This is a genomic window from Microcoleus vaginatus FACHB-2002 (assembly GCF_040004035.1).
Classification (GTDB): Bacteria; Cyanobacteriota; Cyanobacteriia; order Cyanobacteriales; family Microcoleaceae; genus Microcoleus; species Microcoleus vaginatus_C.
The window spans coordinates 115,343-164,398 of record NZ_JAMPLN010000013.1; the positions used below are offsets into that span (position 1 = coordinate 115,343).

Genomic DNA, 49,056 nt, shown 5'->3' on the forward strand with positions numbered 1-49,056 from the left:
CTCGGAATTCCGATCCTTTGTTGGAGCGTTTAAGTTCTTTGTTACCCCAAGATTTCTAAAATGAGGTAGACCCAGGCTTAAAAGCCTTGAGATGTAATGTTAGTGGCCCGCTGTTGGCAGCCGGTACTGAATACAGAAACAAAGCGATCGCTCTTTTGAAAAAAAAGGGCGATCGTTTTGTTATTTGTCTGTTGTCAGTTGACTGTTGACTGTTGACTGTTGACTGTTTTCTGTGGTTACAAATTACTAATTACCCATTACCATTATTCGATTAATCCTAATTTTTGTAATCGCGAACGAATGGCACTAGGCTGTCGCTGAAATCTCTGAGCTAATTCGTCAATTTGTTGACCGCTAGCATATTCTTTCTTCAAGTTTTCGTCTTCATCCTGACTCCACTTGACATAAGCTCTGGGATATTTCTGACGAATTTTCTCATTGGGGGTTTTAGGCCGATAACCATTCTTTTGCTCGCCATTCAAACCAGAACCAAGCTGTGGGTTAATTTCCACACCCCGACTAGCTACCGCCTCCTGCACGCGGTTGGGAATCACAGCAATTTCTTCAGATAGCTGAGCCAAAGCATTGTCTACTTTTTGCTGAAGTTCTGTTAGCTGCCGCTGCTGCAAATTGCCCCACTGCGGCAGTTCGTTGATAAACTGCTGCAAGTCCAGAATTATTGTGGTCAAAGTTTCCACTTGTTGCAACTCCGGCCGCTGTTTGAATTGGCGGCTGGTGAGTTCGATCTCGCTTTGAATCATTTTAATAGTTTTTTCTAAAATTATTAGTCGCTGGCGCAGGTTCTCAATGGCTGAAATGAGAGAGTGTACGTTTTCTCCAGGCCCAACATTGAGATTTTCGCGAGATGTTTGAGCAACAGCTTCGTCTAAAGCATTTACAGCAAGTTGCAATTGCTCGATCGCGCGATCGGTAGTAGCTGCTTGTTGATTTACGCGATCGAACGTTGCCGCCGTACTTGCTTTAACTTGCTTGTGCAGCTTTTGCCGATTCACAAAATTCAACACCAACGAAATCACTACAGGCACTTGAGCATAAACGCTCTCCCCCCAAACCAAACTAGCAGCCAATCCCACAGCAGAGGCAGCAAGAAAAACCAATTCAGCAGTTTCTAACAAATTGCTCGACTTGGGATTTTGGATTTTGGTGGGTGAATTGGATGATGACATAGGCTAATACCATTTTAGATTTTAGATTTTAGATTTTAGATTTTAGATTTGGAATGACTGATGAAGCTCGGAGTTGGGAGCAAGGGCCGATACTGGCATTCTTTTTTTGAACTGGTGCAAGTCTGCGGGTAAAAATAAAGTAAGCGCGAGCGCACCTATCCGGTATGGAATCGGACGGCGACCCCGAATTTAGCAGTGGTGAAAAACAAATTAAGTTTTTTATTCACAGCCATGTAATTAAATATATTAAAGCTGCAAAATTAGTCGAGCTAAAGTGAAATAAATCAAGACCCCAAGGACATCAACTGCGGTGGTAATAAAGGGAGCAGACATTAAAGCGGGGTCTAAACCCAAAGAACGAAATAGAAACGGCAGAGCTGAACCGGCAATAGAAGCTAAAATTGCGATCGCAAACAAACTCACTCCCACCGCGAGTGCCACTGCTAAACTCCCTTGCAGAGTATAAGCCCAGCCCGTCGCTACAGTCCCCAATATAGCTCCTAGCAGCGCTCCCGCCATCCCCTCGCGAACAATTACTTGAAACGGGCCCATTGCTGTAATTTCATCAGTATTCAAACCGCGAATTACAACTGTTGAGGACTGAGCTCCGACATTGCCTCCAGTGCCAGTCAGCAGGGGAATAAAGGCTGCTAGAGCGACTACTTGGTTCAAAATATCTTCTTGAGCTCTAATAATTGCGCCGGTGACAGTATTAGTTAAAAGCAGAACAAACAGCCACACGACCCTTTTCCGGGCAACAGTGATTAAATTAGTCTGAAAATAATTGTCGCCGCCGGACTGGACGCCACCCAAGGTATAAATATCTTTGGCTGCTTCTTGTTCTAAAATGTCGATCGCATCGTCAACTGTAATGATGCCGACCAGCCGCTGTTCGCGGTCTACAACGGGCACAGCTAAAAAATCGTAACGCTGGATCAGCCTAGCTACTTCTTCTTGATCCGTTCCTGTTTGAACAGAAACTACCTCGCGGGTCATAATTTCGCCGACAGTTTTGTCGAGGGGCGCAGTGACTAAATCCCGCAAGGATAAAATACCCGTCAAGCTGCGTCCGGCGTCGGTGACGTAAAGAGAATAAATTGTTTCGGTAGTTCTAGCCAAAGAGCGAATTCGGTCTAAAGCTTGGGCGACGGTAAAGCTTTCTTTCAGAGAAATGTATTCTGGGGTCATGATCCGGCCGGCGGTACTGGCTTCGTAACCCAAAAGTTGGGCCGTTGCTTCCCGTTCCGTCGGGCTCAATTCACCCAACAGGCGACGGACTAATATTGCCGGCAGTTCGTCAAAGAGTTTAGCTCGATCGTCCGGGGACATTTTGTCTACAATGTCAATGACTTCTTGGCGTTTGAATTTTTCGCAGAGGGACTGCTGAACGCTGGAGTCGAGATATTCGTAGACTGCGATTGCTTCGTCTTTGGAAAGCAAGCGGAAAGCTATTACTTGCATGGTTTCTGGCAGGCCTTCGATAGCTTCAGCTATGTCTGCTTCCTGCACCGGGTGCAAAATCGCTTTTGCTCCTTTAAAGTCTCCTTCTTCCAACAGGGCCCTTAACTGCGATCGAACTAATTCCCGCAGTTCTTTTCGCGCGTAGGTGGGTAGAGAAGACGATTGATAATTTTTTTCTGTCACTGATGACCCTCCTAAACCTGTGCTGCGCGCCTTCCTGAATCCAGTTTAGAGCCTATTGACGCCACTGGTTGCAGCGATCGGACTTGCCCTGACAAAATCCACACCTGACCCCTATTCTTCTGGTGCGCGCCCAGCATCTTGCCCGATTTGGGTTCAAATACATTTATCTTGATCGGCGACACTCATCGGTAGGAAAGGAGAATTGCGCCCCAGCACTTTTTCCAACAGGTTCGTCGAACTTTGATTGCGAATATAATTATTGACTGTTTCTTTCCATTCAGTGTCACTTGCTGGCAATATCATGCCGTAAGAAATGCAGGTTAAAGGCTGCTCCGGTATAACAGAATATTGGCTTTGAGTTAAACCCTGTCTCAGCGCCTCTCCTACTAACAGCATTCCGTCGCTAGCGAAGGCATCGATTGTGCCGGATGCCGCATCTTTTACACCCGACTCTCTGCCCGTGATACCTTCATAAATTCGCTGGTTGGCTAGTTGATATCGACCTGCAATGAATTGTTGGGTAATAGAACCGCTTAGCACGCCAATGGTCACGTCTTGCAGGAATCCCGAAGGGTTGACTCTCAGTCTGTTTTCTGGCTTGACTAACAGATAAGTGCCGCTGTATAAAAAAGGCAGTGAATATGCAATCCCGGTGGGGGGATTTTTTAGAATTGTATTAGGCCCGCATTCTAGGTGAGTGCGCTTGCTAGTTACGCTGCGGAAGCGACCTTTTTCCGCTGATTCATTGAGATCTGTTTCTAGTTTTTCTAAGCGGATAGATCGATTTAATTTTTTTTCTAAGTCAGCTCGAAAAAGTTCTAAGCCTTCCATGCAAACTCCTTGCCATTTTTCACCTTCTAAGTAGCCGAAGGGAGGGGCATCTTTTCTGATGCCAACTTTTAGAATGCCAGTTTGCCGAATTTCTTCCAGTGCTGTCTGGGCTGAGGCAACTGTAGGTAAAGCTGCGGGAAATAATATCGAAACTATGGCTGTAAATGCTGCAATTTTGAGGTTTTTATTGGTTAGTGAGGAGTTCATTAGTTCGGCATCCGAATAGAAATTTTACGGGTTTTTAATATAATACGCAAAAAAATAATATTGTCAATATATTGGGGTGCTTGTATTTTGGGCTGTTGGGGTGTTTTGGGTGGTGCGATCGGCTAACTGCAACGAGCACCCTCTAAAATTAAGTTTCGGGGGCTAGGTAAATCCTTTTTTCTGCCGCCTCACGGGTTATACACACAAAAAAGTTTTCGGCAAGAATTGGTTTGACAAATTATTATCTTGCTATAGTCAACAATTAATTAAAACTGTCAATATCATCTGCCAGCAGTCATAGTGAATCCCCTCGCTCCAGCTATGGTTCCTGTTCAAACTGCCAATGTGTAGGGCTGGGATTTAGACTCTCAGATCAAATCAAGGAACAGCGAGCAGTAAAATTATTTTATGTAGGAATGGGTCTCAAAAGCTGCATCTGAATAGTGTAGGATTATAACACACCATATCGGACATTACAAGCTGCGTATTGTGGGAGAAAAATTCTCTGCGCTCTTGATTTTATTACGGAATGTTTAAACTTGTATCTTTTCCTTAACCCTTTTATATTCTTTACCAAATCTTTATTTTTTTCTCTAGAGTTTTGTTATGGTTGCTTCTAGCGAGCTTACAGCACTTTGCAACAACAGTGAAATACCCTTTAGTTAAAAAAGAGGTCTTTATGACACACTGCCCCTGCTGCTTGAATCAAATGCTGCGTCACGTTCGCGAGCATCAAATCTACTGGTTTTGTCGCCAATGTTGGCAAACAATACCTATTTACAATCTGAACAGATGTGGCTCCTCGCCCTCTATAAATCTAGTTAAAGGGCTAGGGGTTAAGGAACAACCTTCTTTACCGATGGAATTTAATAGCTCAACTTAGGGGGTATAAAGTTTAGAGATTGCCTTAGCGCTAACTGGTTATCAGGCTCAACACTTAGTTTTCTTGCATCATTAAATTACCCAAGTATAGCCCAAAATATTGAAGACAGCTCTATTCATCTATTGCTTAATTTATGGTAATCCCTCGACGCAAAGTAATTATAAGTTTAGACCAAACACAACTTAAACGATGGCTACCTCTTTTGCTTGGTGTGGTGGCTTCTCTTGCTGTTTTATTTACGTGGCAACAGCTAACCATCAACGGACAAATTCACATCGAGCAGTTAATTCAGCAGGAAGCCAATGCGATTCAGTCACAACTGAGCGAAGGATTATCAATTCGGGTGTTGACACTTCGGCAAATGGCGAATCGCTGGCAAGCCAATGGCGGTACACCAAAGGCTCTTTGGGAAGCCGATGCTGATGCTTATGTAAAGGATTTCTACGGTTATCAGGCGATCGCATTAGTCGATCCATCATTTAAAGTGCGATGGGTTGCGCCACTGGCAGGGAATGAGGCAGCGCAAAACCTAGATTTGAATGGGGAACTGCGTCGCAAAATCACTTTGCAAGTAGCTCGTGATTTGCGTCAACCTATCTTAAGTCGCAATATTTCACTCGTTCAAGGGGGTCAAGGATTTTTAGCAAGTTTTCCTTTGTTTGTAGGTGAACGGTTTGATGGGTTTATTGTCGGAGTTTTTCAGTTTAAGACTCTATTTGAAAGTATTTTAAAAGTGTCACCAGGGTACAAGGTGGCTATCTATGATGGCACAAGTTTGCTCTACGGTCAAGAATCTTTGTCTCAAAACTTCGATCGTAAAACAGTTGTAGTGAAAGCCTATGGTGTAGACTGGAAAATCGATGTTTATCCAAATTTAGATTTAGTAGAAAGAGTCAAGTTTTATTGGCCTAGAATTGTATTAATTGGTGGCTTAGTTTTAGTTGGGCTGCTTATGTGGGTCATGTATCTCGCACAAGTTAGTTATTGCAAAGTCGATAAATTCAAAAAAGCCAATCGCCAGTTGCAATGGGAAATTCACCAGCGACAACAGGCAGAAATTGCGATCGCTCAACTAGCTGCGATCGTTGAATCTTCGGAAGATGCCATTCTCAGCAAAGATTTAGAGGGTGTAGTTACAAGTTGGAATGTAGGAGCCGAAACAATTTTTGGCTATACAGCGGCCGAAATAGTAGGGCAATCAGGGAGAAAACTGATTCCCGCAGACTATCAAGATGAGGAAAACGAAATTCTCACCAAAATCCAGCGAGGAGAACGTATCAAACACTACGATACAAAGAGGCTGAGGAAAGATGGAACATTAATCGATGTCTCGATGAGTGTCTCCCCCATTAAAGACCAAGCAGGGAATATAATTGGAGCCTCAAAGATTGCTCGGAATATTGCTGACCGCAAACAAGCAGAAGCAGCACTACGTCAAAGTGAAGAACGCTGGGAACTGTCTGTACGCGGGAATAATGACGGCATTTGGGATTGGAATGTTCAAACCAATGAGGTCTTCTTTTCTAGTCGCTGGAAGGAAATGCTGGGCTATGAAGACCATGAAATCCAAAACATTGTAGACGAATGGGCTAATCTGGTACATCCCGATGATTTGGGATGGGTGATGCAAGCCGTTCAAGATCATTTTGCCAAGAAAACTCCTTTTTATATCACAGAACATCGCATTCGCTGCAAAGATGGTTCCTACAAATGGATTTTGGATCGCGGTCAGGCACTTTGGGATGATGCAGGTAACGTAATTCGGATGGCTGGCTCTCACACCGACATTACGGAGCGCAAGCAAGCTGAAGTTGCTTTACTGGTAAGCGAAGCCAGATATCGGCAATTGATCGATAACTTAAATGCAGGTTTTGTGATTCATGCGACAGATACCAGCATCCAATTATGTAATGAAACGGCCTGTGAATTACTAGGGCTTTCAATGGATCAAATGCTGGGAAAAACTGCGATATCTCCGGCCTGGCATTTTGTGCGGGAAGATGGCAGCGTTATGCCCCTAGAGGAATATCCGGTAAATCAGGTTTTATCCAGTAGAAGTTCCCTCAAAAATTATGTTTTAGGAATTAAAAAAGAAATTGATAGTTGTGTTTGGGTATTAGTGAATGCCTACCCGGAGTTCGCTCAAAACGGTCAAATCACACAAGTTGTAGTTACGTTTATTGATGTTAGTAAAAGCAAAAAAGTAGAGCAGGACATCCAAAACACTCGCAATTTCTTACAAGCACTGCTGGATAATTTACCGGTGGCGGTTTTTGTTAAGGACGCAGAGCCTAAACAATTTGGCGTATTTCAGTTTTGGAATAAAACCAGCGAACGGTTATTTGGCATTTCAGCCGAACAAGCGATCGGCAAAAGTGGCTATGATTTTTTTCCAACCGAACAGGCTATCTTTTTTGACCAAAAGGATAGAGAAGCCTTTGACAAAGGTAAGACTGAGGATATTCTAGAAGAAGTCATTGACAGTCATTGTCTGGGAAAACGTTGGCTGCATACGGTGAAGATTCCCATTTACGACCAGCAGCATCAGCCTCAGTACCTACTTTGTTTTTCAGAAGATATCACCGATCGCAAACAAGCAGAAGCAGAGGTTAGAGAAATGAGTGAGGTGATGAAAAATGCGCTGTCCGGCATTTCCCGAATAGACACTCAAGGACGTTACCTCTATGTCAATAAAGCATATTCTGACGTGACAGGCTATCAGCCAGAAGAAATGATCGGGATGTCCTGGGAAAAAACCGTAGATCCAGATGAGTTGAAAAAATTGGTTGCAGCCTATGGGCTGATGGTGCAAGAGGGCAGAGTTGAAGTTGAAACCAGAGGGGTTCGTAAAGACGGTTCGGTTTTTTATAAGCAATTGGTGATGATTTCAACTTACGACGAACAGCACCAATTTATGGGGCATTACTGCTTCATGAAAGATATTAGCGATCGCAAAAAAGCCGAAGTTGCGCTCGAACAGGAACTTCGGCGAAGTAAAGCCTTCTTCAACACTTCCCTGGACGGTGTTGTTGTCATGGATCGGCTCGGAAAAATAGTCGATTTTAGCCCGAGTTTTGCGCGGATGCTGGGCTACACCCTGGAAGAAACCATGAATCTTAATGTCTTTGATTGGGATGCTCAATGGACGAAGGAAGAACTACAAGTTATCTTAACAAAAGAGAAAAATCTTCCTCTGTTTGAGACGCGACATCGGCGTAAGGATGGTTCGGAATATGACGTGGAAATTAGCTGGAGCCGGGTGGAATTAGAAGGTCAGATGATGCACTTCTGTATTTGCCGGGATATTAGCGATCGCAAACGGAACGAAGCGGAACGCCAACAAGCAGAACAGGCACTCCGAGAGAGTGAAACTCGCTTCCAAGCCTTCATGAATCACAGCCCTGCCCCTGCCTGGATTACCGATGGAAATGGTGTAATGCTCTATGCCAGCCAGACTTATCTTAATACCTTCGAGTTACCCACTGAGGATCTGATTGGAAAATCGATTTTTGAACTTTACCCCGTCGCCATCGCCCAACAATTTCTAGACAATATCCAAAAGGTTGCTCAAACCAACGAGCTAATTGAAACGATTGAGATTGCGTCCCGTCGAGATGGAACCCTGGGTGAGTTTCTGGTTTACAAATTTCTCATCCCCGACTTATCTGGGCAAATGCTAGTAGGTGGTGTGGCGATCGATGTGACACGACAACATCAAGTGGAAACCGCTTTACAACGCAGTGAGGAACGCTTAATGCTGGCACTAGAAGCCTCTGGAGATGGACTATGGGATTGGAAAATTGAAACTGGAGAAATTTACATTAATTCCTACTACCAGGAGATGCTGGGCTACAAGCCCGGTGAGTTGGTGATTGATGTGAACGTCTGGGAACAGATGATTCACCCTGATGATAAATTATGGGTTTTTGAGGCTCTCAATAGTAACTTGCAAGATAGCTCTCTCAAATATGCCTTTGACTATCGTGTGCGTTGCAAGTCAGGTGAGTGGAAGTGGATCGCTAACTACGGGAAAGTCGTTGCCTACGATGAAGATGGTAAGCCTTTACGGATGATTGGAACGCACAAAGACATCAGCGATCGCAAACAAAAAGAACTGGCACTCCAGCACGCAATGGAAGCAGCAGAAGCAGCGAACTTGGCAAAAAGTACCTTCCTAGCCAATATGAGCCACGAATTACGCACTCCTCTCAACGTAATTCTAGGATTTGCCCAAGTGATGACCCATGACCCATCCCTAACTCCCAACCAAAAACAAGACCTGCAAACAATTCGACGCAGTGGAGATCACCTCTTGAGTTTGATTAACGATGTGCTGGATCTTTCCAAAATTGAATCGGGACACTGCACAGTTGAACAAAGCGGATTGGACTTAATTGCGCTGCTGCATTCCCTGCGAAATATGTTGGCGGAACGAGCAACTTCTAAAGGACTTAACCTTTGTTTCGAGATTGCGCCAGAAGTTCCCCAATTTATGCTGGTCGATGCTCAAAAACTGCGCCAGGTTTTGCTCAATCTGCTGAGTAATGCCATCAAATTTACCGATCGGGGAAGCATTACTTTGCAAGTCAGCATTGAGGCTTCCGGTAGAGTGGCATTAAGCACAACTCGGCCGATTCTCCAGTTTGTAGTCGCTGACACAGGTTTAGGCATTGCACCGATCGAACTCAATACTATCTTCGATGCGTTTGTGCAAGCTCAAGCTGGGAAGCGATCGACCGGCGGTACTGGGCTAGGTCTCACCATTAGCCGCAAATTGTTGGAACTCATGGGCGGAAAAATTTCTGTCAGCAGCACTGTGGGACAGGGGAGTACCTTCACCTTTACCCTTCCCGTCAGCCCCATCAGTGGAGTTAATGTTACACCCGAAGAGAATAATCGCCTCGTGATTGGGCTGGCTCCCAGTCAAGGGGATCATCGCATTTTGGTGGTTGACGATCAAGCAGAAAATCGCTTGCTAATGGTCAGATTACTGACACAATTAGGATTAGAGGTAAAAGAAGCTACCAACGGACAGCAAGCTGTGCAGATTTGGCAACAATGGCAACCAGACCTAACCTGGATGGACATTCGGATGCCCGTGTTAGATGGATACGAGGCTACGAAGCAAATTCGGGCAATGGAAGACGGACAGAACAGTATCATTATTGCACTTACGGCCCAGGCTTCCCAGAGCGATCGCGCCCTCGCCTTGGCTGCTGGCTGCAACGACTACATCAGCAAGCCGTTCCGGGAACAGACCCTATTTCTTAAGATGGCGGAATACCTGGGGTTAGAGTATGTATATCAGGAAGAGGAAACAGAAAAAGGGGAACGGGGAACAGATTGTTTTCCTTCTTACCTCTGTTCTGTTGCCTCTTCCGTTTCAGATTCCCTCGATCCAATGCTTCTGGCAACATTACCAAAAGTATGGGTGGTTGAGTTGGAAGATGCTGCTTTATGTGGGGATGATGTTGCGATAATTGAACTGGTAGCTCAACTTTCCTCAGAACTCGCTCAATTCGGTACTCATCTGACGGAACTCGCCAACCAGTATCAATTTGAGAAAATCATTAATCTAATTCAAGGTAATTTCCCAAGTGGAATTCCTCCATTGGATTTATAAGCTGTTGTGCAGTTAAACGTTTGATTAGGACTAGGGAATTAGGAACAGCCAACAAGAATACAATCTAGTTATTGGTAATTCTCGATCAAAGCCTCCTTAATTTTTATTGAAAATTACTGCTCTAAAATGCCTCATAAAATTTCCCAATTTTCCCAAATCACTCCTTTAACTTTAACAAGTTTAGAGGAATGCAGTGAAGAATCCGTGTATGCTCCCGGTCATATTCAGCCCCACGGAATCGTTTTATTGATGCAAGGAAACAGCCTCAATATTTTACAAGCTAGCGAAAATGTAGAACAGTTTTTTGGCATCTCTGCCCAAGAATTGCTAGGTCAGCCATTGCCAGCTTTATTGGGTCACGAGCAAGTACAAGAAATAGTCAGGCATCTAAATCAAGAAGAACTCAACATTCATAATACTTTCGATCTAAAAATCCCTCTAAAAGACGGGAAGATTCAAACATTTAGAAGCACACTGCATCAACTAAAAGATGAGTTGATTCTGGAGCTCGAACCCCAATTGACTATTGAAAATAATCATTCAATAGATTTTTATCAGCGTCTGCAAACAGTTATCCTCAACTTTCGCAGTGCGATCAATATTTCGGATTTAGCTCAAACCATTGCTAAAGAAGTGAAAGCCCTGACCGGGTTCGATCGCGTGATGATCTATCGTTTTGAAGCAGATGAGCATGGGGTGGTGATTGCTGAAGAGAAAGAAAGCTATCTAGAAAGCTACCTGGGATTGCATTACCCGGCGATCGATATTCCCGTACCCGCCCGCAAATTGTTTTACCGCAATTGGATACGCCAAATTCCCAATATCAATTACACTCCGGCCCGCCTAATTCCTACCAACCATCCCGTAAGCGATACACCCCAGGATCTAAGTGCTTGTGTGTTAAGGGGAGTATCTCCCTACCACATTGAATATTTGCAGAATATGGGAGTTGCTGGGACACTGACGATTTCGTTAATTGACGATCGACGCCTCTGGGGATTAATTGCCTGTCACCATTACAGCCCGCGATTGGTAGATTACGAAACTCGCAAAACCTGTGAATTTTTAGGACAATTTGCCTCGATCGAACTGGTACATCAGCAAGAGCGAGAATTGAACGTTTACCGATCGCAAGCGAAAACTATTCAGGATCAACTTCAGCAGGCGTTCCGGCGAGATTCTAATTTTATCGAACAGGTATTGACCGAAAATGCTTCTCAATTGCTAGATTTAGTTCATGCTCAGGGAGCTGCAATTATGCTCGATGGTCGTCTGACATTGGTGGGTCAAACACCATCTGAAGCTGAGGTTGACGAACTCCTGCAATGGTTGCTGGAACAGAACAAAGAACGAGTGTTTGCAACAGCTTCTTTGTCTCAGTTGTATCCCCAAGCGACGCAATTCAAAGAGCGAGCTAGCGGTGTTTTAGCAATCTCAATATTCTTATGCTACGCCATACAAAAGTCATACCATATCCTTTGGTTCCGACCCGAACAAATTCAAACCATAAACTGGGCAGGTAATCCACAGGATGCTGTGTCGATCGACGAAATTGGAAAAATGCACCTGTGTCCGCGCAAATCCTTTGGACTGTGGCAAGAGACAGTGCGGGAGATGTCTTATCCGTGGCAGATTGCAGAGTTAGAAGCTGCTGCCGAAATGAGACATATCCTCATGCTGGCGGTGTTAGAATTTTCGCAAGCTGCCCTAGAACACGCTGCAGAAAGGGCAGCTATAGCCAACCGTGCCAAAAGCCAGTTCCTTGCCAACATGAGCCACGAGCTCAGAACGCCACTCAACGCCATTCTGGGATTTACCCAGCTTATGAACCGCAGCCCCTATATTCCAGAAGAATTTCAAGAGCATTTAGGGATCATTACCCGTAGTGGAGAACACCTGCTGACACTGATCGACGATGTTTTGCAAATGTCTAGGATTGAAGCAGGGCAATTGGTACTGAGTAAAAGCTGTTTTAATCTGCATCGAATGCTGGGTTCTATTAACGAGATGTTCACCATCAAAGCGCCTGAGAAAGGGTTACATCTGAGTAGCGAGTGGGATGCTACTGTCCCCCGTTATGTCTGTGGCGATCAAGCAAAACTTCGCCAAATCTTGATTAATCTGCTGGGGAATGCGATCAAATTTACCACAACAGGAACGATCGTGCTGCGCGGACGAGCTTTTTCATCAGAGGATATGCCAGCCGGTACAAATTGCGATCGCGCCACTAATCCACCCGATATTAAACCAACTATTACCCTGTGTCTCGAAGTTGAGGATACCGGAGCTGGCATTTCTCCCTCAGATTTAGAATCAATTTTTGACGCTTTCATGCAAACCAATCGCGGTCGTCACGATCGAGGAACAGGTTTAGGACTGTCTATCAGTCGTCAGTTTGCGCGTCTGATGGGAGGCGATATCACCGTGCGAAGCACCCTGAATCTAGGCTCGACTTTTACCTGCCAAGTTGTTTTGGAACTACCAGAGTCGCTTGATTTAGAGGAACCTGAAATTAGCGATCGGATTATCGGGATCGAACCTGGGCAACCTATCTACCGAATTCTAGTAGTAGAAGACGTTCCAGAAAATCGGCAACTGCTGGTGACGCTGCTGGAATCAGTTGGGTTTGATGTGTGTGCGGTGGAAAATGGGGTAGAGGCGATCGCTCGTTGGCAAACATGGCACCCTGACCTGATTTTGATGGACATTCAAATGCCTGTCATGGATGGTTATGAAGCGACGAGACAGATTCGAGCACAACAGTCATTAGTCATGAGTCATGAGTCATCAGCAGATAACTCAGGGCAAATGTCACAGGACAAAAGACAAATTACACGCATCATTGCTCTCACTGCCTATGCTTTTGAAGACGATCGTATCGCCAGCCTGCAAGTCGGTTGCGATGACTACATTGCCAAGCCGTTTACTGAAGACACAATTTTCAACAAAATAGCTCATCACTTGGGCGTCCATTACTGCTACGCCGAAAAAGTTGGGCCAGACTCATCAGCTTCCCCACCAAAGATATTTACTCCAGACTTGAAAACGATGCCAACCAAGTGGATTGCAGAAGTTCATGAAGCAGCACTAGATCTTAGTGATAATAAGCTTTATGAACTTATTGCTCAAATTCCCAAGGAGAAACAAGATTTCATCGCGGCAATGACATCTTTGGTTGATAACTTTCAGCTTGAAGCGATCGCAACTCTCACCCAGATTTAGGAATAAGACCATGACAGCTTTATTCAAACTTGCGGCCCAAACGAATATTCTCATCGTGGATGATACGCCAGACAATTTGCGCTTGTTAGCCAAAATTCTAGAGTCACAGGGCTATATTGTGCGAAAAGCCCTCAACGGCAGGATGGCACTCCAAGGTATTCATCGCGACCCACCTGCTCTGATTTTACTTGACATCAATATGCCGGAGATGAATGGGTACGAAGTCTGCCAAAAGTTAAAAGCATCGGAAGCCAGTGCTCAGATACCAGTTATTTTTATCAGTGCGCTTGAACAACTGGAAAACAAGGTACGAGCCTTTGAACTGGGTTGTGTAGACTATATTACCAAACCCTTTCAAGAGCAGGAAGTGCTGATGCGAGTAAAAAATCAATTACTCATCCAACACCAACGCCAACAACTGCTCGAACAAAATCAACGTTTAGAACACGAAATCCAGGAACGTCTGAGGGCAGAAGCAGAAGTAAGGCAGCTATCCGTGACCGATGAATTAACTGGATTATATAACCGGCGAGGCTTCTTTTTACTAGCAAATCAACAACTAAAAATTGCTCGACGCACGCAAACATCCTATTTTATTTTGTTCGCTGACTTAGATGGTTTGAAAAAGATTAACGATACTTTAGGACACGAAATGGGAGACCGAGTAATCGTTGACGCAGCTCAAATCTTGAAGCAAACCTTCCGTGAGGCGGATATTGTGGCTCGACTGGGAGGAGATGAATTTGCTTTATTTATTCCTAATTTTTCGGGTGATTCATCTATTAATTTCTATGCTAGGTTGCAAGAAAATATAGATCGCTTTAATCTACAGTCCGAGCGAGCTTATATATCCATGAGTCTTGGTGTGGAGTTTGGGGATTTAAACAATGAATTTTTATTAGAACAATTGCTGGCCAAGGCTGACAAACTCATGTACGAGCATAAACGCACCAAACGCTGTTTAAATCCTCAACCGTTCTTTTGAGAACAAGGATATTGGAGCGCCATAAGCATTATTTATTAAACGTGAGTTCAACCGAAAAAGAGTAAACTGAAAACAAGAGAGGGAAACAGCTTGCAGACTTTAGCCCCTCAGCCGGAAAACACCATGTAGTACACATCATCACACCTAAACCTGACAGAGTACCCACCGGGTTAAAAGCTCTCTCTGTATTAGGTTAAGGGTGTGTGCGATCAAAAAATGTCGTAGCTATTGAACATTTGCTAGTTGAAATCGAGATGGATTTTAAATTCAGCCGACTTATGTAAAGTATTGTAGGATTAAATTGGCGATCGCTCTAGTTGTTCGCAATTAAAATTAAGAGAGAGTATTTATGCAAATTGTGCTGGCTACCTTAGACGATGGCTTAGTTAGAGCGTGGGAAAGCACTTGCGGCAGTATGGAAAATGTAAAGATACATCACGGTTCAATATTTGATGTGAAATGCGATGCTATTGTTAGTCCGGGGAATAGTTTTGGTTTCATGGATGACGGCTTAGATTTAGAAATTTCGGAATATTTTGGAGGGCAGGTTCTTGAACGCTTGCAAAAACTAATTCAGGCTCGACATCACGGTGAACTATTAGTAGGAATGGCAGAAATTGTAGACACAGACCATGCTGAAATTCCCTATTTAATAGCAGCACCAATTATGCGCGTTCCCACAGTTTTAAGAGAAACAGTAAATGTTTATCTAGCAACCCGCGCTATTTTGACTCTCGTTAAATTTGGCTCAGTCCCAGATGGAACGCCAGTCAAACATATCATTGGAACTATCGCTATTCCCGGCATGGGTACGGGAATGGGCAAAGTGCCGCCACATATCTGCGCCAATCAAATGAAAGTGGCGCTCGAAGAGATCCTCTTATCTCAGTACGAATTTCCTCAATCTTTACTGCACGCTCAAAGATGTCACCACTTGTTATATACGGAGGAGAGCGAAGATTTGCAGTTGGAAAATTGAAACTATTAAATTTGCCAGTTTTATTGTGGTGAGAAACCAAGTTGATTGGTGTGTGTTTTTTTAGGTAGAGAGACTTATCACAAATTTAAGTGCGCTAAACCGTACCTGCAAGTTGGCGGTATCTTACACACGAGAGCAACTTTGGTAGATATAATGTAATAGAACTGAGGTCATTCCAACTAGGTAAGCGCGGATACAAAAGTTGATAAAGCTGGAACAAAAATTGCCTAGTTCTTATTAAATGCCAGAATTCGTTCTGGCGCTACACGTACGAAGTCGGTATAAAAGACCACAATTCCATCTGGCGCTACACCTACAAAGTCTGCATCCAGGGACTGTGAGATTTGTTGAAAATGTTTACTACCACAGGAGAAGATTGATATGACAGATCCAAAAGTAACCGAGGAACCAGTTTTAGAGGCAACTCTCGAAACGACGGAGCTCGTCAAACAAGAGATGCCCGACGCGACTGATGAGGCGATCGCAGAAACTGCGGCGCTGTTTGAAGCAATTAAAAAACGCGCCACCGCCGAAGTGCAAGCAGCGGGCGAACTCACCCGCGAAGCTTATTTAAAAGCTGTCAATAAGGCCTCCGGGGCCATCGAAGAAAATAAGGATCTCGCCCACGAGAGATTCACAGAAGCAGTCAGGCTGATTAAACAAGAAACTGAGAAAAATTGGCTAGTGGTAGATGCGATTAAAACGCGGGCGCAAGCGCAGGTGCAAGATGCCGGCGAAGTCAGTCGCGAAGCTTATTTGAAAGCAGTGCGACAAGCGCGAGAAGCGGTGGAACAAAATAAATTGATCGAACGCGATCGCATTGAACAAGCTGTTGACCACATTCAGACGGAAGCTGAAAAGAATTGGCACGTTATTGTGAAGCAAATTGAGTCGATCGGCACTCGCTTGACGGATGCGGCTAAGTCTGCATGGAACGCGCTGACGGCGTTTTTTGACAAGTCTCACAGCGATCGCGGGGATTCGTAGAACATTGTATTTGTGGGGCGGGCGGGACGCCCACCCCACAATAATTTCATCAGCATTGACTGTAAAATTGAGATGCGCCTCTGCTTAAAAATCATCCGTGCATTTGCATTCCGCAGAAGTTTCAGGCATACTGCATAATTAAAAAGCTTTATTTTTAGTCCACAACCCCCAATTATGAGAAGTTACTACTGCGGCGAACTGCGAAGCGAACACATTGGAGAGACTGTCACCCTTTACGGCTGGGTGGATCGCCGCCGCGATCATGGCGGGGTGATTTTTCTGGATGTGCGCGATCGATCGGGTATTGTGCAAATTGTCAGCGATCCTGAACGCACCCCCGATTCCTATCACGGGGCTGAGGCTTTACGCAGCGAATACGTGGTTAAAATTACCGGGCGAGTCACCGGTCGCCCCGAAGATTCCCTCAACCCGAAATTGCCTACGGGTGAAGTAGAAATTTACGCTGACGAAATTGAGTTGTTAAATGCGGTTCGCAAACAGTTACCGTTTCAGGTGGCGACGGCGGAAAATGAAAGCGTCCGGGAAGATTTGCGGCTGAAATATCGCTATTTGGACTTGCGGCGCGATCGTATGAGTCGCAACTTGCAGCTTCGCCACCAAGTTGTCAAAGCCATACGCCGCCACCTGGAAGATGTCGAAGGTTTCATGGAAATTGAAACGCCGATTTTAACTCGGGCGACTCCCGAAGGTGCGAGAGATTATTTAGTTCCCAGCCGCGTCAATCCCGGTGCATGGTATGCTTTGCCGCAGTCGCCGCAGTTGTTCAAACAATTGTTGATGGTGTCTGGTTTTGACAGATATTATCAAATTGCCCGCTGTTTCCGCGATGAAGATTTGCGCGCCGACAGACAGCCAGAATTTACGCAATTGGACATGGAAATGAGTTTCATGTCTGTGGAAGAAGTAATTGCCTTAAATGAAGGTTTAGTTTGCCATATTTTCCAAACTGTCAAAGGCGTTGAATTGCCTTGTCCTTTCCCGCGTTTGACTTACGCGGAAGCAATGGATCGCTATGGTAGCGACAAACCAGACACTCGCTTCGGTATGGAATTAGTCGATGTTTCCGATTTGATGAAAGATTCGGGATTTAAGGTATTTTCCGGGGCGGTTGCTGCGGGCGGAATTGTGAAGATTTTGCCGATTCCGGGCGGAAATGATGCGATTTCTAACGTGCGGATTAAACCGGGTGGCGATTTGTTTAGGGAAGCCAGCGAAGCCGGTGCGAAGGGATTGGCTTACATTCGCGTGCGGGATAATGGCGAAATTGATACGATCGGCGCAATTAAGGATAATTTGACGGAAGCGCAAAAACAGGAATTGCTCGATCGCACGGGCGCGCAACCAGGTCATTTGTTGTTATTTGCTGCGGCTGACGCGATAACTGTCAATAAGACTTTGGATAGATTGCGTTTGTTCGTGGGTAACGAATTGGGATTGATTGATAAAGACAAGATGAATCTGCTGTGGGTGACAGATTTCCCGATGTTTGAATGGAACGCTGATGAGAAGCGTTTGGAAGCATTACACCACCCGTTTACTGCGCCGCATCCTGACGATATTAATGATTTGAAAACTGCGAGAGCTCAAGCTTACGATTTGGTGTTAAACGGTACAGAAGTCGGCGGCGGTTCTCTGCGGATTTATCAGCGGGAAGTTCAGGAAAAGGTGTTTGAGGCGATTAGCTTATCGACTGAGGAAGCTTACAATAAGTTTGGCTTTTTGTTGGATGCGTTTGAGTATGGAACTCCGCCCCACGGAGGCATTGCTTACGGTTTGGATCGCTTGGTGATGCTGTTGGCTGGTGAAGAATCGATTCGCGATGTGATGGCGTTTCCGAAGACGCAGCAGGCGGGTTGTTTGCTGACGAATGCGCCGTCAGGTGTGGATGAGAAGCAGTTGAAGGAGTTGCAAGTGCGATCGACTTATACGCCCAAGTCATAAGTATGTAGAATACCTTGACCATTCTCCATAATCCTTTCAGGGCGGGCTAGAAGCCCACCCCACAAGAAAATTCATCTGTTGTGGAACAGGCATCTTGCCTGTTCTTGAGAATGGTGCAAGATGTGTGATAAAATAGAGTTAGAACAAAAAAAGTTTTCGTATTAACACTTTTTTTTAACGGCTATGGCAATAATTATGATTCAAGTTGATGAAAATATTAAGACAGCTTTTGAAGAAGCTAGTCCTAAGACTCAGCAAGAGTTAAGTTCGATTATTCAATTGTTTTTTAGACAAAATTTACACAATAAAACTTTAACGCAGGTGATGGCAGAAATTTCCGATCGGGCTATGCAGCGAGGCTTAACGCCTGAAATTTTACAAGACATTTTAGCAGATAATAATGACGAATAGATTTGTCATTGATACGAATGTTTTAATCAGTGCTTTACTGTTTAAAACGTCCGTCCCATTTCGGGCGATTGAGTTGGCAGAAACACAAGGAATCATTTTATATTCTGAAACGACTTTAAATGAATTAGAGCAAGTTTTGAATCGTAAAAAGTTTAACAAGTATCTTTCTTTGGAAGATCGGCAGTTATTTTTACTAAAATTTATCAGTTCATCCCAATTAGTTTCTATTAGAGAAAACATCACTGTTTGTCGAGATGAAAAAGATAATAAGTTTTTAGAGTTGGCTGTTAGTGGTAATGCCAATGTAATTGTTACGGGTGATTTGGATTTATTGGTATTAACTCCTTTTCAAGGAGTCGAAATTGTTACTCCCGATATGTTTATTGAGAGATTCAGTTAATGCCATAATTACATGGCACGTCTTTAGACTAAAAACACTATAATTATCATAGATGTCCTTGCGTTTCCGAAGACGCAGCAGGCGGGTTGTTTGCTGACGAATGCGCCGGCTGGGGTGGATGAGAAGCAGTTGAAGGAGTTGCAAGTGCGATCGACTTATACGCCCAAGTCATAAGGGTATAAAACGCCTTGACAATTTAACGATTTGTAAATTCCTGACTTCTTTGAGAAGTCGGGAATCTGGGTACTTTGAGTTTGGGGTCGTTGATGCAGAGGAGTTAGAGAGTTTGGTTGAGGTTGGTTTCGGTGAGTTGGGGAAGTTGGGTTAGGTTAAGGGTTGGGTGTGGCTATGCCATAATGAATGAGAGAATGAAATCAACCATTAACCATGACAACCACCGTTGAACTTAACGAAGAATTGGTTAAAGAAGCCTTTCGCTTAACCAATTTCAAAACAGAAAAAGAACTGATTGACTTTGCTTTGCAAGAATTAATTCGCACCCGTAAAAAGCGGAATTTACTCGATTTAAGCGGACAAATTCAATTTTCGAGTGACTACGACTACAAAGCTTTGCGGGAAAACCGAAATGTTTCTGATTGATACATCAGTCTGGATCAGCGTTTTCCGCGACAGGACAGGTGTAGTACGCCAATCCCTGGAAGCAATAATTAATGATGAAAGTATTTTTCTGAACCGATTTACTTAGATGGAACTTTTGCAAGGTTGTCGAGACGATCGCGAGTGGACACTATTAGAAATAAATACAGCAAATACTATAAATGGCTAGGAAACCAATATCAACTAAAAACATGGCTAGGGAATCAATACCAACTAATACGCAACGGAAATTATGGTCTCAGTGCGGAGGCTATTGTCAAAACCCTAATTGCAATAAGTACCTGTTTCGCGATATAGAGGGCGAATCTGTCAGCCTAGCTAATTGTGCTCACATTATTGGGGCAGGAAATACTGGGCCGCGATCCGAACACGCACTGGCTGATTATATAGACAAGAAGGGTATATCGAACTTAATTATGCTTTGTCTTGATTGCCATAAGACCATAGATGAGCTTGAAGATAGATATTCAGTCGCAGAAATCTCCCAATGGAAGGATAAACACTCTAGTAGAATTCAAGCACTGTTTAAGACTCCAGTAATCAAGAATGAAAACCATATTTTGAGAATAGTAAATGACCTTTTAGAAGAAAATAAGTTAATATTTGAGGAATATGGGCCATTTTCCAAGCAGGCAATAGAAGGAGTTTCGGGTGATGCGAAAATAATATGGAAGAGAAGATGCCTGGATACAATTTTACCCAACAATCAAACAATTATTGATTTAATTGAAAACAATAAGAGCAACTTTGCATATCCTTGGGAGCTTTATAGGCAAATGCTCACCTATAAAATTCATGCGAATTCTTTTAAGGAAAATTGTCTTTTTGAAGATAAGATAAATGATTACAAGCTATTTCCTCTAGAGTTCGACTATTTTGTAAAAAGTAAATTAGGAATAAAAACGCAAAATTTAGAAATCATAGAAAATCAGGAAATAGAATACAGGCAAAATACGATCTCGCTATATATAGATAAATTTTTGACAAATCATTCGTTTATAAAAAGAATGGAAGCTTGGAACGCTGCAATATTTAAAGTATTTTTGGCTGAGGGAAGGGAACTAAAAGTATTTGTGACCGCTACCTATTACTTTACTGAATATACGCTTGAAAAAATTCAATCAATTGATCCAAACATAGACGCTATTATTTGCTCTTATCCTTACTCTACTTACTCTAAAAGTGCTAAAAAACAGTGCGTCAAAAGTAATATTGGTCTTTTTATGCTCAAGGAATTCATGGGGGCGGTTCCTTACAAAGGAGAAAAATTCTTGAACTATCTGCTTAAGGAGGATAAAGCAAGCAGGATAAGTAGATTCTCATCTGTATTGAACACAAGTCAAATCCTTAACTGTAATTGTAAAGTTTATCTTTTCGGTTCTTATCTTAGGCAAAACGTATTTGATGACATAGATATAATCTTGGTTTATCCTGACAATGATGCGAAAAGTGGCATTGAACTGATAAAAGATAATATCAACAAGTCTTTTCAAGGAGAGGGGATTAAACTTGATTTTACTATTTGCTCAGAAGACGAATTCTTAAACATGGAATTTATCGATGATAATCGAGTGCAGGTTATTTAGGTTGGTAGTAAGAAAAAATTGACAAATTCCATGCTGTATTTTTGTACGAGTAACGCCTGGCAATCCCGTTGCACACTGGCCGAATAGAAGGTATCTGTGAATATGCAAAGATACTAGCGGTGGGTGAACTGGGTCGTTAGCTGGTTTCGGTTGGTTTATTGGGGCGGTAGTTTGAAGCTAGTCTGTTGGAGACGATCGCACTTTTTCAATTCGTGCGATCGCCCTCAAAGATTACTCTTTCCAGTAACGGGTTAAAATCCGAATTACCTCACCCGCTATCGGCGATGGTAGAGGCGGGCTCCATTCCCCAACTTCTGCAAAACCTAAAACGTGCAACAGATTAACGATGCTGTCTACCGCTTTGGGAACGCCACACAACAGCAAACGAATCGGTTGTTTACCTTGAGGTACGTCAGGAATTTCTTCCCGGAGCAGTTCGGGAACTGACTTTGGCGGTGATATCATAGAGTTTCCTCCTAAATATGGGAGTTCAAGCCCCCACCGAACGATCGTGAGTCTGAGCGGTGGGGGTTTGGTTTTTGGGTGTTTAGACTACTATAGCATAAACTAGATTGTGGTGTGCTACTTTGGCTTAAAAAATATCTAAAAAATTTGCAGTCAGCTAAAATGACATGGTGAACACGCTACCCCCAAACAATGTGAGTCCTGCAAAATCTCCTAGAGTTGCCTTTTACCCGCCACCCGAAATTAAGGAGAAGTTAGAAAAACTGGCGAGTATTGAGCGTCGTTCGATTTCCCAAATGGCATTACTTCTGGTGGAAGAAGGACTCGAAAGAGCGCAGAAGGAAGGCAAGTTTAATGAATCCAAAGACGATTAAACTAGCAACTACCACTGCGCGCGATCGCTCTCAACTGCCTGCGTGTCCTGCCGTGTACTTTGTTTTGGACGGTGACGCGGTAAGGTACAATAGGGCAGTAAAAGCACAAATAACAGCCTTGCCAGCAAAACTCCCCAGAATAGTTGTATATCTTCCAGAAGAACTTAAAGCAGACCTAGAGCGGTTAGCCAAATCGCATTATCGGCCGGTCTCGAATATGGTGTTGACATTAATTCAAGAAGCAGTAGATGAGGCTAAATCTGAGGGGAGAATTCAAAGCGACGATCGATCGCAGCAACAGAAAAGCGACAGCAACGAGCAAGACTGATTTTGGTAGATTAACAATGCTGTCTATCGGTTTGGGAATCCCCCAAATCAGCAAACGAAAGAGAGGTAATCGCTAAGACTAAAACACTTAACGTAAGGCCTAAAATCGCATAACTCGGTAGTGAAAAAATAGTTACTTTAAACAAATAAGGCAATTCCCCCCCCTTCCAGTTCCACCGCTTTCCTAGAAACACCAACAGCCCGCCATGAATCACAGCGGTTTGCACCATGACACAGCCAACCCCCAATAACCAAACCGACATTCTTTGCCTAGAGAAGGCACAATTTTTAATCTGAAAGCATAAATCATTCAGCAAAAAAACCACCGCCGGTGCTAACATCACAGAACTGGTGGGCTGTGAATAGTTGATAGCAATACTCAAAGTAGAAATTAGCACCATTTCAGATAAGTCAACCTTTTTTGACCAAGCATTGCGAGATTGTTTTTTGTAAAAATACCAACTCACTAAACCAACTAGCAGCAGAACAATCAAGTCAGAAAATAGCTTCGCCACGAAGGGACTATCGGGGAAAAATCTCGGCCCCATAACCCTTAAATCAAGGCGACTCATAGAAATATAAGCATTATTCGATGGATCATTGAGCCAGAGTGGAAATCCACGAGTCGCATCCTGTATAAATCCTGTTAAAGAATTGCCCGTTACAGCTAGACCTATAACTGCCAAAAAAGTTACCGTGACTATAGATATAAAAACTAGCTGAAACCGTTTTTTGATTAAAAAATAAGGAATAAACAATATAACTAAAGTTGGTTTAAAAAGGGCAACTCCTAATAAAACTCCGGCAATTACCTCCTGATTTTTTCTAGCATAAATAAACATCCATAACAGCAGAACCGCAATAAAAGTTGCCACATTGCCAACTTGAAGATCGAAGACAAAACCGTAGAGGAATGCAACTGATATACTACAAATAGTCCGAAAAGCTCGTGAGTACGACACCAACAAGATATTCGCTCCCCATAAAACAAAACCTGTGGCAATAAGATGCAGCCAAGTCCAGATAGTGAATGCAGTCTTCATGGGGAAATAGCCCAAGAACCACAGCGGAGGAATGATATTAGGTGGATAAACAAAAGATGGAATAAACCCACACACTTTTGTGATGCTACAGAAACCGATGTTAAACACCTCCACATTAAAGGGACTCAAATGCTGATGGGCTAATCTACTCGCTACATAAAACCACTTAAAATCCCAGTAAGGCGGATCGGGCCGAGTAGTCAGATTATAAACCAACCAACCGGTATAACTGAGAAATCGGGTGAGAACTAATACAATAACTGCTTGCAAAATAAAGTTAACGATAGGTTGACTAAAAAACTGAGTCAACCTTTGGATCGAAGGATGTTTTAAAAACAAAGAATCTTGCCATGCTGTTTTTTCGCTATCTAATCGCCAATTAAATTTGAGAAAAAAAGCGATTGTAATTAAAATAATTACATTCCAGAAGCCAAAGCTAATCATAGGAAAAAAATTAATAAAATTACTTTTTGATGATATCACGACCAGAGATTATCAACTAAAAGTCAGCCTTTGAATCTAGAATATAGACGTTTCTTCCGGGTTTCTACCTAACTCTCTTTTCTCTCTTTTCTCTGCGTCCTCTGCGCCCTCTGCGGTTAGAAAAAAAAATCTTATTCACAAACGAAATAACATTGCCATCTAAAAGCCCGATCGCACATTTGCGCCTTATAACCCTGTTCACCCCCAAACATATGCGTTACCCTAGTTGACTACAACTTGTACCGCACTCCCCAACTAAATTCATGCTTTCCCGCATCAAAGAAGTAGCCGCCACCCTAGCACCCCGCTTAATCGAAATTCGCCGCCACATCCACTCCCACCCCGAACTCAGCGGCCAAGAATATCAAACCGCCGCCTACGTAGCCGGAGTTCTCGCTTCCAGCGGAGTCCGCGCCATCGAAGGAATCGGCAAAACAGGAGTGATCGGCGAACTCAAAGGCAACAGCAGCGAGTCCCGGTGGCTGGCAATTCGCACCGATATGGACGCTTTGCCGATTCAAGAACGCACTAACTTAGATTTTGCCTCCCGCAACGAGGGAGTCATGCACGCCTGCGGCCACGACATCCACACCACCGTCGGTTTGGGCGCAGCCATGATATTGTCTCAGCTAGAGGAAAAATTGCCCGGTCACGTCCGCTTCTTGTTTCAGCCGGCGGAAGAGATTGCCCAAGGTGCTCAATGGATGATTAAAGATGGGGCGATGCAAGATGTTGACGGCATCCTCGGAGTGCACGTTTTTCCGACGATTCCCGGCGGTTGCATCGGTATCCGCCACGGGGCACTGACGGCGGCGGCAGATGACATAGAATTGATTGTGATGGGCGAATCCGGCCACGGTGCGCGTCCCCACGAGGCGATCGACGCAATTTGGATTGCTTCTCAGATAATTACCACCTTGCAGCAGGCAATTAGCCGCACGCAAAATCCTTTGAGGCCACTGGTTTTGACGATCGGGCAAATTAACGGCGGCCGAGCGCCGAACGTGATTGCCGATCGAGTAAAATTATTGGGAACCGTGCGATCGCTCCATCCGGAAACCCACGAAAACCTGCCGGCTTGGATCGAACAAATTGTTTCTAGCGTTTGCGCGACTTACGGCGCTAAGTACGAACTCACCTACAAGCGCGGCGTGCCCGGAGTCCAAAACGACCCAAAACTCACGCAATTAGTCGAAAGTGCGGCTTTAGAAGCTTTAGGTCGATCGCGCGTCCAAATTTTACCAGAACCATCCCTCGGCGCGGAAGATTTTTCGATGTACTTAGAACACGCACCGGGAACCATGTTTCGCTTAGGAGTGGGACTGACTGACAAACCGAACTATCCCCTCCATCACCCGCAATTTGAGGTCGATGAAGCAGCCATCGTCACCGGCGCTGTCACCTTGGCCTATGCCGCCTACCAATATTGGAAACACCAGTAACTATGTCAGGCTCGAAAATACACAAGCTTGTAGGGTGCGTAATGGCATAACGATTTCAGATTTTAAATTTAGGTCTAGGGTGCGTCCGGGATAAAATTTGCTCGGTGTAAAGTTTATTTGCACCTACTTACTTAACAGAATTCTGGCAACCAAACCACCTTATCTTCCCGAATCCCGCTCTAGCAGCCGCCAAATGTGCTAACGTACAATCAAAAACCCCCCATCTTCAACTATCGCGAGACAGATAACCGTGTTCGCTCAAGCACCTCCAACTCCCAATTACAAATGGTTTAGCTGCATATCTAGCACTGTTTTCACCGCATTGTGCCTGTTGCCCTTTTTCAGCGCTGCGGCATACGCCCAAACTCCCCAAAATAGACCCATCAAAATCGGCGTAGTGCAGCGGTTTGGCACCAAAGCAACCGACAAACTGACGTTGAAAGCATTACCGGGCGACAGCTTAACATTAAGTTACAAAACTCCTCAAGGCATAGAAACCAAAACGGCTGCCAGCATCAAGCTAGAAATAGCCCCGAAACCACTGGAAGCGCCATTAGTAGAAGAACGAGTTGTTCTGAGCTCCCACCGCAGTTTCGAGAGTGCAGAAGATAGCGCCAATCAGTGGCGCGCCCAGGGAATTGAGGTAGAAATTGCTCAACCTTTTCGCTGGCAAGTTTGGGCAAAAAGAGATATTTACAACTCTCCTTTGGTGCGGCGCTGGCTGTTGCAAAGTTTGCAAGCTCAAGGGAACACAACAGCTTTTTTGGATTCCAAAGTTTTTAAACAAATACCCCAGGCATTTTGGGTTTTAAACGGCTTTCGTTTCAACCGCAATGAGTTGGATGTCACGGCCGGGAAAAATGTGATTGAGGTATTGCAACAAACCACCCAAGAGGCGACAGCTACTGAACCAGAAAAAGCAATTCAAGAAACTCACCGTTATGGGGGCAGTTTGCACCTGCAAAAAAATGCTTACGGCACTTATACTTTGGTGAATAAAGTGCTGACCGAAACTTATTTGCGGGGTGTTGTTCCTCACGAAATTGGGGCTTTTTCGCCTTACGCTGCGATTGTCGCTCAAACTATTTTAGCGAGAACCTACGCCCTGAGAAATTTGCGCCGGTTTGCTGTGGATAATTATGAGTTGTGCGCTGATGTTAACTGTCAAGTTTATAAGGGTTTGACGGAAGTTTACCCGCAAAGTGATAAGGCGATCGCCCAAACGAGCGGTTTGGTGCTAACTTACGAAAATCAGCTAGTAGACGCCCTCTATTCCGCGTCTAGCGGCGGCGTGACAGCCTCTTTTAACGATGTGTGGCAGGGCGCGGAACGTCCATATTTGCGATCGATCGTCGATTCCCCTAATAAGGTGTGGGATTTGTCCAAGCAGAGTTTGTCTGACGAAAACAATTTCCGCCGCTTTATCAGTTTGGAAAAAGGGTTTAATGAAGAAAAAGAAGACACTTTTCGGTGGCGCGAACCCGCTTCTTTGACAGCGATTGGTGGATTTCTCAAACAGTATCTTCAGAAGAAACAGCACCCGCTGGCTAATTTGAAAACTGTCACTCAGGTAGAAGTGGTGGAAAGGTCGCCTGCAGGTCGAGTTTTGCAAATGAAGGTTCAAACTGACTTGGGCCCCATCAATATCGACAAAGACGAGATTCGCAATGCTTTTTACCCGCCGATTAGCACGCTTTTTTACCTAGAACCAATTTACAATCCCGACAAAACTCTCAATGGTTATGCTTTTGTCGGAGGCGGTTTCGGCCACGGAGTGGGAATGAGTCAGACTGGTTCTTACAATTTGGCTAATTTGGGCTGGAATGGATCTCAAATTCTGGGCTTTTATTTTCCTGGCGCTCAAGTTGTGCCGCTCAGCGATAACATTACATTTTGGCGTGAATAGTCGATCGGAGTCGGCCTAAGAGTCGGCGATTTAAATCATCGCCACTACACAAACAAAGTCCGCCTTTGCGGACTAAATATTAGCCGTAAAACTTTTAGATTTTAGACTTGGGATTCTAGATTGGTTTCACAGTTAATCTAAAATCTGCCATCTAAAATCTAAAATTATTTGGTCAGCTATCTGCTCAAACAGCTATGAATTCATAGCTGGGAGTGACAGACTGCTGGCGGCTTTGTTGCAGTATTAGACACAGAAACCCGGTTTCTTAACATAATTGCCGTATTTCAGCTTAATTCTGGAAACGAGAAACCGGGTTTCTGAGGATATCACGCAGAGCGTCCTTTCTTAGTAGAGCGATTCTTCTTGGTGAGTTTCGATCGTACAGTCAGACTTGGGATAGGCGACGCAGGTGAGGACAAATCCGGCCTCAATTTGGTCGTCGTCCAAGAAAGATTGGTCGGATTGGTCAATTTCGCCTTTGGTGATTTTGCCGGCGCAGGTGGAGCAAGCTCCAGCGCGGCAAGAGTAGGGGAGGTCGAGTCCTGCTTCTTCAGCAGCATCAAGAATGTAAGTATCGTCATCAACGTCAATGGTCTGGTTAATTCCTTCGGCTTCGCTGATGAGGGTAACTTTGTAAGTCGCCATGCACTAATCCTCTCAAAAATTCAACAAGATTGATAATTTTTCCTAATGCAACCTTCAAGGCTCTATTAGCTTTGAGGTTAGGTCTTAGGTTCGTTCCCTCTATGATAGTAGGGGATAGAAGGGAGGTTGACACACTTATTTACAAAACATTTGAATGGGATTAGTTATAACTTTTTCTAATTTCATCTTTATTACTTATACCTATCTTGGATTCAGCCTTGTGATACTGTTGCCGCAAGACTTGCGCTAAATAATCCGGTTTCTAGGAAAAATCCTGTTTTGAGCCCTACAGCACAAAAACCGGGTTGTTGGTATGCGGTGTGTCGATCGAGTTTCAGCAAAACTTGCTGCAAGGCAAGTCCCTGTCGGCGGTGAAATGTATAGTTAGATCGCATCAAGACTTGGGTGTTGAAGGCTCGATCAAATAAATCGCACCACAACCACAGCTTAAAATCGGGGCGATAGAACCCTAAACCCCTGCACCGCAAGTCTGTAACTATCTAAAATCTTAAATCTCACATCCCATGACTAATATTGATACTCGCTTTGGTTTTTCGGTTAATTCTCCAATTCGCGTGGGGATTGTGGGTACTGGTTTTGCCGCTAAGTTGAGGGCCGAAACAATTCAAGCTGATGGGCGATCGAACTTGGTAGCAGTTGCGGGCCACTCCCCGGAGAAAACCGCAGCATTTTGTCAAGGGTTCGGGGCAGAAGCTGCGGTTTCCTGGCGCAAGCTGGTAGAAAGAGACGATTTGGATTTGGTAATTGTCTGTACGGTGAACCGCGATCACGGGGCGATCGTCCTGGCGGCGCTAGAAAATGACAAGCACGTTGTGGTGGAATATCCTCTATCTTTAGACGTATCTGAAGCAGAAAGGGCGATCGAACTTGCCACCCAAAAGCAAAAACTCCTCCACATCGAACACATCGAACTGTTAGGCGGTTTGCACCAAGCAATCAAAGAATCTTTGCCCTTAATCGGTAAAGTTTTTTACGCCCGCTACATTACTATTACTCCTCAACATCCAGCGCCACAGCGGTGGACTTATCAACATTCCCTCTTTGGGTTTCCGTTAGTTGGCGCCATTTCGCGACTGCACCGATTTACTGATTTGTTCGGGGAAGTGGCAAGCGTTAACTGTCAAGCTCAATTTTGGGACAGTCAGCCGGATTTCTACAAAGCTTGTTTGTGCAACGCACAGTTGCGCTTTGCCAATGGCCTTGTCGCTGAAGCTGTTTATGGAAAAGGAGAGACTTTTTGGCAGTCGGAAAACATTTTCACCATCTACGGAGAAGCAGGAACGCTGGTTTTTACTCCCGAATCCGGTCAATTAATTCAGGGAGAAAATCGGCGCAACCTCAAAGTAGGAACGCGACGCGGTTTGTTTGCCAAAGACACCGATATGGTGTTGGAATATTTGTCAAACGGTACGCCTCTGTACGTGGATAAGGCTAGTAGCTTGTACGCTTTGAAGGTGGCAGATGCTGCGAGGCGATCGAGCGAGAGTCGGCAAAATGTGGCCCTTGTAAATTCGTAAAAACGTAGCGAACAGGAGGTTATTTGAATAGGGGAAAAATCGCTGATAACTCATAAGATATTGGGACAACTCAGCTAAAAGTGCTGCTCAGCAAATCCGCAATCTGGCGATCGATATTGGTCTGGTGAAAACGCAGACTAGCCATCTCGTAGGCAGATGGGGCGATCGCGCTCGTATACTCAGGCTGGTTATAACAGCTATTAATAACAATAGTGCTATAAAAGTAATGATGGCGATGGAGCTCGCCGAAACCGCCCTTCGTTATTAATAATCTTCATAACGTTTAAAAGGCTGATGGCTCCTACTGTTCCGACTTGTGGCGGAAGGGTAGGATGGTGCAGATGCCTCGATCGATCTTTCCCCTACAAGTCACGTTCCTCCATTCAGCTTCAAGGTGGCGTGATGTTAGAAAGTATGATCTGGATTTTATTAATGGGCTTTTTTGTCGGGCAGATTGCTCGACGGCTGAAAGCTCCAGCACTCGTAGGTATGGTGCTGGTGGGCATTTTATTAGGCCCGCAACTGGGGAATGTCATTAGCCCAGAGGTTTTGGGCGCAGCGAATTCCCTTCGCACCATTGCCGTGATGGTGATTTTGATGAAGGCGGGGTTAGGACTCGATCGCGAAAAGCTATCCCAACAGGGAACCGTGGCGCTGCGATTAGGCTTTCTGCCTGCTGCTTGCGAGGCCATCGCCATTGCTGTCGCTGCGATGTGGCTACTTCAGTTTGATTTTTTGACGGGGCTACTGCTAGGCTGCATCATTGGCGCGGAATCTCCAGCAGTAATTGTTCCCGGAATGCTGCGGTTAAAAAGTCTAGGTTGGGGAGTAAAAAAAGGAATTCCCGATGCGATTCTGACGGGAAGTGCCTTGTCAGATGTATTGCTGTTGCTGGTGTTTAGCCTACTGCTAGCTTTTCTGTCCCAAGGGAAAGCTACAGCCATTACCTTACTGGGAGGAATCACCCTCAGCCCTCTGCAATTGCTGCCATTTCAAATCTTCATCCAAATTACCTTGGGGGTGCTTTTGGGATGGGTAACTGCTCGAATTTTGGTGTCACTATTAGTCAAGCAAAACTGGACTCAAACTGCGGTTCAGGACTCCCTAGTCGCTGCTGGCTTTGCCCTAGGGCTGGTAGTATCAGCCGAACATATTCCGGTTTTCTCTGGGTATTTAGCTGTCATGGCGGCGGGGTTTTTCTTGATTGAGTTGGATGCGCCTTTAGCACGAAGATTGCGGGGTGGCTTTGATAGTTTGTGGACGATCGCGGAAATTATTTTGTTTGTGCTGCTGGGAGCCAGTATTCAACTTAATGTATTAGGCAATACCTTGCTGGTTGGTTTGTTGGTGTTGGCGATCGGGACTCTGATTGGGCGATCGCTCGGTTGGTATCTTTCCACCTTGGGTAGTAATTGGACTGGGAAAGAACGGCTGTTTCTGCTAGCAGGAAATTCCGCTAAGGCAACGGTACAGGCGGCAATTGGGGCAATTCCTCTAGCTCAGGGGATTGCTGGTGGTGAGACGATTTTGGCGATCGCAGCCCTCTCAATTTTAGTAACGGCTCCCTTGGGTGCTTGGGCAATTCCTACCTTTGCTCCCAAACTATTAGAAAAAGGCGAAGTTGACCCGACAAAAGTAGCTATTTCCGGTCGTCCAGTTTTTCTCGCAGCAGTAGACGCTTCCCCCCTAACAACAGATGTTTTAACTAAGGCCGCAGACTTAGCTCGGCGCAGTGATGGGGATGTGATTGTTTTGTATGTGGATAATCTGGGAGATAAAAAGGCGATCGCCCAATTACAAGAACAAGCACAACGAATCTTATCAGATATTCGCTATGAGTTCCTGAGTCTTTCTGGCACTGTGACTGAAGAGATTGTCCGCGTGGCGCAAGCTCGGCAAGTAACAGATATTGTGATCGGGAAACGAGGGCATCAACCTTGGGAAGAAGTGCTAGTAGGTTCGGTTTCTCAAGCCGTCTTAGAAACCAGTCCTATTCCTGTCATTCTAGTGGAATGTCGTCATAAGTAGAAGGAAGAAAGAAGAAGCAAGAAGCAACCAGCAAGAAGGATTTACTTAACTTACCTATTGTAGCCAGTCCAAATTTATAAAAAAGGAGGGTTTTTGATGAAACCTCTTCATCAATTTGAGCAGTTTCTCGCCTTACCCCAACTCACGTGGTTGCCTAAAATTCGCGATCGCGCTCTGTTTGATGCGTCTGGTTACGTTTCAGCGATCGAGCCATTGAAACTCTGTGAGCAAGATTTTCAGCAATTTAGTCAGCAAGTGTATGATGCTCAGGAGTTATTTGAAACGCCGCCAGGAACTACTTCGGAATTGGGGATTTATTGAGATTCACCACCCCTGAAAACAGTTGCTTTAAGTTGAACACTCCAAAACAATAATCAGATTGTAATCGGGGACTGCACATAAACTGTAGGGTCTTCCATCGTAAAGACAATCCCATGAATCGAGAGTGATTTTGCAATTTTAGCCCTTGCCAACTCTAGTAGACGTTTACGCACTTCAATCGCATTATCTTGAGAACCTAAAATTGCAAAACTAACCCTTAATCTTTTTCCTGTTCCATCAGCCTGAGAGATATTTGTGCTGTTAGTATCAATCCCTGATAGGTAAGCGGTTTTTTCCATGATCACTTGTTGCACTAGGGCATATTCTCGTTCCCCTAAAACACTAGCAAAGTCCATATAAAATAATACCATGATTTTTTTGGCAAGAGTAACGTTTTCAATTTCTACACTTACAAGGATGGAATTGGGCATCACAATAATTGTGCCAGTACCAAGGGAGCGGATTTTGGTTGAGCGCAAACCAATACTTTCTACTTTCCCTAATTCTCCACCTGGTAAGCGGATGTAGTCACCAGCAACAAAAGGACGATCAAGATATAGAACTAAAGTCGCAATCAGTTGTTCGAGAATTTTTTGAGCAGCAAAGGCGACGGCTAAACCCACCAACCCCAAACTTGCCACCAATCCAATCAAGTCAAAGTTGAGGCTGCTGGCAAAGGCAACTAAAGCTCCAATAAAGATCAAGATATGAATAATGGTCTCAAACACTAGAATGGCATCATCACGACTAGGGCTAAATCTGCCGCCCAACTTGAATCCGTAGGTACGCAGGTAGCGGCTACTTAGTTTTACTGATAACCAATATAAGCTTCCAATTAAAAATAGATTGATAATCGGCTTTAGGAGATTATAAACGACTGGTACTAATGGTTCTAATAAGCTCACAGACCAACTGATACAAATACTGAAAACTGCAAATTCCAAAAGGCGATCGCTCGGTTGAACAATTTCTATATAGATAGTTTCTAGGGCAGGGGGAGCTAGTTTTTTAAGCGCTAATTTTACTAAATCTGTAGCGTAGTGGCTCAATACAAAAGAACCTCCTACTGCTCCAAAAAATATCAGCCAATCGGGTTGAGAAAATGGGGAAAGAAACTGATAGCGTATACTGCGTAAGAGGGGAAACCATTCGGAAGTGACTATGGCGATCGCACCCCAGCTAAAACTAAAAAAAATCTTGCTGAAAATTCCAGTTTGAAACTTAAATATTCTGGTTGCTAGTCCCAAAAAAAGCCGCACTACGATCAGGGCTGCGATTACGCTCAAAATCCATAGACTTCTCTGCCAAAGATATTTGGGAGTGCGTTCTTTTTTAGCTTTGGCGATCGCTGTTTCTAGAATAGCCCGCCATTGATTAGCTTGTTGAGTTCGAGAAAACCCTGGCAGAACATCATTTGCTGTAACGGTGAGAAGGTAGTTATTATTTAAGGAAATAGAAGTAGCGCTGGTACTATCATCATTCTGCACATCAAAAGTTATGGGTTGATCAGTAGCGATCGCCTCCTTGAGAATATTATTAGCAAATTGGGTGCGCTCCTTTGCTGTAAATCGCTCCAAAGGTTGCAAATTAAAAAGGGGAATCCCATCAACAACCACCGGAGCACTGCCATTAACCAAACCCTGACTAAAATTTTGAGCAGGATTTTGAGCAAAACTCATGGGAGTAAACACCAACAAACAACCCACTAAAAATAAGCTAGTCAGTTTAATTGCTCGCCTAATTACTTGTTTAGATAGAAATTGGGGAATCCACATAAATCGTTGGTTGGTTAAGGATAAAAGAAATATCATGTTTTTGAAGTTGCTTGGTAATTTTTTGGGTAGCCAAATCCAGTAATTGTCGTCTTAGTTCCATCGATAACTCATTAGAACCCAGAATAAAAAAGGAAACTTGAGCCTGATTTTCACTAAAAGAAACCTCTGTACTACGCCAATCTAAACCAAAAATATCCATAGTACAGTCCATCACAATTTGGCGGATCAATGCTTGCTCATCGGCAGATATTGATTTAAGAAACTCAAGTATCATTACAGACATGACTTTCTTTGCACCTGAAAAATTTTCAATGGTAGCTTGGGTAAGCGCATTATTCGGAATAATTGTGAGCGTGCCTTTACCAGAAGTGCGAATTTTGGTTGATCTTAAGCCGATACTTTCTACTCTACCAAAAGTACCTTGCTTACCCGTAGGCCCATCGGATAAGCCGATATAGTCACCAACAGTAAACGGACGATCGAGGGTTAAGACAATCCCCCCCAAAAATTGCTCTAGAGTCTTTTGAGCGGCAAAGGCAATGGCAATACCTCCAATCCCCAAACTGGCAAGTATGCCGACAACGTTAATGTTATGGCTAATACAAAAAACTAAAATTAACGTTACAGCGATCGCAAAGTCTCCAAAATACCGAATTAAGAAGATTGACTCGCCTTTAACTTTGGGGTTTGACTCAAAAGTTACTCCTAAAATGGTGGTGTTAAAAAATTCTCTAAATAGTCTTGACAGCATCCAGCCGCTAAGTATAGTGATGCCACTACTCAGGCAAAACTCGATTAAACTAAGCGATTTACTTTGAGGGACTAGAAGTAACATTACTTCCATTGCTGAGAGAGTTAGTAACACCAAAACTAGGTTTTTTGAGCCAACCACTACACGAATATAAGTTTGGTTTAATAATTGTGGAGCGAACCAACTTAACGGTAAGTTTAAGATTGAAAAGAGCGCAATTCCCGCTAATGCAGTCACCACTCCTGCTACCAAAATAGAGCTTATTTGCCCTAAGCCATCGCCATTATTTAAAGCCAGTTCGGAGGCTAGATAAAGCGGATTAATTGTTTTTGTCATAGCAAAGTTTAATCATTCAAGTGTCGGGTTGGTTCAAAGTCGGAATCTCGCGCAATGCTTGTAGCATTGGGTGCATTGTTAGCCCTTGCACAAATACCCAAAAGGCAACAACCCAGCCAATGTAAAATGCCACTATCTTACATTTTCTGCTTCCGCAATTACTTTGAGCGCAGTTGTTTTGATTAGGATTTTGGTGGGTAAGACAACTTTAAGCTGCATTTCTGACGGCCTTTCTGATTGCATAGAAGTCATGATTTTTTTTCCAGGTTTCGGAATTTAGATCCCCCAGAGTCCCCGTTAAAAAGGAAAATTAATTCTTCCCCCTTTTTAAGGCGGATAGTTTCTGTTTTTACGGCTTCGTCAATTGAGCTGATCATCTAGAGGGATTTTTTGGGTGTATCCGAAAACTCCTCATTTAGGATGCGATCGCATCCTTCTAAGGTATCTTATAATTATACTATTTTACCTGTCAAAACCGTAAACTGGGCCGTTGTAAAGAAAGGTTGTGTGAGAAAATTTTCTCAAGGCCGCGCTCGAAATACAACTTTACGATCGCCTTGCGATAATTCTTCTCAACTCAACTTTGCGCTCATATCTTTTAGTTCCTCATAAGTGGCGATGGTTTTGCGAACTAATGTGCATTGAGACTCCTTGGTAATTTATTCTGCAACTTGTGGATCATGCGATTGCCTACCCAAATCAACGCACGCAAACGAGCACCAAAGTGCCTCTTCTTGGGCGCTCGCCAGCACACTAGACTAAATCTTGAGCTCGCCCTCGCTAACCGCCTAAAAAACCTGCTTAATGTTACTATAATTGGGCTTTTGGCTGTAGGTAATTTCTGCACCGTCATCCAATCCACCAGCCACGAAAGTAGAGATTTCGTGGTCAATTCCTAACACTAAAGTAACAGGTAAAAATAAAAGACTGTTAAGGCTAAATCTCCTCAAAGCGGATTTTGGCTCAGTTACAAAAGCCGAGCCTTGAATTGTAAAGTGAGTCAGAAGAAGTTATGGATTGATAAAAGAGCTGTTTTTATCCTTCTTTTCGTCTAAATTTACCTGCTTTAATCGTTCTCAAGTGAGATATTATGGCTAACCCGATTTCATCGTTACCTTAATTACTCGCTCTCAAGAATTAGCTTTGCTTGCAAAAGTTCTTGACGCTTTTCTTCGCTGACACTGGGATAATTAAGGTTCAGTTCCTTCAACTGAGTGTAAATGATGCCAGCTACTACAAGACGAGTGAACCATTTGCGATCGGCTGGGATAATGTACCAAGGAGCGTAGTCCGTACTGGTGTGATTAAACATATCTTCATAGACAGCGATGTACTCATCCCAAAAAGTACGATCTTTAGCATCATTAACAGAAAATTTCCAGTTTTTTTCAGGACGGTTGATCCGTTCTAAAAAACGTTTTCGCTGCTCTTCCTTAGACACATTGAGAAAAAACTTGAGGATGATCGTCCCGTTATTGACTAATCGCTTCTCGAAGTTGTTGATTTCTTCAAAGCGTCGCTCCCAAATATCCTTGTCGATTAAACTAGGTGGAATTGGTCGCTGCTCTAGGATTTCTGGATGAACTCGTGTTACCAAGATTTCTTCATAATAAGAGCGATTGAAAATTCCAATCCGTCCTCGTTCTGGTAGGGCTTTGGAACAACGCCATAAATAGTCATGATTTAACTCTTCTGTCGATGGCGCTTTAAAGCTATGCACTTGACATCCTTGGGGATTGATTCCTGACATTACGTGTTTGATCGTACTGTCTTTACCCGCCGCATCCATTGCTTGAAAAATGATTAGTACAGCATGGGTTTTTTGGGCATACAGAATATCTTGATATTCTGCTAAAGCTTTAATACCTTCCTTTAATTGACTTTTAGCTTTCGATTTCTTTAGATGATTGGCTTTGTAAGCTGGGTCATAGTCTTTGATCAGAGAAATTCGGGGCTCTGATGGCACCATAATTGGCTGCTTTGGTGGAACAATAAAAGGACGAATCAAATCGTCAAGATTTTTGAGCGGAAATGGATTCAATGATGGATCATTTTGGCTATGTTTATCGCTCATACTTTTAACTCTCCAATGTCAAGGTAAATAGACTTGTTCTAAGGGGCTTATATCCAATAAATCTGTTAGCATCCGAATTATTTATATCTCTATTCTCGACCTCTGCGTGAATCAGCGTCAATCCCTTGTCATCGGCGGTTAATACATTCTCTTTTTTTAACCGCAGATACAGGCAGATAAACACAGATTAACGCAGATGAATTATATAAATTACGGTTGCACGGTTCGTGATTGTTGACTGTTGACTCGATTTTACGCCCGACGATGCTACCGGATTTGATATTAATCATGCCAACGAACGGGACTTGACAACATTGTATTAATTGGGTCGTGTTGCACATTTGATAACAACGGCAAATCCAAACCAGCTACAACGTATTCCAAGTTTATGAAGTGGGAATACCTGCTTTAATTATTCTAAAGTGAGAGGTTAGGCCTGCTCGATCGCCTTCACAGCAGCAAGATACCACTACTTGACATCTTGGCGGTCTAACTCCTCCGCAATGCCTTCCGGGCTGCCACGTTCAATCATATCTGCATGACACCTTAGTGCGGTTTAGTCTAGTATCCGGTGAGTAAAGAAAGCGATCGCCCAAACAAATCCGTTTTTAGGTAAAATGACAGCGATCGCCTATTTCCTCCAAATAGTTTTTCCAAGTTAATTTAGGCAGACCAAGATTCGCGAAAGTCAGCATAGAGGGTCAATCCACCATCAATATAGAGCGTTTGTCCCGTAATGTAAGCCGCTTCATCTGATACGAGAAAGGCAACAGATGCTGCCATTTCCTCCGATGTGCCTGCCCGTCCCATTGGGATATGGCTTTCCACTACTGCCTTTTGTTCTGGATCGTCCGTCCAGCTTTCATTAATCGGTGTAATTGTTGCACCGGGCGCAATAGCATTGACGCGGATGCCTCGGTTTGCGTATTCCAACGCTAGGGTTTTAGTCAGATTTCCCATGCCGCCTTTGCTGATGGAATAGCTGATATACGTCGGGCGGGGGATGATTTCATGCACACTCGAAATATTGATAATCACGCCAGGGCGTTGCTCACTCAATAGGTGCTTAATGGTTTCCCGCGCACACAAATATGCGCCCCGTAAATTGACTGCAATCACGCGATCGAATTCATCCGTTGGAACTTCATGTGAGGCGCTTTCTGTTTGAATCCCAGCATTATTAATCAGGATATCGATATGACCGAACTGCTCGACAACCTGATTCACCATTTGCACGATGTCATCTTCTTTAGAAACATCACCTTGAATCAGCAGCGTTTCAACCCCGCATTCTGCTGCCTCGCCACAGGCTTTTTGCATCGCCATTTCTTCAGTATCTTCTGCCTCTTCTAGGCTTTTGCGATAGTTAACGGCAATGTTGCAACCTTCTTGAGCGAGACGAATGGCGATCGCCTGCCCAATGCCTGAACTCGCTCCAGTAATGAGTGCGTTTTTTCCCTTTAAACCTTTCATAATTGCTCTCCCAGAGATTTAAAACAAAATATCTTAACCGAAACCTCAAGCCAACTAGCTTCAACATCAACCAGAAGGTTGTTCTGTATTTTCCCCACGCATTTCATCAATATCCAGGAGACCGATCACCACGCCCGCGATCGGGATCGACAGAAAAACTCCGACCAATCCAGCGACTCGCGCCCCCACTAATAGCGCAAAGAACATAATGACTGGATTTATATTAATGGAGCCTTGCATAATACGGGGCATGAGTAAGTTTTCTTCAACCTGCTGTAAGACAATGCAACCCACTAAAACTTTCAAACTCAGCATAATTCCTTGAGGCAGAATAACCAGGCAGATGAGGCTAATCCCAATCGTTGCGCCAATACCGGGAATCAGGTCAAATGCGCCTGCGACTGCCGCCATGACCAGTGCATAGGGAATATCCAGCAAAATAAACACCAGAAAGGTAGAGATGCCGAAGAAGATTGATAACAGCAACCGACCCCAAAAGAAACCCAGAAAATTCTTTTGAATTGCCCTGGTCAAATCATGACGTAAGCCGGTTGGAAAGAGCCTGACTATCAGATTCCATAGTCGTCTACCATCTAGCAGCATAAAGAAGCCAACCACCGCAATCACAATCACATCTAGCAAGTTGAATAACACATTTTGCAGTGTGGAAAAACCCATGCCAATGATGCCGAGGGCTTGTTCGCGTAGTTGTGTCTCAAAGGTGCTGAAATCGACCGTAATATTGCGCTTTTGCAGAAACGATTGGATTGTTTCCAACAGTGCGATCGCCGACTCTAAAAATTGAGGAGCCTGTGCCAATAACTGCTGTGCTTGGGAAATTATTGCTAATCCTAGCGTTGCCATTAACCCACCTATAATCAACAAGGCAAGTAAAAACACCAGCACTACCGCTACCCAACGAGGGATGAAACGAGATACAAATTTGACTGGGTAGTTCAGCAGAAAGGCGAGAATAGCTGCAAAAATAAAAACAATCAGAACCGTTTCAAAATATGCCAACACCTGCACGATCGCCCAGCCCAGCGCAAAGAGTAGCAGGTAGCGAATGAGTCGAGCATTGTTCAGGTGTTCCCACATCCGATTGGTGTTAATTTTTGGATTGTCCATTACAGCCTGTCAACCTCTCCACCGTTCCTCATCCGCAGTATTAAATAAAAGACACACCCATGTCCTCTACCTAAAGAGACGAATTGTAGAGCCTGTAGGGGAGAGTTTTTCTCTCAGCCAGCATTAAAGACAGTGTTTGCCACAACAAGGCGGTATGACATCAGTAGCGAAAAACGGCTGCGATCGCCTTGTCTTGAGGAACATTTCCCGGCTCTACGGCGTAAACATTACCACCATTGGTCAGGGTATGCAGTGCTGCTAAATCCAGCAAATCTTCGTCTCCTGCCTGATGTTGAGCGTGAATCTGAACCGAATTCGCCTCCGGATCAAACACGCCCCAAACTTGCTCGCCAACGGGAACAAACAACGATTCAACGCGCTGGAAATAGGCAGCAGGCACAACCTGTTCGATCGTGCTAGCAATTTTAGTTTTTTCGGTGGCTTGTAGTTCCTCGTAGCGGGCGATCGTTGCTTCTTTTGCTTGCTCAAAATAAGGCTGTACAATCTGCCACGCCTGAGTATGCAGTTCCTCCGGTTTCAACATTTCTGGATTGCCTGTGATGCCGTCGGGCACTAGGTGAGCGTAGGTGTTTGCCTGCTGATAAATTGGCAAGAGATAATCAACCCCTGCCAAAATTAGCGGCGCTTGGTCGTTTTTTAAGAAGGATTCTAGCCCCTTGCTAACTTGGCGGAAGTAACGCAGCAGTCGATCTTTTTGGTCATCGTTACCGCCTCCCTGTCCATGAAATATGGCAGAACCATCGCCACCACTGCTGCCTTGTGAGCTGGCCGTATGAAACTGCAGGCTTTGTTCTGGATCGTCATACTGCAATGCTTCTGCAATGCTGGTGGGTACATCAGTCAACTCAACCTCGTTGACGTGATAACGAGTTCCCTGAAACAATCGAACTTGATTTTGGCTTAGTGCCAGAATATAAAACTGCCCATCTCCAGACAACAGTTGCAGCAATGGTTTGAGGTGGAAGCGCTCGGTGACTACCGTTAATTCTGGGAAGGCGATCGGCAAGCAGTAGTAGCGGAAGTGATTGGGAGATAGCAGAATTGCTAGTCCATCGCTTTGATGCTGCCAGAATTCATAGGTATCTAGCTCGTGAACCGGTTGCAGCAACTCTTTGGCATCCTGTTCACTCATTCCCATCGCCAGCAATTGTTCTTCGGCTTGCCGCACCCGATTCTTGAACCGAATTGGATTTTGTTGGGTTTCGGCTCCTAAACGCTCCATTGGCGTGTATATGGAAATACAGGTTGAGTTTGATTCTGTGGCTAAAGTTGTTAATTCATCAAGGCCTAATAAATTCATGGTGTACCTCTGTTAAATTTTTCTTTCAAGCTTTTATCAGCGGTAGGACAGGCTTGAAGGTCATTTCTGGGACATTTGCTGTTTTCTGATTTGTCCTGAGAAATTTCGGAGAGAAACCTCCCTGACGGTCAGAGTTTGCCCCAGCGATGTGGTCAAGGTTCGTCGCTTAGCGATCGCGCAACTTTCCGATAGTAGTGTCTAGCAACTTTTTCATTTTCTCGGCAGCACCGCTGATGGACTGCTGCAATATCTGGCCTTGATCGCTGACTGCGATTGGCTGATGGTTAGCGAGACGGACTTCGATCAAACAGCGTTTATCATTAGCGCCAAACTTCTCGCTGCTGTTCTCATCGCTAAGGTGGACTTCCACCCGTGTAATATGCTGACTGAAGCGATCTAAGGTGTTGTTAATTATGGCTTCGACCTGTTGAGACAGCGCCTCGTTGCCTTCGATGTTGGCATCAGTGTTGAGCTGAACTTTCATGTGTCTATCCTTTTCTAATAGCTGTCTTATGGGAATGGTGCGATTAGCGCCATTTTCCCTGCATACAGCATCGTGTCGATCGGTTTAATCAACCCTTGCTCGACAACTCGTTCCCTTACGATCATCGACGTTTCCGTGACCGAAGTGGCCTACTCAAAGGTAGATAGTTACACGCTTAAGGTGCTTAAGGTATAGCAAGCGACCGCACAATTAAAATCACCCTTTCTGCATAGGTTTGTCCAAATTTTTCTCTTCTCAACGCCTGCATTCCCATCAGGCTGCTTGCACCACCGCTTACGAATTACGAAATGAATTACTAATTACGAATTACGAGTTTCCTTTAGTGATATTTTGGAGGCTTCCAATAATTCTGCCAAATTATTCAGTAGTAAATTAAGTCGAGGAACGAAACCCAACCTACAGAATAAAAATATATATGGCGCTTATCAAAAAAAGTGGGGTATGCAAGTGATAGGTTAGCCGTTATTGATTAACAATTACCTACACCTACAACTTACGAACGATACCTCATGTTAGTCAGAAGTGGTATAGCAATCCTTGCAGGAGTCGTATTTTTTTTACCCCACCCCAATTATTCCTGAACTCGCGGGGAGAAAGTAAGAAATTCACAAATAATGCGAGGATTGCTATATCTACCTTATTGATTTGATTGATGTCTACTTTCTTATAAAATTTTAGATGCAATCAGACCGACCAGCACAATCAGACCTAATGCTCTACGAAAGTAATTAACGCCTTGAAATAATTCTTCCCAAGCCCAAGTAAACAAAGAGCCAAAGGCTACTAGCTGCAACCCTAAATTAATTTGACCTGTTGTAACAATGAGCGTTAATAAAGTAGCTACAATCCCGACACTCAGTGGTAGATTGGGCATCTGAGCTATAACAATTTTGCCTTCGCTGTCCCGGAATGTGCGATCGAACAATGTGCTTTCCATGAGTTTCTCGTGTCAAGGTAATAAATAGAACCAGGTTAACATTCAATACTGCGGGCCTTTTTGGGAATGATACTACAAGCTTTAGAGGTCAAGGATCATAAAAAACTCGAATTAAATGCAAGTCAGGACTGGAGATGACATTGATTTAATTATCCACAGTGGCTCAAAATCCTAGAAAATTAGCCATTGGGATATAGAAAAGCTGTCAACATTATTATTGAACAGTTAAATCTGGCATTTATCCTAGCTCAAGTTTTATTTGATTCCCTATCATGAATTTATTCAGCTTGTTTGGCCATCCTTTTAAGGGTTTTTATTTGAGTTTATAAATGGTAGTTTTATAGTAAAATTCAAAATTTTAAATATCATCTCTCTGTTGGAAGAGTTTAGATTAAAAGGTTATCTATAATTGGACAGACATCATCGTTTCTGTAGTATCGCATCGAGAGCGATCGACTTCATGCTCAAATCCAAGGTCAGCAATTCACAGGTCTAAACCTTTTCGTCAAGCAGGCTTGAACCTTGGCAGTGCAGTAATTTCTGTTTCCACAGCTTGAATTGATTGTGTAGCCACTATTTCTCCTCGATCGCTCTCAGCATCCTGACTCACAAAAAATGTGGCCAGCGTTGCTGTCAAATAACCACATATCGCGATCGCACACAACGCGAGGAAAAAACAAAGCACCTGCCCTTGGGCTGTTTTCGGAAAGTAATCAGAGGCGATCGTAGTCATCAACATTCCCGTCCACCACAGGGCAGTGCCATAGTCATTAATGCCAGCACTACCATTAGAAAATTCGCACTCAAACGCATTAATGCCAGCCGCTCCAATTAGAGTGACGATTGCTATCACTTTAAGCAAGAGGAGCAAACCGCTTTAAAAACAGAGCAGGCACAATGACTGGAAGCCCTGCACCGATACAAATGAGAGCTTGGATAAAACTAAGCGGTTGGGTAGCAAATAGCGGGTTTATGAAAGTCAACTGGCTAAAGAAAACTTGAAATATAAACACACAAGCCACACCGATCGCAGGAATAAAAGCAATTTCTTGAGTGCGATCTTTTAAATACGCAAACAGAGATGGAATACATTGGCTAATACTCAATAAGTAAAAGGTTTCTGCGGAAACCAGCGTATGGACTGCCATTGTCCGAGCCAAATTGATATTACCTGTGGCTTGTGAAGCCCATTCAAAAATGCCAAGTACAGCAATGAGATTGAAGATGGAAATAATTAGGATGCGCCACAGCAATTTTTTCGTTAATAGGGGTTCATTGGGACGGCGGGGCGATCGCTGCATGGTGTCAGCAGATTTTGGCTCAAACGCTAGAGTGGCACTAAGGGCGACGGAACTCACCATATTCACCCAGAGAATCTGCACGGGCAAAATTGGCAAGGTGGTACCAGCCAAGATTCCCACCACTATGGTCAGCGCTTCTCCACCGTTGACGGGTAGGATAAACCCAATGGTTTTCAGCAGGTTGCCATAAACGGTGCGTCCTTGTTCTACCGCGGCTTCAATGGAGGCAAAGTTATCATCGGTCAACACCATATCCGCTGCTTCTTTGGCAACTTCCGTGCCTGTAATCCCCATCGCTATGCCAATATCCGCCTGCTTCAGTGCAGGGGCATCATTGACCCCATCTCCAGTCATGGCAACAATTTCGCCCTTCGACTGCAAAGCTTCCACCAGTCGCAGTTTCTGTTCAGGAGCAACCCGCGCAAACACATTACTAGCTTCAACGGCATTCGCCAGTTCTCGATCGTCCATTTCTGCGAGTTGCTTCCCAGTGAACACTAGGGCATCTTCTTCTTTGCTGAGTCCCATTTTACGGGCGATCGCGGCGGCAGTTAGGGCATGATCGCCCGTAATCATCTTGACTTGAATTCCCACAGACTGACAGGTACGCACGGCGGCGATCGCTTCGGCTCTGGGTGGGTCTATCATGCCTTGGAGTCCGAGAAAGACTAGATCGTCCTCAATATCTTCGCGATCGATCCCCTGCTTTTGGGCAGAGATTTCTTTCTTAGCAAATGCCAGTACCCGTAAACCTTGGGATGCCATGCGATCGACAACTTGCTCGATTTCCTCTCGATTTAAGTCGATGTTTTGACCATCTGCATCAATTTGGTGATGGCATTGCTTGAGAATTGACTCTGCCGAACCTTTAACATAAATCGTGTGGCCATCAGCTAGTTCTCTTGACTGATGCAAGGTTGCCATATATTGAAACTGCGACTCAAAAGGAATTGTATCTAGTCGCGGTTGTTCCTGCTCTAGTTCTTGCAGTGTCAACCCTGCCTTTTGCGCCGAGACAATCAGTGCCCCTTCGGTGGGATCGCCTGCTACAGATAACTGCCCCTCTTGTTCTTGGAGGTGAGAGTCGTTGCACAATAAGCCACACTGCAAGCATTCCTGCAATATGGGGAATTGACTTACCTCTACGGGGCGATCGTTTTGTAAAATCGAGCCTGACTCTAGGTAGCCCACCCCACTAACTGTGTAGGAACTCCCCCCAGCATAGATAGCTTGGACGGTCATCTGATTTTCGGTGAGAGTGCCTGTTTTATCCGAACAGATTACCGTCGTACTACCGAGGGTTTCGACGGCGGGCAGTTTGCGGATAATCGCGTGTTGCTTGGCCATCCGCTCCACCCCCAGCGCTAGCGTCACTGTCACCACGGCTGGGAGTCCTTCGGGAATGGCACTCACGGCTAGGGCTACTGCCGTCTTAAACCCGTCTGTCCAGGTTCCTCCTTTGCCCATCACCACAGCAAACATGAATGCTGACAACCCTAGAATGACGTACAGCAGACTCTTACTAAATTGCTCAATCTTCCGAGTAAGTGGTGTTTCCAGCGCAGTGCTTTGATCCATCAGTTGCGAAATTCGCCCAGTCTCGGTCTGGTTGGCGATGGCTACCACAATTCCTTTTGCCTGCCCAAATGTCACCAAGCTTCCGGCATAGGCCATGTTGCTGCGATCGGCTAAAACCGTTTCACCGGCTAGGGGTTCGGTTGCTTTTTGGACGGGAACGGATTCCCCTGTCAATGCAGATTCACTCACCTGCAAGTCGCGCACATTAACTAACCGCACGTCAGCAGGCACTTTGTCACCGGATGTCAGTAACACCAAATCGCCAGGAACCAGTTCGCGGGAGTTGAGCCGCACCTTTTGCCCATCTCGAATCATGGTGGCTTCGGTGGTGACAGATTTGGCTAGGGCGGCGATCGCATTTTCGGCTTTCGATTCTTGGATAAAGCCAATCACGGCGTTAATCAACATCACCCCCAGAATCACCCCCGCATCCACCCAGTCCTTTAGCAGCAGGGTGACGATGCCAGCAACCAGCAGAATATAAATCAAGGGTTGGTTGAATTCCATCAGGAAACGGATGATGGGGCTTTTCCCTGCTTTCCCTTTGATTTCATTGAAACCATAAACTTTCTGACGTTCAGACACCTCTGCTTCTGACAATCCTGCTTCTAAATCTGTCCTCAGATATTTCGCAGCATCGGCAGCAGATTGCTGATGCCATTGCTGTTCAGTTAGATTGTCAATAGTAGAAGATGTCATGCTTAGATGCTTGAATGAATTTAACCGCCTGATGTTAACCTCTGTGTGGGATAATTTAAAACTGTCTTTGGGAGGGTTTTTCCGGCGAAACCTCTCTCAGATTTAGAGTATGTCTGCTGAAGCACTCGATCGATCGGTAAACTCCCAAAAGTCGAGACGATCGCACTACCATCGGGATGAATACGCTTAAAGGCGATCGCGTTTAAGTGTATTCCGTTGTGATCTCCCAGGTTTTGCCGGGATGGGTAGAGGATTTGCACTGGATACTCTTCGATTTACGTCCCAGTAACAAACGCAGGTAAGGGGCTCTACATAACCAGTCAAACACCTATCCAAATAGCCAGCAACCAGCGCGCGGCGCTAATTTTAGAGAGGTATAAAAAATACTTATGTTGAAACTTTACGAATATTCTACTTCTGGTAATTGCTACAAAATTCGCTTGCTTTTAACTCAGCTTAATATTCCCTTCACGAGGATAGAGATAGACATTCTCAAAGGAGAAACTCGAACTCCTGAGTTTTTAATGAAAAATCCTAACGGGCGTATTCCTGTTTTAGAAATAGAAGCGGGTGAGTTTCTATTTGAATCAAATGCAATTATGTTTTATTTGAGTGAAGGAACAGAGTTTTTCCCTAGTGATAAATTTGAACGCGCCCAAGTCATGCAGTGGTTATTCTTTGAACAATACAGCCATGAACCTTTTATTGCGACTTCTCGCTTTTGGTATTTGACAGGTAAAGCTGAGGAATACAAGGAAGCACTTCAACAAAAACAAGCACCGGGTTATGCTGCTTTGGGAGTGATGGAACAGCATTTAGCAAACCATGCTTTTTTTGTAGGCGATCGCTATACCATTGCTGACATCGGTTTATTTGCTTACACTCACGTTGCCGACGAAGGTGGATTTGATTTAACCAGATTTCCAGCAATTCAAACTTGGAGCGATCGGGTAAAAAGTCAGCCTGGATATATCAGCATTCAGCAATAACAAGATTCATGTTATTATAGATGGGTTCGGTAATCCCTGAGTTTTCACTTAACACTCTCGACAAGTCGGCTACCTTAGATCAGTAGTCCGGACTGTTTTTAGTTCGTAGTCTGAAACCCTAGATTTTCCGTTGGTAGCGAACTGGCCTTAGAGCCTTGCAACCCTTATTCTACGCTGGCCATCAAAAACTGTCCGAAGTATTGTTAGATAGATCTGAAAAACTTCTGTCTAACGTGATCAACGACACAGTGATTGCCGATCGGGGGTATCATACTGATAAATACGTAAGTAATTAGCTCTAGGTACAAGGCAAGATATCAGTAATTTCGCTGGGGCGCAAGCGATGTAACCCTCGTGCTGACGATCGTGACTTCTAGAAGGCTCCTCAAGGGAATAAAAAAACTGATAATTTCAAGTGAAGCAGTATCGGGGGATTACGATACGTTTGTCTAGGTGTAACCAACTTTCTCGGTGCGATTTACCTTGGTGCTTCCGTTATCTGGTTGAATTGATAACGCGATTTAGGAAGGGTGAAAGAAGAAGTATTTTTACAACGGCATCGTCGATGTCGGATGATCTAACATAGAGAGAGTAGTATGAAAATTGCACTAGTCCATGATTACTTAACACAACCCGGTGGGGCAGAGCGCGTATTTGAATTGCTGTGTACACGCTACCCCAATGCCGATATATTCACGTCTGTGTACGAACCTAAACAAACTATTGATCTAGGCGAACGTGAAGTTCGTACAACTGTACTTCAGAAAGTGCCAGGGGCAAGTAAGAATTTTAGGCTAATGGCTCCATTTTATTTTTCAGCCTTTCGAGCCTTGGATCTACAAGACTACGATTTGATTATCAGCAGTACCACGAGCTTTGCTAAAGCTGTGCGAAAAAGACCAGGAGCCAAACATATTTGTTTCTGCCACAATGTCACCCGTTTTTTGTGGGATACCACCACATATCTGCGAGACTATGCTACCTATCGAAATCTTTCTGGTATGCTCGAACCGATCTTTCAGAAAATGAGGAAAGCAGATCTAGATTCAGCTCAAGAGCCTGACTTTTACATTGCTAATTCCAGCACAGTTGCCAGTCGTATCCAGCAATTTTATGGCAAGCAATCACTTGTTATTAACTATCCCATGGACATCAATAAATTTATCTTTGGTAAAGATAAAGATGATTTTTATTTAGCCTCAGCTCGTCTTCTTGGTTACAAACGTATCGATGTGATTATTGAAGCATTCAATTGGCTGGGATGGCCATTATTGATCACGGGTGATGGCCCCGATCGAGAGCGTCTGGAGTCCAGAGCTTTAAAAAATATCAAATTTCTAGGTCATGTCAGCGATACAGAACGTTGTCAGTTGATGTCTAAAGCTCGTGGTGTTATTGTGGCGGCTTTGGAAGATTATGGCTTAGTTCCAGTGGAAGCCAATGCGAGTGGGACGCCCGTAATTTCTTATGGTAAGGGTGGTGTATTAGATACTCAGATCCCAGGTAAGACGGGGGTCTTTTTCAATCTACAGACACCGGAAGCGATTCACACAGCATTAGTTGAGTCCAGTAAGATTGTATGGGATTACGAAAAAATCCGAGAGCATGCGATCGATAACTTTTCCGAAGAAGTTTTTTTTTTAAAAGTAGAGGGTGTGATTGAGGAAGTTTGCGGGGATCATCAGCCATAAATATATTTTGTTTAATAGGTTTATGACCGAGGCGTAGAAGTGACTGAAAACAATATCAACTCAATTGCTGAAACAGAAGCGGGATATGGAGAACTGTTTGCAGTTTTAATCCGCAGGCGCTTTTGGTTGCTAAGTGTCTTGTTTATTGTATTGGCTGCTGCCACTGCAAAAGCATTGACAGACAAACCTACCTATAAAAGCTCTATGCAGCTCCTGGTAGAATCTAATTATCAAGGCAAAAAAGACAGTAAAACAGATAATCAATTTGCTGATTCTAATGTTGAGATATATAGTTATTTCAAATAAAAATGAGACACTAACTTGCACAATAAGCGCGAATAATCTCATCAAGAGATGTGGCAGAATGCGAATACATTATAGCTCTCTTTAATGCACTAAAA

40 protein-coding genes and 1 riboswitch (1 of these 41 running past the window's edge) are annotated in these 49,056 nt (G+C 44.1%); of the genes, 21 read left to right on the plus strand and 19 right to left on the minus strand.

The features are described from left to right. On the plus strand, positions 1–59 hold the 3' portion of the coding sequence (gene fcmC / locus NDI35_RS13625) for a filament morphology membrane protein FcmC (protein WP_333170559.1). Its footprint begins 460 nt before the window's first position; 59 of the gene's 519 nt are visible here — the last part of the coding sequence; its start codon lies beyond the left edge, outside the window; its stop codon occupies positions 57–59. Positions 60–263: 204 nt separating this feature from the next. On the opposite strand, the gene NDI35_RS13630 is transcribed toward fcmC, so the two are convergent. The 3 genes from NDI35_RS13630 to NDI35_RS13640 form a co-directional block, all read right to left on the minus strand. Beyond that, positions 264–1,187: a hypothetical protein gene (locus NDI35_RS13630; protein WP_445313199.1), complete on the minus strand. Its 924-nt coding sequence runs from the start codon at positions 1,185–1,187 to the stop codon at positions 264–266. Between the two features lie 246 nt (positions 1,188–1,433). Continuing rightward, positions 1,434–2,831, minus strand: a complete 1,398-nt coding sequence (gene mgtE, locus NDI35_RS13635) for a magnesium transporter (protein WP_445313200.1) — start codon at positions 2,829–2,831, stop codon at positions 1,434–1,436. Between the two features lie 153 nt (positions 2,832–2,984). Continuing rightward, positions 2,985–3,869, minus strand: a complete 885-nt coding sequence (locus tag NDI35_RS13640) for an amino acid ABC transporter substrate-binding protein (RefSeq protein WP_445313201.1) — start codon at positions 3,867–3,869, stop codon at positions 2,985–2,987. Between the two features lie 1,016 nt (positions 3,870–4,885). Here NDI35_RS13640 and NDI35_RS13645 point away from each other — a divergent pair. The 10 genes from NDI35_RS13645 to NDI35_RS13690 all read left to right on the plus strand — a co-directional run bounded on the left by NDI35_RS13645 (position 4,886) and on the right by NDI35_RS13690 (position 21,525). Beyond that, entirely contained in the window at positions 4,886–10,375 is a 5,490-nt protein-coding gene (locus NDI35_RS13645) for a PAS domain S-box protein (RefSeq protein WP_445313202.1), read from the plus strand. A gap of 126 nt (positions 10,376–10,501) precedes the next feature. Beyond that, positions 10,502–13,597 (plus strand): response regulator, encoded by a 3,096-nt coding sequence (locus NDI35_RS13650; protein WP_445313203.1) that lies wholly within the window; start codon positions 10,502–10,504, stop codon positions 13,595–13,597. Positions 13,598–13,607: 10 nt separating this feature from the next. Next, entirely contained in the window at positions 13,608–14,582 is a 975-nt protein-coding gene (locus NDI35_RS13655) for a GGDEF domain-containing response regulator (protein WP_445313204.1), read from the plus strand. 349 nt (positions 14,583–14,931) lie between these two features. Next, positions 14,932–15,561 carry a macro domain-containing protein gene (locus NDI35_RS13660; protein ID WP_445313205.1) on the plus strand — a complete coding sequence of 210 codons (630 nt, stop codon included), beginning with the start codon at positions 14,932–14,934 and terminating at the stop codon, positions 15,559–15,561. 381 nt (positions 15,562–15,942) lie between these two features. Further along, complete coding sequence (locus NDI35_RS13665) at positions 15,943–16,548, plus strand: hypothetical protein (RefSeq protein ID WP_445313206.1); 606 nt, start codon at positions 15,943–15,945, stop codon at positions 16,546–16,548. A 174-nt stretch (positions 16,549–16,722) separates the two neighbouring features. Then, positions 16,723–18,510, plus strand: coding sequence for an aspartate--tRNA ligase (aspS, locus tag NDI35_RS13670; protein WP_445313207.1), 1,788 nt, complete (start codon positions 16,723–16,725; stop codon positions 18,508–18,510). Positions 18,511–18,693: 183 nt separating this feature from the next. Further along, entirely contained in the window at positions 18,694–18,921 is a 228-nt protein-coding gene (locus tag NDI35_RS13675; protein ID WP_445313208.1) for a hypothetical protein, read from the plus strand. Then, positions 18,911–19,321 carry a putative toxin-antitoxin system toxin component, PIN family gene (locus tag NDI35_RS13680; RefSeq protein WP_445313209.1) on the plus strand — a complete coding sequence of 137 codons (411 nt, stop codon included), beginning with the start codon at positions 18,911–18,913 and terminating at the stop codon, positions 19,319–19,321. The genes NDI35_RS13675 and NDI35_RS13680 overlap by 11 nt, the downstream gene beginning before the upstream one ends. A gap of 387 nt (positions 19,322–19,708) precedes the next feature. After that, the gene (locus tag NDI35_RS13685) at positions 19,709–19,921 is read left to right on the plus strand and encodes a type II toxin-antitoxin system VapB family antitoxin (protein ID WP_333431261.1); all 213 of its coding nucleotides are present in this window, start codon (positions 19,709–19,711) and stop codon (positions 19,919–19,921) included. 179 nt (positions 19,922–20,100) lie between these two features. Further along, positions 20,101–21,525 carry a nucleotidyltransferase domain-containing protein gene (locus NDI35_RS13690; RefSeq protein WP_445313210.1) on the plus strand — a complete coding sequence of 475 codons (1,425 nt, stop codon included), beginning with the start codon at positions 20,101–20,103 and terminating at the stop codon, positions 21,523–21,525. Between the two features lie 231 nt (positions 21,526–21,756). Here the strand turns inward: NDI35_RS13690 and NDI35_RS13695 are convergent, their stop codons facing one another. Beyond that, positions 21,757–21,990 carry a hypothetical protein gene (locus NDI35_RS13695; RefSeq protein WP_242719202.1) on the minus strand — a complete coding sequence of 78 codons (234 nt, stop codon included), beginning with the start codon at positions 21,988–21,990 and terminating at the stop codon, positions 21,757–21,759. Positions 21,991–22,157: 167 nt separating this feature from the next. Here NDI35_RS13695 and NDI35_RS13700 point away from each other — a divergent pair, with 167 nt between their 5' ends. After that, complete coding sequence (locus NDI35_RS13700) at positions 22,158–22,364, plus strand: ribbon-helix-helix domain-containing protein (RefSeq protein ID WP_083888202.1); 207 nt, start codon at positions 22,158–22,160, stop codon at positions 22,362–22,364. After that, complete coding sequence (locus NDI35_RS13705; RefSeq protein ID WP_445313211.1) at positions 22,345–22,692, plus strand: ribbon-helix-helix domain-containing protein; 348 nt, start codon at positions 22,345–22,347, stop codon at positions 22,690–22,692. Before NDI35_RS13700 ends, NDI35_RS13705 begins: the two co-directional genes overlap by 20 nt. Positions 22,693–22,702: 10 nt before the next feature. On the opposite strand, the gene NDI35_RS13710 is transcribed toward NDI35_RS13705, so the two are convergent. After that, on the minus strand, positions 22,703–24,178 hold the full coding sequence (locus tag NDI35_RS13710) for a glycosyltransferase family 87 protein (protein WP_445313212.1): 1,476 nt from the start codon (positions 24,176–24,178) through the stop codon (positions 22,703–22,705). A 302-nt stretch (positions 24,179–24,480) separates the two neighbouring features. On the opposite strand from NDI35_RS13710, the gene NDI35_RS13715 reads away from it, so the two are divergent. Next, positions 24,481–25,659, plus strand: coding sequence for a M20 family metallopeptidase (locus tag NDI35_RS13715; protein WP_445313213.1), 1,179 nt, complete (start codon positions 24,481–24,483; stop codon positions 25,657–25,659). Positions 25,660–25,909: 250 nt separating this feature from the next. Then, positions 25,910–27,565, plus strand: a complete 1,656-nt coding sequence (locus NDI35_RS13720; protein WP_445313214.1) for a SpoIID/LytB domain-containing protein — start codon at positions 25,910–25,912, stop codon at positions 27,563–27,565. Positions 27,566–27,910: 345 nt separating this feature from the next. Here NDI35_RS13720 and NDI35_RS13725 read toward each other — a convergent pair whose 3' ends face one another. Further along, positions 27,911–28,210, minus strand: coding sequence for a ferredoxin (locus tag NDI35_RS13725; RefSeq protein ID WP_106149950.1), 300 nt, complete (start codon positions 28,208–28,210; stop codon positions 27,911–27,913). Positions 28,211–28,422: 212 nt separating this feature from the next. Next, on the minus strand, positions 28,423–28,605 hold the full coding sequence (locus NDI35_RS13730; protein WP_445313215.1) for a hypothetical protein: 183 nt from the start codon (positions 28,603–28,605) through the stop codon (positions 28,423–28,425). A gap of 129 nt (positions 28,606–28,734) precedes the next feature. Here NDI35_RS13730 and NDI35_RS13735 point away from each other — a divergent pair, with 129 nt between their 5' ends. The 3 genes from NDI35_RS13735 (at position 28,735) to NDI35_RS13745 (ending at position 32,097) form a co-directional block, all read left to right on the plus strand. Beyond that, complete coding sequence (locus NDI35_RS13735) at positions 28,735–29,748, plus strand: Gfo/Idh/MocA family protein (protein WP_445313216.1); 1,014 nt, start codon at positions 28,735–28,737, stop codon at positions 29,746–29,748. A gap of 222 nt (positions 29,749–29,970) precedes the next feature. Beyond that, a riboswitch (Fluoride riboswitch) is annotated at positions 29,971–30,059 on the plus strand. 91 nt (positions 30,060–30,150) lie between these two features. Then, positions 30,151–31,776, plus strand: coding sequence for a cation:proton antiporter (locus tag NDI35_RS13740; protein WP_445313236.1), 1,626 nt, complete (start codon positions 30,151–30,153; stop codon positions 31,774–31,776). Between the two features lie 96 nt (positions 31,777–31,872). Then, a complete protein-coding gene (locus NDI35_RS13745; RefSeq protein ID WP_445313217.1) occupies positions 31,873–32,097 on the plus strand; it encodes a hypothetical protein in 225 nt (74 codons plus the stop codon). A gap of 53 nt (positions 32,098–32,150) precedes the next feature. Here the strand turns inward: NDI35_RS13745 and NDI35_RS13750 are convergent, their stop codons facing one another. From NDI35_RS13750 to NDI35_RS13805, 12 genes are all read right to left on the minus strand, one after another. Next, the gene (locus NDI35_RS13750; RefSeq protein ID WP_445313218.1) at positions 32,151–33,872 is read right to left on the minus strand and encodes a mechanosensitive ion channel family protein; all 1,722 of its coding nucleotides are present in this window, start codon (positions 33,870–33,872) and stop codon (positions 32,151–32,153) included. Then, positions 33,847–34,959 carry a mechanosensitive ion channel family protein gene (locus tag NDI35_RS13755; RefSeq protein WP_445313219.1) on the minus strand — a complete coding sequence of 371 codons (1,113 nt, stop codon included), beginning with the start codon at positions 34,957–34,959 and terminating at the stop codon, positions 33,847–33,849. Before NDI35_RS13755 ends, NDI35_RS13750 begins: the two co-directional genes overlap by 26 nt. A gap of 788 nt (positions 34,960–35,747) precedes the next feature. Beyond that, entirely contained in the window at positions 35,748–35,909 is a 162-nt protein-coding gene (locus NDI35_RS13760) for a hypothetical protein (protein WP_445313220.1), read from the minus strand. Positions 35,910–36,079: 170 nt separating this feature from the next. Further along, the gene (locus NDI35_RS13765) at positions 36,080–37,033 is read right to left on the minus strand and encodes a polyphosphate kinase 2 family protein (protein ID WP_445313221.1); all 954 of its coding nucleotides are present in this window, start codon (positions 37,031–37,033) and stop codon (positions 36,080–36,082) included. Between the two features lie 663 nt (positions 37,034–37,696). Further along, complete coding sequence (locus NDI35_RS13770) at positions 37,697–38,506, minus strand: glucose 1-dehydrogenase (protein ID WP_445313222.1); 810 nt, start codon at positions 38,504–38,506, stop codon at positions 37,697–37,699. A gap of 66 nt (positions 38,507–38,572) precedes the next feature. Continuing rightward, positions 38,573–39,634, minus strand: a complete 1,062-nt coding sequence (locus NDI35_RS13775; protein WP_445313223.1) for an AI-2E family transporter — start codon at positions 39,632–39,634, stop codon at positions 38,573–38,575. A gap of 160 nt (positions 39,635–39,794) precedes the next feature. Beyond that, positions 39,795–40,955, minus strand: a complete 1,161-nt coding sequence (locus NDI35_RS13780; RefSeq protein ID WP_445313224.1) for a baeRF7 domain-containing protein — start codon at positions 40,953–40,955, stop codon at positions 39,795–39,797. Positions 40,956–41,121: 166 nt separating this feature from the next. After that, positions 41,122–41,439 (minus strand): HPF/RaiA family ribosome-associated protein, encoded by a 318-nt coding sequence (locus tag NDI35_RS13785; protein ID WP_445313225.1) that lies wholly within the window; start codon positions 41,437–41,439, stop codon positions 41,122–41,124. A 685-nt stretch (positions 41,440–42,124) separates the two neighbouring features. Continuing rightward, positions 42,125–42,397, minus strand: a complete 273-nt coding sequence (locus tag NDI35_RS13790; protein WP_445313226.1) for a hypothetical protein — start codon at positions 42,395–42,397, stop codon at positions 42,125–42,127. 505 nt (positions 42,398–42,902) lie between these two features. Beyond that, entirely contained in the window at positions 42,903–43,250 is a 348-nt protein-coding gene (locus NDI35_RS13795; protein ID WP_445313227.1) for an ion channel, read from the minus strand. Between the two features lies 1 nt (position 43,251). Then, entirely contained in the window at positions 43,252–45,975 is a 2,724-nt protein-coding gene (locus tag NDI35_RS13800) for a cation-translocating P-type ATPase (protein WP_445313228.1), read from the minus strand. A gap of 20 nt (positions 45,976–45,995) precedes the next feature. Continuing rightward, on the minus strand, positions 45,996–46,235 hold the full coding sequence (locus NDI35_RS13805; RefSeq protein ID WP_445313229.1) for a hypothetical protein: 240 nt from the start codon (positions 46,233–46,235) through the stop codon (positions 45,996–45,998). 129 nt (positions 46,236–46,364) lie between these two features. Here NDI35_RS13805 and NDI35_RS13810 point away from each other — a divergent pair, with 129 nt between their 5' ends. From NDI35_RS13810 to NDI35_RS13820, 3 genes are all read left to right on the plus strand, one after another. Then, entirely contained in the window at positions 46,365–46,964 is a 600-nt protein-coding gene (locus NDI35_RS13810) for a glutathione S-transferase family protein (protein WP_445313230.1), read from the plus strand. Between the two features lie 596 nt (positions 46,965–47,560). Next, positions 47,561–48,655 carry a glycosyltransferase gene (locus tag NDI35_RS13815; protein ID WP_445313231.1) on the plus strand — a complete coding sequence of 365 codons (1,095 nt, stop codon included), beginning with the start codon at positions 47,561–47,563 and terminating at the stop codon, positions 48,653–48,655. A 39-nt stretch (positions 48,656–48,694) separates the two neighbouring features. Then, the gene (locus NDI35_RS13820; RefSeq protein WP_445313232.1) at positions 48,695–48,961 is read left to right on the plus strand and encodes a Wzz/FepE/Etk N-terminal domain-containing protein; all 267 of its coding nucleotides are present in this window, start codon (positions 48,695–48,697) and stop codon (positions 48,959–48,961) included. Positions 48,962–49,056 lie beyond the last annotated feature (95 nt).

Bases quoted from the DNA above. Each gene is read 5' to 3' on its own strand.
- NDI35_RS13630 (WP_445313199.1), bottom strand. From the start codon at position 1,187: ATGTCATCATCCAATTCACCCACCAAAATCCAAAATCCCAAGTCGAGC.
- NDI35_RS13640 (WP_445313201.1), bottom strand. From the start codon at position 3,869: ATGAACTCCTCACTAACCAATAAAAACCTCAAAATTGCAGCATTTACA.
- NDI35_RS13645 (WP_445313202.1), top strand. From the start codon at position 4,886: ATGGTAATCCCTCGACGCAAAGTAATTATAAGTTTAGACCAAACACAA.
- NDI35_RS13650 (WP_445313203.1), top strand. From the start codon at position 10,502: ATGCCTCATAAAATTTCCCAATTTTCCCAAATCACTCCTTTAACTTTA.
- NDI35_RS13655 (WP_445313204.1), top strand. From the start codon at position 13,608: ATGACAGCTTTATTCAAACTTGCGGCCCAAACGAATATTCTCATCGTG.
- NDI35_RS13660 (WP_445313205.1), top strand. From the start codon at position 14,932: ATGCAAATTGTGCTGGCTACCTTAGACGATGGCTTAGTTAGAGCGTGG.
- NDI35_RS13665 (WP_445313206.1), top strand. From the start codon at position 15,943: ATGACAGATCCAAAAGTAACCGAGGAACCAGTTTTAGAGGCAACTCTC.
- aspS (WP_445313207.1), top strand. From the start codon at position 16,723: ATGAGAAGTTACTACTGCGGCGAACTGCGAAGCGAACACATTGGAGAG.
- NDI35_RS13675 (WP_445313208.1), top strand. From the start codon at position 18,694: ATGGCAATAATTATGATTCAAGTTGATGAAAATATTAAGACAGCTTTT.
- NDI35_RS13680 (WP_445313209.1), top strand. From the start codon at position 18,911: ATGACGAATAGATTTGTCATTGATACGAATGTTTTAATCAGTGCTTTA.
- NDI35_RS13685 (WP_333431261.1), top strand. From the start codon at position 19,709: ATGACAACCACCGTTGAACTTAACGAAGAATTGGTTAAAGAAGCCTTT.
- NDI35_RS13690 (WP_445313210.1), top strand. From the start codon at position 20,101: ATGGCTAGGAAACCAATATCAACTAAAAACATGGCTAGGGAATCAATA.
- NDI35_RS13695 (WP_242719202.1), bottom strand. From the start codon at position 21,990: ATGATATCACCGCCAAAGTCAGTTCCCGAACTGCTCCGGGAAGAAATT.
- NDI35_RS13700 (WP_083888202.1), top strand. From the start codon at position 22,158: ATGGTGAACACGCTACCCCCAAACAATGTGAGTCCTGCAAAATCTCCT.
- NDI35_RS13705 (WP_445313211.1), top strand. From the start codon at position 22,345: ATGAATCCAAAGACGATTAAACTAGCAACTACCACTGCGCGCGATCGC.
- NDI35_RS13710 (WP_445313212.1), bottom strand. From the start codon at position 24,178: ATGATTAGCTTTGGCTTCTGGAATGTAATTATTTTAATTACAATCGCT.
- NDI35_RS13715 (WP_445313213.1), top strand. From the start codon at position 24,481: ATGCTTTCCCGCATCAAAGAAGTAGCCGCCACCCTAGCACCCCGCTTA.
- NDI35_RS13725 (WP_106149950.1), bottom strand. From the start codon at position 28,210: ATGGCGACTTACAAAGTTACCCTCATCAGCGAAGCCGAAGGAATTAAC.
- NDI35_RS13730 (WP_445313215.1), bottom strand. From the start codon at position 28,605: ATGCGATCTAACTATACATTTCACCGCCGACAGGGACTTGCCTTGCAG.
- NDI35_RS13735 (WP_445313216.1), top strand. From the start codon at position 28,735: ATGACTAATATTGATACTCGCTTTGGTTTTTCGGTTAATTCTCCAATT.
- NDI35_RS13740 (WP_445313236.1), top strand. From the start codon at position 30,151: ATGTTAGAAAGTATGATCTGGATTTTATTAATGGGCTTTTTTGTCGGG.
- NDI35_RS13745 (WP_445313217.1), top strand. From the start codon at position 31,873: ATGAAACCTCTTCATCAATTTGAGCAGTTTCTCGCCTTACCCCAACTC.
- NDI35_RS13750 (WP_445313218.1), bottom strand. From the start codon at position 33,872: ATGTGGATTCCCCAATTTCTATCTAAACAAGTAATTAGGCGAGCAATT.
- NDI35_RS13755 (WP_445313219.1), bottom strand. From the start codon at position 34,959: ATGACAAAAACAATTAATCCGCTTTATCTAGCCTCCGAACTGGCTTTA.
- NDI35_RS13765 (WP_445313221.1), bottom strand. From the start codon at position 37,033: ATGAGCGATAAACATAGCCAAAATGATCCATCATTGAATCCATTTCCG.
- NDI35_RS13770 (WP_445313222.1), bottom strand. From the start codon at position 38,506: ATGAAAGGTTTAAAGGGAAAAAACGCACTCATTACTGGAGCGAGTTCA.
- NDI35_RS13775 (WP_445313223.1), bottom strand. From the start codon at position 39,634: ATGGACAATCCAAAAATTAACACCAATCGGATGTGGGAACACCTGAAC.
- NDI35_RS13780 (WP_445313224.1), bottom strand. From the start codon at position 40,955: ATGAATTTATTAGGCCTTGATGAATTAACAACTTTAGCCACAGAATCA.
- NDI35_RS13785 (WP_445313225.1), bottom strand. From the start codon at position 41,439: ATGAAAGTTCAGCTCAACACTGATGCCAACATCGAAGGCAACGAGGCG.
- NDI35_RS13790 (WP_445313226.1), bottom strand. From the start codon at position 42,397: ATGGAAAGCACATTGTTCGATCGCACATTCCGGGACAGCGAAGGCAAA.
- NDI35_RS13800 (WP_445313228.1), bottom strand. From the start codon at position 45,975: ATGACATCTTCTACTATTGACAATCTAACTGAACAGCAATGGCATCAG.
- NDI35_RS13810 (WP_445313230.1), top strand. From the start codon at position 46,365: ATGTTGAAACTTTACGAATATTCTACTTCTGGTAATTGCTACAAAATT.
- NDI35_RS13815 (WP_445313231.1), top strand. From the start codon at position 47,561: ATGAAAATTGCACTAGTCCATGATTACTTAACACAACCCGGTGGGGCA.